Source organism: Tessaracoccus bendigoensis DSM 12906 (assembly GCF_900141915.1).
GTDB lineage: Bacteria > Actinomycetota > Actinomycetes > Propionibacteriales > Propionibacteriaceae > Arachnia > Arachnia bendigoensis.
In genome coordinates, this window is the sequence record NZ_FQZG01000031.1 from 1 (window position 1) to 43,219 (window position 43,219).

Annotated in this window: 35 protein-coding genes and 5 pseudogenes; 27 read left to right on the forward strand and 13 right to left on the reverse strand. The window is 66.2% G+C overall.

From position 1 onward, the window contains the following. Positions 1 to 52 precede the first annotated feature (52 nt). From BUC15_RS21080 to ftsY, 5 genes and pseudogenes are all read left to right on the forward strand, one after another. Positions 53 to 205: pseudogene (locus BUC15_RS21080) on the forward strand (bifunctional DNA-formamidopyrimidine glycosylase/DNA-(apurinic or apyrimidinic site) lyase); the annotation flags it as partial. A gap of 411 nt (positions 206 to 616) precedes the next feature. Continuing rightward, positions 617 to 1,150, forward strand: coding sequence for a GtrA family protein (locus tag BUC15_RS09525; RefSeq protein WP_139280191.1), 534 nt, complete (start codon positions 617 to 619; stop codon positions 1,148 to 1,150). A gap of 2 nt (positions 1,151 to 1,152) precedes the next feature. Further along, positions 1,153 to 4,692: a chromosome segregation protein SMC gene (gene smc / locus BUC15_RS09530; protein WP_073187532.1), complete on the forward strand. Its 3,540-nt coding sequence runs from the start codon at positions 1,153 to 1,155 to the stop codon at positions 4,690 to 4,692. An 83-nt stretch (positions 4,693 to 4,775) separates the two neighbouring features. Continuing rightward, positions 4,776 to 4,982: a hypothetical protein gene (locus BUC15_RS09535; protein ID WP_073187534.1), complete on the forward strand. Its 207-nt coding sequence runs from the start codon at positions 4,776 to 4,778 to the stop codon at positions 4,980 to 4,982. Between the two features lie 583 nt (positions 4,983 to 5,565). Beyond that, positions 5,566 to 6,498: pseudogene (ftsY, locus tag BUC15_RS09540) on the forward strand (signal recognition particle-docking protein FtsY); the annotation flags it as partial. Between the two features lie 22 nt (positions 6,499 to 6,520). On the opposite strand, the gene BUC15_RS09545 reads toward ftsY, so the two are convergent. After that, complete coding sequence (locus BUC15_RS09545; RefSeq protein WP_084189485.1) at positions 6,521 to 8,806, reverse strand: RecQ family ATP-dependent DNA helicase; 2,286 nt, start codon at positions 8,804 to 8,806, stop codon at positions 6,521 to 6,523. 181 nt (positions 8,807 to 8,987) lie between these two features. On the opposite strand from BUC15_RS09545, the gene ffh reads away from it, so the two are divergent. The 5 genes and pseudogenes from ffh (at position 8,988) to BUC15_RS09560 (ending at position 14,566) form a co-directional block, all read left to right on the forward strand. Continuing rightward, positions 8,988 to 10,505 carry a signal recognition particle protein gene (gene ffh / locus BUC15_RS09550; protein WP_073187538.1) on the forward strand — a complete coding sequence of 506 codons (1,518 nt, stop codon included), beginning with the start codon at positions 8,988 to 8,990 and terminating at the stop codon, positions 10,503 to 10,505. Positions 10,506 to 10,524: 19 nt separating this feature from the next. Next, complete coding sequence (locus BUC15_RS09555) at positions 10,525 to 11,604, forward strand: amidohydrolase family protein (RefSeq protein ID WP_073187540.1); 1,080 nt, start codon at positions 10,525 to 10,527, stop codon at positions 11,602 to 11,604. 21 nt (positions 11,605 to 11,625) lie between these two features. Then, a pseudogene (locus BUC15_RS21235) lies at positions 11,626 to 12,195 on the forward strand (AfsR/SARP family transcriptional regulator); the annotation flags it as partial. A gap of 40 nt (positions 12,196 to 12,235) precedes the next feature. Then, positions 12,236 to 12,307: pseudogene (locus tag BUC15_RS21240) on the forward strand (hypothetical protein); the annotation flags it as partial. A gap of 168 nt (positions 12,308 to 12,475) precedes the next feature. Further along, positions 12,476 to 14,566: an ATP-binding protein gene (locus BUC15_RS09560; RefSeq protein ID WP_175558288.1), complete on the forward strand. Its 2,091-nt coding sequence runs from the start codon at positions 12,476 to 12,478 to the stop codon at positions 14,564 to 14,566. On the opposite strand, the gene BUC15_RS09565 is transcribed toward BUC15_RS09560, so the two are convergent. From BUC15_RS09565 to BUC15_RS09575, 3 genes are all read right to left on the reverse strand, one after another. After that, the gene (locus BUC15_RS09565) at positions 14,553 to 15,647 is read right to left on the reverse strand and encodes a class I SAM-dependent methyltransferase (protein WP_073187542.1); all 1,095 of its coding nucleotides are present in this window, start codon (positions 15,645 to 15,647) and stop codon (positions 14,553 to 14,555) included. The two genes, BUC15_RS09560 and BUC15_RS09565, sit on opposite strands and share 14 nt — an antisense overlap. Positions 15,648 to 15,761: 114 nt before the next feature. Next, positions 15,762 to 19,076, reverse strand: coding sequence for an alpha-N-acetylglucosaminidase TIM-barrel domain-containing protein (locus BUC15_RS09570; RefSeq protein WP_073187544.1), 3,315 nt, complete (start codon positions 19,074 to 19,076; stop codon positions 15,762 to 15,764). A gap of 114 nt (positions 19,077 to 19,190) precedes the next feature. Further along, the gene (locus BUC15_RS09575) at positions 19,191 to 19,535 is read right to left on the reverse strand and encodes a metallopeptidase family protein (protein WP_073187546.1); all 345 of its coding nucleotides are present in this window, start codon (positions 19,533 to 19,535) and stop codon (positions 19,191 to 19,193) included. Positions 19,536 to 19,740: 205 nt separating this feature from the next. Between BUC15_RS09575 and rpsP the strand changes: the two genes are divergently transcribed. From rpsP to dprA, 14 genes are all read left to right on the forward strand, one after another. Next, on the forward strand, positions 19,741 to 20,193 hold the full coding sequence (gene rpsP, locus BUC15_RS09580; RefSeq protein ID WP_073187548.1) for a 30S ribosomal protein S16: 453 nt from the start codon (positions 19,741 to 19,743) through the stop codon (positions 20,191 to 20,193). Positions 20,194 to 20,195: 2 nt separating this feature from the next. Then, positions 20,196 to 20,444: an RNA-binding protein gene (locus BUC15_RS09585; protein WP_073187550.1), complete on the forward strand. Its 249-nt coding sequence runs from the start codon at positions 20,196 to 20,198 to the stop codon at positions 20,442 to 20,444. 79 nt (positions 20,445 to 20,523) lie between these two features. Beyond that, entirely contained in the window at positions 20,524 to 21,045 is a 522-nt protein-coding gene (gene rimM, locus BUC15_RS09590) for a ribosome maturation factor RimM (RefSeq protein WP_073187552.1), read from the forward strand. Further along, on the forward strand, positions 21,042 to 21,749 hold the full coding sequence (trmD, locus tag BUC15_RS09595) for a tRNA (guanosine(37)-N1)-methyltransferase TrmD (RefSeq protein WP_073187554.1): 708 nt from the start codon (positions 21,042 to 21,044) through the stop codon (positions 21,747 to 21,749). The genes rimM and trmD overlap by 4 nt, the downstream gene beginning before the upstream one ends. A gap of 125 nt (positions 21,750 to 21,874) precedes the next feature. Beyond that, complete coding sequence (locus BUC15_RS09600) at positions 21,875 to 22,552, forward strand: succinate dehydrogenase/fumarate reductase transmembrane subunit (protein WP_073187601.1); 678 nt, start codon at positions 21,875 to 21,877, stop codon at positions 22,550 to 22,552. Continuing rightward, positions 22,549 to 24,561, forward strand: a complete 2,013-nt coding sequence (locus BUC15_RS09605) for a fumarate reductase/succinate dehydrogenase flavoprotein subunit (RefSeq protein WP_073187556.1) — start codon at positions 22,549 to 22,551, stop codon at positions 24,559 to 24,561. The genes BUC15_RS09600 and BUC15_RS09605 overlap by 4 nt, the downstream gene beginning before the upstream one ends. After that, positions 24,558 to 25,307 (forward strand): succinate dehydrogenase/fumarate reductase iron-sulfur subunit, encoded by a 750-nt coding sequence (locus tag BUC15_RS09610; protein WP_073187558.1) that lies wholly within the window; start codon positions 24,558 to 24,560, stop codon positions 25,305 to 25,307. The genes BUC15_RS09605 and BUC15_RS09610 overlap by 4 nt, the downstream gene beginning before the upstream one ends. A gap of 214 nt (positions 25,308 to 25,521) precedes the next feature. After that, positions 25,522 to 25,872: a 50S ribosomal protein L19 gene (gene rplS / locus BUC15_RS09615; RefSeq protein ID WP_073187560.1), complete on the forward strand. Its 351-nt coding sequence runs from the start codon at positions 25,522 to 25,524 to the stop codon at positions 25,870 to 25,872. Between the two features lie 123 nt (positions 25,873 to 25,995). Next, positions 25,996 to 26,775 carry a signal peptidase I gene (gene lepB / locus BUC15_RS09620; protein ID WP_245787940.1) on the forward strand — a complete coding sequence of 260 codons (780 nt, stop codon included), beginning with the start codon at positions 25,996 to 25,998 and terminating at the stop codon, positions 26,773 to 26,775. Then, positions 26,775 to 27,446: a ribonuclease HII gene (locus BUC15_RS09625; RefSeq protein ID WP_073187562.1), complete on the forward strand. Its 672-nt coding sequence runs from the start codon at positions 26,775 to 26,777 to the stop codon at positions 27,444 to 27,446. The genes lepB and BUC15_RS09625 overlap by 1 nt, the downstream gene beginning before the upstream one ends. Then, positions 27,443 to 27,763, forward strand: a complete 321-nt coding sequence (locus tag BUC15_RS09630) for a DUF2469 domain-containing protein (RefSeq protein WP_073187564.1) — start codon at positions 27,443 to 27,445, stop codon at positions 27,761 to 27,763. The genes BUC15_RS09625 and BUC15_RS09630 overlap by 4 nt, the downstream gene beginning before the upstream one ends. A 78-nt stretch (positions 27,764 to 27,841) precedes the next feature. Continuing rightward, on the forward strand, positions 27,842 to 28,213 hold the full coding sequence (locus BUC15_RS09635; RefSeq protein WP_073187617.1) for a YraN family protein: 372 nt from the start codon (positions 27,842 to 27,844) through the stop codon (positions 28,211 to 28,213). Next, positions 28,174 to 29,742: a YifB family Mg chelatase-like AAA ATPase gene (locus BUC15_RS09640; RefSeq protein WP_073187567.1), complete on the forward strand. Its 1,569-nt coding sequence runs from the start codon at positions 28,174 to 28,176 to the stop codon at positions 29,740 to 29,742. Before BUC15_RS09635 ends, BUC15_RS09640 begins: the two co-directional genes overlap by 40 nt. Next, a complete protein-coding gene (gene dprA / locus BUC15_RS09645) occupies positions 29,742 to 30,854 on the forward strand; it encodes a DNA-processing protein DprA (protein WP_073187570.1) in 1,113 nt (370 codons plus the stop codon). Before BUC15_RS09640 ends, dprA begins: the two co-directional genes overlap by 1 nt. Positions 30,855 to 30,897: 43 nt before the next feature. Here dprA and BUC15_RS09650 read toward each other — a convergent pair whose 3' ends face one another. Then, complete coding sequence (locus BUC15_RS09650) at positions 30,898 to 31,566, reverse strand: hypothetical protein (protein ID WP_073187572.1); 669 nt, start codon at positions 31,564 to 31,566, stop codon at positions 30,898 to 30,900. 400 nt (positions 31,567 to 31,966) lie between these two features. On the opposite strand from BUC15_RS09650, the gene BUC15_RS09655 reads away from it, so the two are divergent. Then, complete coding sequence (locus tag BUC15_RS09655; RefSeq protein ID WP_073187575.1) at positions 31,967 to 32,626, forward strand: HAD family hydrolase; 660 nt, start codon at positions 31,967 to 31,969, stop codon at positions 32,624 to 32,626. Here BUC15_RS09655 and BUC15_RS09660 read toward each other — a convergent pair. From BUC15_RS09660 to BUC15_RS09690, 7 genes are all read right to left on the reverse strand, one after another. Beyond that, a complete protein-coding gene (locus BUC15_RS09660) occupies positions 32,607 to 35,978 on the reverse strand; it encodes a PPi-type phosphoenolpyruvate carboxykinase family protein (protein ID WP_073187577.1) in 3,372 nt (1,123 codons plus the stop codon). The genes BUC15_RS09655 and BUC15_RS09660 overlap by 20 nt on opposite strands. An 86-nt stretch (positions 35,979 to 36,064) precedes the next feature. Next, a complete protein-coding gene (locus BUC15_RS09665; RefSeq protein WP_073187580.1) occupies positions 36,065 to 37,396 on the reverse strand; it encodes an ABC transporter permease in 1,332 nt (443 codons plus the stop codon). A gap of 3 nt (positions 37,397 to 37,399) precedes the next feature. Then, complete coding sequence (locus BUC15_RS09670) at positions 37,400 to 38,518, reverse strand: COG1361 S-layer family protein (RefSeq protein ID WP_073187582.1); 1,119 nt, start codon at positions 38,516 to 38,518, stop codon at positions 37,400 to 37,402. Beyond that, positions 38,515 to 39,264, reverse strand: a complete 750-nt coding sequence (locus BUC15_RS09675) for an ABC transporter ATP-binding protein (protein WP_073187584.1) — start codon at positions 39,262 to 39,264, stop codon at positions 38,515 to 38,517. The genes BUC15_RS09670 and BUC15_RS09675 overlap by 4 nt, the downstream gene beginning before the upstream one ends. 114 nt (positions 39,265 to 39,378) lie before the next feature. Continuing rightward, positions 39,379 to 39,759, reverse strand: coding sequence for a hypothetical protein (locus BUC15_RS09680; protein WP_073187586.1), 381 nt, complete (start codon positions 39,757 to 39,759; stop codon positions 39,379 to 39,381). Positions 39,760 to 39,858: 99 nt separating this feature from the next. Further along, positions 39,859 to 40,869: a calcium/sodium antiporter gene (locus BUC15_RS09685; RefSeq protein WP_073187589.1), complete on the reverse strand. Its 1,011-nt coding sequence runs from the start codon at positions 40,867 to 40,869 to the stop codon at positions 39,859 to 39,861. A gap of 402 nt (positions 40,870 to 41,271) precedes the next feature. Beyond that, a complete protein-coding gene (locus BUC15_RS09690) occupies positions 41,272 to 42,066 on the reverse strand; it encodes a type IV toxin-antitoxin system AbiEi family antitoxin domain-containing protein (RefSeq protein WP_073187591.1) in 795 nt (264 codons plus the stop codon). Between the two features lie 44 nt (positions 42,067 to 42,110). Here BUC15_RS09690 and BUC15_RS09695 point away from each other — a divergent pair, with 44 nt between their 5' ends. Next, the gene (locus BUC15_RS09695) at positions 42,111 to 42,416 is read left to right on the forward strand and encodes a recombinase family protein (RefSeq protein WP_281249273.1); all 306 of its coding nucleotides are present in this window, start codon (positions 42,111 to 42,113) and stop codon (positions 42,414 to 42,416) included. Positions 42,417 to 42,436: 20 nt separating this feature from the next. Then, positions 42,437 to 42,550, forward strand: a pseudogene (locus tag BUC15_RS21245) (helix-turn-helix domain-containing protein); the annotation flags it as partial. A gap of 460 nt (positions 42,551 to 43,010) precedes the next feature. On the opposite strand, the gene BUC15_RS20410 reads toward BUC15_RS21245, so the two are convergent. Continuing rightward, positions 43,011 to 43,219, reverse strand: a 209-nt coding sequence (locus BUC15_RS20410; protein WP_217652188.1) for a hypothetical protein, incomplete at its 5' end; no start/stop codon positions are given.

Sequence of the window (43,219 nt, forward strand, 5' to 3'; positions counted from 1 at the left end):
CGCGCTTGACCCCTTCGACCCCCGCTTCGACCAGTCGGCGGTGGCGCGTCGCATGCGGGCCAGGCACACCACCGTCAAACGCGCGATCCTCGATCAGCGGCTGATCAGCGGCGTGGGCAACATCTATGCCGACGAAGCATTGTGGCGCGCCAGAATCCACTTCGAGCAGCCCACGGCCGACCTCGGCCCCAGGAAGGCCGTCCAACTCATCCGGTCGGCCCATGAGGTCATGGCCGAGGCGCTCGAACAGGGCGGAACCTCGTTCGACTCGCTGTATGTCGACATCGACGGGGAGTCTGGCTACTTCGCCAGGAGCCTCAACGTCTATGGGCGTGCCGGGCAGGCGTGCAGGCGATGTGGCACCCCCCGGCGCGATGACCACCAACGGCCTTCCGCTGCTGGATCGGTTCGACGTCTGACCCGTCCGGTCCTCGGCACACCCGGCCAGCCGCCGCCCCGTAGACACGCCCGGCAACCCGTCTCGATAGAATCGTCCGCGGCACCGCTATCGTGCGAAGCAGTTCATGAACCGCAGCTCATACCTCTGCCCGAGGTCCAGGCGTGCCCCGAAGGGAGTCAGATGATCAGGGAGCTCACCCGCCGCTACGGCAACACCATGCGCCAGTTGGTGAAGTTCGGCGTCGTCGGTGGTTCGGGCGTGTTGGTGAACATGGTGGTAACCGTCGTCATGAACAAGCTCAACGGCGGCTCCATCAACGCTCAGAACATCCTGTTCGCCATCAAGGGCACCCCGTTCAACATCCGGTTCACCGTCCTTGTCTGGATCGTCGCCTTCCTCGTCGCGAACCTGTACAACTTCCAGCTCAACCGTTGGTGGACGTTCAAATCGAGCAAGCATGCCGGGTGGTGGAAGGAGTTCTGGCCGTTCCTCGCGGTCGGTTCGGTTGCCGCCCTGGTCGGGATGTTCCTCAAGATCGCCATGACGAACCCATCCAGCCCGTTCTTCCTCCCCGAACCGCACTTCCATGAGGAGACCGGCCTCAGATCCCGTGAGTACTGGTCACAGTTGATCGCCATCCTGATCACCATGCCGATCAACTTCATCGTCAACAAGCTGTGGACCTTCCGCTCAGTCCGAGGTCATGCACCCGTGCACACGGACGCGGCGGAGGTTCAGGCCGCAGAGTAGCGATGTATCTCAAGAAGCTGACCCTGCGCGGATTCAAATCATTTGCCTCGGCGACGACGCTGGTGTTCGAACCCGGGATCACCTGCGTCGTCGGGCCCAATGGGTCCGGCAAGTCCAACGTCGTCGACGCGCTCACCTGGGTGATGGGGGAGCAGGGCGCAAAGACCCTCCGTGGCGGAAAGATGGAAGACGTCATCTTCGCCGGCACCAGCAGCCGCGCGCCACTGGGGCGGGCGGAGGTGGAGCTGACCATAGACAACTCCGACGGGGCGCTGCCGATCGAGTACACCGAGGTCACCATCACCCGCACCATGTTCCGTGGAGGCGGCTCTGAGTACGCCATCAACGGCGCGACGGCCAGGCTGCTTGACGTCCAGGAACTGCTGAGCGACTCAGGGATCGGCCGCACGATGCACGTCATCGTCGGCCAGGGGCAGCTCGACGCGATCCTCCAGGCGACACCGGAGTCGCGGCGAGGTTTCATCGAGGAGGCTGCGGGAGTCCTCAAACACCGCAAGCGGAAAGAGCGCGCCCTGCGAAAGCTTGAAGCCACCGGGGCAAACCTCGAACGGCTCCAAGACCTGGTCGCCGAGCTCGCCCGCCAACTGAAGCCACTGGGACGGCAGGCGCAGACCGCGCGGAGGGCGGCGGTGATCCAGGCGGAACTCCGCGATGCCAAGGCTCGGTTGCTGGCTGACGACCTCGTCACCGAACAGGCGAAGCTCGCCACAGAACTGGCGGACGAAGCCGCCGCAGCCGAGGCCAGGGCCAGGGCCGAGCTTGCCGTCAGGGAGGCACATCGGGCGGAGGAGGCCGCGGAAGAGCGACTCAAGACCGCCGCGGCGGACTTCGATGCCTCCCAGGAACAGTGGTACAACCTCGCCGCGCTGCGAGAACGCGTCACCACCACCGTCTCGATAGCCGCGGAACGCATACGGGCGCTCGAGAACCAGCCGACGTTCGAGGCCGTGGGGCGTCCACCGGCAACACTCGAGGCCGAGGCTGCCGACGTGGAGGCCAGGGAGCGGGAGCTGCGCAGGATCGCGGATCAGGCCAACTCGGCCCTGACTGATGCGACGCTTGGTCGCAGTTCCGCGGAGGCCCGCCACGGTGCGGCCGAACGGGCGTACGCTGCGGCCTTGCGGGCGGTGGCCGACCGACGTGAAGGGCGAGCCCGGTTGGTTGGCCGCATCGACGCCGTCAGGGCGAGGCTGGAGGCCTCCGGTGAAGAGATCGCCAGGCTCGATAACAGGCGCGGTGAGGCATTGGCGCGGGCGGACTCATCTGCCAAGCTGTACCACTCGACCGAGTCGTCCCTGGCCGGGCTCGGAAGCAGCGAATCAGACCTGGACGAAGCGTACGAGGAGGCCTGTGCCGCGGTCTCCGAAGTGGAGGCGGAGCTCGTCGAGGTCCGTTCGAAAGAAGCAGACAACGGCAAGAAGCGCGCGGGCCTCGAGGCGCGAGTCGAAGCGTTGCGGCTGCTCAGCGCGCGCAGTGATGGGGCTGCGGACTTGATCGACATGGGGCGAGACGACATCCTCGGACGACTCTCCGAGTTGATCACCGTCGAGGCCGGGCACGAAGCAGTGGTCTCGGCTGCTCTGCGCGGAATGGCTGAGGCGGTTGTCGTGCGGGGGCTGGAAGGGGCAGTGGCCGCGGCGCACTTCCTCTCGGAGGGTGACCGGGGACGCGCACCTCTGGTCGTTGCCGGCGCGGAGGGGCCCGCGGCTGGTGCCGTCCCGGGCAGGTCGGTGCGGGCGTTGGTGAGCGCTCCCGAACCCTTGGCCGGGGCTCTGGACCGGCTCCTGCTCAACGTCGTCACGGTGGAAACCGCAGGAGACGCGGTGGATCTGGTGGGGGCGCGCCCCGATCTCGTGGCGGTGACTCCGGCCGGGGAGCTGTACTCATCCTGGCTGGTCGAAGTCGGCTCGGCAGAACAGCCGTCGCTCCTGGAGTTGCGGGCGGAGCTCGCTGAGGCGGAGGACCATCTCCTTTCAATCACACGTGACGCGGAACAACTGCGTTTCGCAACTCAAGGTCTTCAGTCCCGGCTCGCGGATGCGCAGGGACGCGCGGACGATGCACTCGCTCTGCTGCACGAGTCGGATGCCCAGCTGGCGGCCGTGGCGGACCGTCTCAACTCCTATCGTCAGGGGCAGGCGACCGCGCACCGCGAGGCCCAGCGGCTCACCGAAGCCATCGAGGCTGCGCAGGAAGCCAGGGGCCGTGACGAGCGGGCGCTCTCGGAGCTGAGCGCGCGGCTGGAGGCAGCATCGGCGGAGGAGGACGGCGCGGAGCCGGACCCTGCTGAGCGTGATGCGCAGGCCGCCGAGGCACGCCGGTCCAGGCAGACCGAGATGGAGGCACGGCTTCGACTGCGGAGCGTGGAGGAGCAGATCAAGGCGATCGGCGGGCGTGCGGAGGGACTGCGGCGCGCCGCCGCGCAGGAAAGGGCCACGCGTGCGAAGGCTGAACAGCGGGCCGAACGGCTGCGCAGGGAGGCCGCGGTGGCTGGGGTGGTGCATGAGGCTGCCGTGGTCCTCGCAGAAAAGGTTGAAACAGCCAGACGGAGGGCCGGGGAGCAGCGGGACATCGCGGAGCAGGCGCGCCGTGACGCCGAATCGGCTACGAGCCGCGCCAGGCACGACTCGGCGGAGCTGGCGGCGAGGCTCGATGAGATCGTCCGCGGCGAGCACCGGGATGAAATGGTGCGCGTCGAGCACCGGATGCGGATCGAGCAGCTCACCGACCGCGCGCTGAGTGAGCTCGGGCTCGACCCAGGACAACTGGTTGCCGAGTACGGGCCGGACCAACCGGTGACGGTGCTCACCCCACCAGACGGCACGGTTCTCACCGAAGACGATGAAGCACCGGCCCCTGTCTGCTTCGACCGCGACCGGGAGGCGGCCAGGTTGAGCGCCGCAGAACGCGACCTCGTAAGGCTCGGGCGGGTCAACCCACTAGCGCTCGAGGAGTTCGAGGCCATGACGTCCAGGCACCAGTTCCTCTCGGCGCAGGTGGACGACCTGAGGAGGACCCGTGCGGACCTGGTGGGCATCGTCGACGAGGTCGACAAACGGGTCCAGGAGGTGTTCGAGGCCGCATACCGGGACGTAGCGGAAAGCTTCGCCTCCGTGTTCACAAGGCTCTTCCCCGGCGGGGAGGGCAGGCTGATCCTGACCGATCCAGGAGACTGGCTCACCACGGGCGTCGACGTCGAGGCCCGGCCCGCCGGCAAGCAGGTCAAACGGCTGTCTCTGCTCTCTGGCGGCGAACGCTCCCTTGTGGCCGTGGCGTTCCTGGTTTCGCTGTTCATGGCCCGACCGAGCCCCTTCTACATCCTCGACGAGGTGGAAGCCGCGCTGGACGACGCAAACCTCGGACGTCTGCTCGGGATCTACGAGGACCTCCGGGCCAACTCGCAATTGCTGATCATCACGCACCAGAAGCGGACCATGGAGATCGCCGACTCCCTCTACGGGGTGACAATGCGCGGCGACGGGATCTCGACGGTGGTTTCGCAACGATTCATCGAGGATTGACCCGACACGCCGTTGGACACAGGTTGTGGCCCACAACGGTGGCACACTGGTGGTGCTTCCAATCAGTTTGAAGGACCTTCCCCATGTTCGCAGGGATCACCCTCGTCATCATTGTGCTCATCGCCGTAGGCGTCGGTTTCGTCGTCGCCGTCTCATCTGGCCAGTTCAGGGTCAAGGATCAGCGCGTTGAGCGCATCGTCTCCGAGACCAACCAACGCCTCAACGGGAACGGCCAGGTGCCGCAGTTCCTTCGCAAGCTTGACGAGAGGGCCGAGAGCCACTCCCGCTGAGCCTCCCCTCGAGATCCCCGGAGTACCCCGTCGGGAACCCCGGGAGAACACCCGGACGGAACTGCTCGCGAAAATCGGCCAGTGGTCGATTTTCCTCCGTCTGGGGTCGAGTATCGGCCACTGCTTGGCGCGTCGGGGGTGTGGTGGTTGGGGTGGTGTTCCCGAGAATCGGCCAGTGGTCGGTTTTCCTCCGTCTGGGGTCGAGTATCGCCCACTGCCTCGACCCTTTCTGCCGCTCACGGACCGTGACTCGGAGGGCGTGCCTTCTCATCGGTAGGATGACCGCGTGTGGATCTTCTGGACAGTAATTGCGATCGTCGGCCTTGCGCTGGTCATCGGTGGCGCCGTCGTCTACCTCGACGGCCGCAAGCAGCGCGAACTCGAAAGGGCGCAGAAGCCCGAACTTGAGCCCGGCCAAGAGGCCGCCCAGGGCGGGCCTCAGCCCGTAGTCCCGACGGAGGTCGAGGGCCCGACGCCCGACGGTGTTGCCGTCGCCCCGGAGCCGGAGGTCGACGTCGTCGATGGTCTGGCACCCGTCGAGGAGAGCGTGGCAGTCGTACCAGAGACGACCGAGCTTGACCGCCCCGAGGCACCGCTCAGCCGCTGGTCGCGTCTGCGCCGTCGGTTGGCGAGCAGCAACAATGCCCTGGCGCGGGCACTATCCGACCTTCTGGCTGTCGACAAGATCGACGCGGATGTCTGGGACGACTTCGAAACCACCCTCATCACCTCCGACCTGGGCGTCGGCCCTGCGACGGAACTGACCGACGCGCTGCGCAAGCGCCTGGCCGTCGACGGTATCGCCGATCCTGCGAAGGCGAAGGAAGTCCTCCACGAGGAGTTGCTGAAGCTGGTCGACCCGACTCTCGACCGGTCGCTCAACCTCACCCCGGCCAAGGATGGCGACCCGGCGGTCGTCCTCGTCGTCGGAGTGAACGGCACGGGCAAGACGACCACGGTCGGCAAGCTCGCCCGCGTGCTCGTCGCGGAGGAGAAGTCGGTCCTGCTCGGTGCCGCCGACACCTTCCGCGCCGCGGCTGCGGAGCAGTTGGCGACCTGGGGTGAACGGGTCGGCGTCGAGACCGTTCGCAGCGACATCGACGGGGCCGACCCGGCATCCGTCGCGTTCGATGCGGTGGCAAAGGGCGTCGAGGACGGAGTCGACGTCGTGATCGTCGACACCGCGGGCCGCCTGCACACCAAGACCGGGCTGATGGACGAGCTTGGCAAGGTCAAGCGGGTCATCGAAAAGAAGGCCCCGGTCACCGAGGTGCTGCTCGTGCTCGACGCCACCACCGGACAGAACGGCATGACCCAGGCCCGCATCTTCGCAGAGGTCGTCGACGTCACGGGCATCGTGCTGACCAAGCTGGACGGCTCCGCCAAGGGCGGCATCGTCGTCCAGGTGCAGCGTGAGCTCGGTGTCCCCGTCAAACTCGTCGGCCTCGGCGAAGGGGTCGACGATCTCGCGCCGTTCGACGCGGACGGGTTCGTGGCGGGCATCCTGGGCGAGTAGGCCTCGCAAGAGTAGCTTCCGCTCAGGCCATGGTGGCTAGAGCGAACGGGAGGACGGCGTCGGCGCCGGCGCGCCGCAGCAGGCGGCCGGCGATCGTCATCGTCCACCGCGAATCGACCAGGTCGTCGACCAGGAGTACCGGACCGCGCAGGCTCGCCAGCCGATCTGCCATCTCGGGTGGCACCGTGAAGCGGGACCAAAGGTCGCGGACCCGGAAGGCGCTGTTGGCCGCGACCGCAGGAGTGGCAGCAGTCAGGTTTAGGGGGCCGAGCGGCTCAAGCCGACCCGCCCGCGCGAGGCCAGAGCCGAGAGACTCCACGAGTCGGGGGCGGCCGAGGCTTGGGATCCAGGCCACCGCGACGGGGCGTCCGTGCCACTGCCATTCCTTCAACACCCGCAGGCAGGCCGAGGCGAGCGGGGCCGGCAGTTCCCTGTCGACCGGTCTGCCGTCGCGGTCGGCCGCGAACAGTTCCCGCAACGTGTTGCCGTAGCCCAGATCGGTGAGGCGTGCGACGACGCGTCCCTCTTCGAGCACCTCCCCGACGGGTAGCTTCCCCTTGACCGGTACGCCGTCGACCGTGACCCCCAACCGGTCGAGCCCGGTCGGCCACTGCAGCCGGGGCGGAATCTCCACCCCGACCCGGTCCATCGAGGTTCGGGCCTCACGCTCGGAATCTGCGGAGATCTCCGTCGGGTACCAGGGGCCCGCGCAGGTGTCGCACCGGCCGCATGGAGCGCTCGACGGGTCGTCCAACGCCGCGGTCAGGAAAGCCATCCGGCAACCGTCCAGCTCCTGGTACTCGATCATCGAGCGTTGTTCGGCGAGGCGAGCTTCAGCGATCCGTTCGTACCGCTCAGAGTCGTAGACCCAGGCAACACCGGTGGAAACCCAGCCACCGGTGACAGACTCGACGACGCCGTCGACGGCCAGCACCTTCAGCAGCAGTTCGAGTTGGCTCCTCCTCAGGTCGACCCTGGCCTCCAGCGCACCGACCGAGAGCGGCCGGTCTGCGTCGCTCAGCGCGCCCAGCACCGCGTCGGCCCTTGTCCTGGTGGGCATCGCGTTGGTGGCGAAGTAGTGCCAGATCTCCCGATCCTCCCGGCCGGGCAGCAGTAGGACGTCGGCGCTATCGGTCGCCCTTCCCGCGCGGCCGACCTGCTGATAGTAGGCCACGGGTGAGCTGGGGGAGCCGAGGTGCACGACGAAGCCGAGGTCGGGCTTGTCGAAGCCCATGCCGAGCGCGGACGTCGCGATGAGAGCTTTGACGTCGTTGCCCTTGAGAGCGGATTCGGCTGCCAATCTGTCGACTGGGTCCGTGCGGCCCGTATAAGCCAGGACGCGGTGGCCTGCCTTGCTGAGGAGGGTGGCTGTCTCCTCAGCCGATGAGACGGTGAGGCAGTAGACGATCCCGCTGCCTGGCAGGTCGGCTAGATGCTCGGCCAGCCAGGCGAGCCGACGCCAGGATGTTCCGAGCTCGAGCACGCCCAGCCGCAGCGACTCCCGTGCGAGCGGCCCTCGAAGCGTGAACACCTCGTGCCCCCCTTCTGCCATCTGCTCGGCGACGTCATGGACCACACGCTCGTTGGCGGTCGCGGTGGTCGCCAGCACCGGCACGTCCGAGGGCAACTCCGCGATGAGAGTTCGGATGCGACGGTAGTCGGGCCGGAAGTCGTGGCCCCAGTCGCTGATGCAGTGGGCCTCGTCGATGACGACCAGCCCTGCCTGGCGGATCAGCCTGGGCAGCTGCTCGGCCCTGAACCGGGGGTTGACCAGGCGTTCGGGCGAGACAAGCAGGACGTCGATCGAGTCGCTGTCGAGGAGCGACTCGATGTCGGCCCACTGCGTGACGTTGGAGGAGTTGATCGCGGCCGCCCGCACCCCCGCCCGTTCCGCAGCCGCGACCTGGTCGCGCATCAGGGCGAGCAGCGGGGAGACGATCAGCGCGGGCCCGGCGCCGGCTCGACGCTGGAGGAGGGCCGCGATGAAGTAGACGGCGGATTTGCCCCAGCCTGTGCGTTGGACCACGAGCGCCCTGCGATGCTCGGCAACGAGGGCCTCGATCGCCTCGAACTGGCCAGGATGAAAGTCGGCCTGGGCGTTGCCGGTGAGCGCGCGGAGAATCGTCAGCGCCTCGTCGCGGAGCCCTACCGTGCCGCGTGCTACCGCTCCGCGCGTCGGAGCCGCTGCCCTTCCCGTGTCGGTGGCGCGGGGGAGCGCCTCCCCGAGATCGGAGGGCGGGAGGTCCCAGGGATCGGGGGGCAGCTCATCGAAGTCGGGCGGCGGCTCAACGTCCCATGGCTCAGTCATGCGTCCACTCTTGCACGCCCCGGTGACACAATGCGTCCCGTGCCCGCGGCGAAGGCTTGGGGGAATCAGAGGGGGTGACGGATCACCCTGATCCGGTTGCGCCGCAGCGAGGACATGATTGATCGGTGGAACCTTGAGTATCCTTGGGCTGTTCAAGCTCATCTGCGAAGGGCCAACCCAAGTGTTCGACACGCTGCAAGATCGCCTTGCCACAGTTTTCAAGGGGCTCCGCTCCAAGGGACGCCTCACTGAGGCGGACATCGACGCCACCATGCGCGAGATCCGGATCGCGTTGCTCGAGGCCGATGTCAACCTCGCCGTGGTCAAGGAGTTCGTCGCCGCCGTCAAAGCCCGAGCACTCGACGCCGAGCTGTCGAAGGCACTCAACCCGTCGCAGCAGGTCATCAAGTTCGTCAACGATGAACTCATCTCGATCCTGGGTGGCGAGGCCCGCCCCATCCGGTTCGCCAAGCGCCCCCCGACGGTGATCATGCTCGCGGGCCTCCAGGGTGCGGGCAAGACGACGCTGGCAGGCAAGCTCGGCATCTGGCTTCGCGAGAACCGACACACCCCTTTGCTGGTCGCGGCCGACCTCCAGCGCCCAAACGCCGTCAACCAGCTCCAGATCGTGGGCGAGCGGGCAGGGGTCCACGTGTTCGCCCCCGAGCCCGGCAACGGTGTCGGTGACCCGGTCGACGTCGCCCGACGCGCGATCGTCCACGCAGAGGCCAAGCTCTACGACGTGGTGATCGTCGACACCGCGGGCCGACTGGGCGTCGATCAGGAACTGATGCAGCAGGCCGCTGACATCAAGGCGGCGGTCAACCCCTCCGAGACCCTCTTCGTAGTCGACTCGATGATCGGCCAGGACGCCGTCAACACGGCCAAGGCCTTTGACGAAGGGGTCGGCGTCGACGGTGTCGTGCTCACCAAGCTCGACGGCGACGCCCGCGGCGGTGCCGCCCTGTCGATCGCCCGCGTGCTCGGCAAGCCGATCATGTTCGCCTCCAACGGCGAGGGCCTAACCGACTTCGACATGTTCCACCCCGACCGGATGGCCTCGCGCATCCTCGGCATGGGCGACATGCTCACCCTCATCGAGCAGGCGGAGAAGACCTTCGACGCCGAAGAGTCCCGCGCAGCGGCCGAGAAGCTGATGGGGAAGAACAAGTTCGGCCTCCAGGACTTCCTCTCACAGATGCAGCAGCTCCGCAAGATGGGGCCGATGTCCAAGATCCTGGGCATGTTGCCGGGGGCCGGTCAGTTCAAGGACGCGATCAACGAGATCGACGAGAAGGAGATCGATCGGATCGAGGCGATCATCCACTCGATGACCCCGGCCGAGCGTGACGATGTGTCGATCCTCAACGGGTCGCGTCGTGCCCGCATCGCAAAGGGTGCCGGCGTTCAGGTTTCAGAGGTGAACAAGCTCGTCAACCGCTTCGTTGAGGCCCGAAAGATGATGGAGTCCCTCGCCGGTGGCGGCATGCCCGGAATGCCGGGAATGCCGGGGATGGGGGGCCGTCGTTCGGGCAGCAAGCGGCAGCAGGGAAAGAAGGGGCGCAAGGGGGGCGCGCGCCCGGCGAACCGTCCGGTCCAGCAGCAGCCCCAGGCGCCGCAGATTCCGCAGTCGATGGACGACTTCCAACTGCCGCCCGAGCTCGCCAAGATGTTCGACCAGAACAAGCCCAAATTCTAGAGAATCAGAGGGAGTCGACATGGGTGAGGCCTTGCATTTCCAGAAGGCATGGGTGCTTCCCGGCGCCGAGGAGCCGACGGAACTCTGGATCGCCGACGGGGTGATCGTAGAAGGCCCGGTCTCCGGGGCCCAGAGCAGATCCGCGGAGTGTTGGGTGCTCCCCGGCCTGGTCGATGCCCACTGTCACATCGGCCTTGGGCCAGAGGGGGCGGTTGACGCCGCAACCGCCCGTCGGCAGGCCCTCGAAGACCTTTCCGCGGGGACGATGCTGATCCGCGACGCAGGATCGCCGGCCGATACCCGCTGGGTTCAGCAGGACGGCGACCTGCCGCGGCTGCTGCGCGCCGGTCGCCACGTCGCGCGCCCGAAACGGTACCTCCGTGGAGTGGGTGCGGAGGTCGAACCTGCCGATCTCGTCGAACAGGTCCGGCACGAGGCGCGCTCGGGTGACGGGTGGGTCAAGCTGGTCGGCGACTGGATCGACCGCAGCGTCGGCGATCTCGCCCCGCTGTGGCCCGCCGACGTTGCAGCTCAGGCGATCGCAGCGGCGCATGAGGAGGGCGCCAGGGTCACCGCACATTGCTTCGGTGAGCAGTCCGTCGCAGAGTTGGTCTCTGCCGGCATCGACTGCATCGAGCACGGTACCGGCATGACAGACGAGGTCATCGAGGAGATGGTGCGGCGAGGCACGGCCCTCGTGCCGACGATGATCAACCTGGCCCGATTCCCCATGTACGCGGCGCCGGCAAAGGACAAGTACCCGACGTATTTCACGCACATGACCGACCTGTACGAGCGCCGGAAGGCGACCATCGGCAAGGCCGTCGAAGCGGGGGTCCAAGTGTATTCGGGCACCGACGCGGGCACCGTCGTGCCCCACGGACAGATCCGCTCCGAGATCGAGGAGTTGGCCGAGGTCGGCGGAAACGGGTTCGCCCTGGGCGCCGCAAGCTGGCGGGCGCGCGGCTGGCTTGGCGCCGATGTCCTCACCACTGGTGCCAGCGCCGACCTCATCGTGCTCGACGCCGACCCACGCGAAGACTTGACGGCGCTCTACCGTCCCGCCTCCCTGGTGCTTCGGGGGCGGGTCGTCCACTGATCCACGGCCATACAATTGGTCATGGCTCTTCTGCGGATTCTCGGCCCGATAGAGGTGTGGTCCCCGGACGCCATCCTGCCCGATCCGAAATCCGACAAGATCGCGTCGAGCGAACGCCTCAGACGGCTGTTGTGCGCGCTCATCGTCAACTCGGATCGGGTCGTCGGTATCGACCGACTCGCCTTCGCCGTATGGGGGGACGATCAGCCGGGGGACCCGACTTCGGCCCTGCATAACCTGGCCTTCAGGCTGCGTTCGGAGTTGCGCAGAAGAGGCGTGCAGGGGATCGAGATCCACACAGTCGCGCCCGGCTACCGACTCGTCGTTGGGGCGGGCGCGATCGACTCTCAGATGTTCACCGACGGGGTCCGGGCTGCCTGCTCAGGGATGGATGCTGATCCGGAGGCGACCCTGCGACAACTGGACGAGTGTGAGGCGCTGTGGCGAGGCGGGGCCTTCGGCGACCTTTGTGACGAGGTCTGGCTGCAGCCTGCTGTCGCCCGGCTCGACGAATTGCGGCTGCGGGGAATCGAGGCCGCAGCCGACGCGCTGCTGCTACTTGGCAGGCCGTCAGAGGCCGTCGAACGGCTGCTGCCGTGGACGATGCGTCGAGAGCCTCCACATGCGCCATATGCAGGCCCTGGCCGCGGCGAACCGTCCGACCGAGGCGCTTGCGGTATACCGGGCCTTGAGCGCAAGGCTCGCGGAGCAGCTCGGCACCGACCCGACCCCCGAGGTGAGTCGAGTGCATCTGGAGATACTCCAACAGCGCGTTCCAGTGGCCGGCAGGACCCGGGAAAGGATGCCAGGACTGATCGGCAGGAGCGCCGAACTCTCCGCGGTGCGAGCTCTCACAGCAAGGCATCGGGTCGTGACCGTGGTCGGCGTCGGAGGAGTCGGTAAGACGTCGCTGGCCCTGGCACTACAGCGGGGCGGAGGTTGGGTGGCAGAGCTTGCCGCCGTCGACCAGGGAGATGCCGTGGTGCACCGCGTCGCCGAGGCCACAGGCGTCCACCTCCGGCGGGACCGGTCACCGATCGAGGCGCTAGGGGAGGCGCTCGCGGATTCCACTGGGCAATTGGTGCTCGACAACTGTGAGCACCTCGTCGAAGCCGCAGCTCAGGTCGCCTCGGTCGTCCTACGCCAATGCCCACGCATCAACGTATTGGCGACGTCCCGGGTGCCGCTGCGGATCGCGGGTGAGGCGGTCTTCGAATTGAAGCCGCTTGCGCCTCCGAGCCTCGATGACCGGGAAATCGCAACTGTGGGGCATTCACCTGCCGTGCAGTTGTTCGTGGAACGCGTCCGGGCCCGTGAACCTGGATTCATGATTACGGCTGACAACTGCACCGCGGTCGCCGAGGTGTGCCGACGCCTTGACGGTGTGCCGCTGAGTGTCGAGTTGGCGGCCACCCGGATGCATGCGGTGTCTCCGGAGGCCCTGGCCGAGAGGCTGCAGTGGCGGTTCCGGGTGCTGAGTGGCGGGAGGGCAACAGACCCTCGGCACCGCAGCCTGCACGCGGTGGTCGACTGGTCCTATGCTCTGCTCGAACCTGAGGTGCAGGTGCTATTCGAGGCACTTTCCGTCTTCCCCGGGGCGTTCGACCTGACGGCCGCGGAACAGCTGATCGCCGAGCTGGGCGGTTCGCTGCCCGATGTCGTGGCAGGCGTGGCCGAACTGGTGGACTCATCCATGCTCACGTCAGAGCGTAACGGGTACCGGTTGTTGGAGACGCTCCGGGACTTTGGGCGGGAGCGTCTCGGACATGGCGGCGCCCGTGACGCGGTGTCGGGGGCACATGCCCGCCTCGTAGCGTCCCGTCTCGGCGGACTCGCGCGACACCTTTGGGGAAGCGGCCACCAGAGCGCGGCAAGGCTCGTGACCGGGTCGCTGGACGATGTTCGACAGGCCGTCGATTGGGCCCGTCACCATGACCTGGAGTTGGCGGGTGAGCTGTTGGCAGGTTGCCTGCCATGTCTCGAGCTGACCATGAGCACGGAGATCACTGGGTGGGCACGTGACCTCATCAGGGACGCCGAGTTGACCGGAGAATCCGCTCAGGTGCCGAGAGCCGCGCAACTGGTGGCGGCGTGCGGTGCGAGATTCGACGGCGACCTGCCTGCCGCGCACCGCTGGGCCGAGGTGGTCGTGGCGGGTGGGGCGACTGCGGCGGTGGAGGTGCACGCCGAGATGATCCTGGCCGAGGTCGCGATGTTCCAGGGGAACATGGAAAGTGCGCGACGATACTGCCAAGCCATGCGCACGGCCGCGGCCAAGGCAGGCATGCACGGTGCCGCTCTGCTTGCGGAGGGTTGCCTCCTCCTCGTGGAGGAATATGCAAATCCGAGGCGCGACAGCCTCGAGCTGGCCCGTGCTGCATCGGCTCTGGCCGACGAGGCAGGGGCCGCCAACGAAGACGTGGTCGAGTTCTGGGCTCGTTACATGACGGGCGAATGCCTCCTGGATGAGGATCCGGCCCGAGCGGCTGCCCTGCTTGACGAAGCCATCGAAGGAGGACGAAGCACGGGCGATCGCTATCTGGAGGGTGTCTCTATGGTCTCGCGGGCGTCGATCGAGGCGCGGGTCGGCGATCCCCGCCGTGCCGCGGCGATGTTCAAGGCGGCCTCGGTGCACTGGCAGGAGGCCGGGAACTGGACCCACCAGTGGGTCTCGCTGCGGAGCGTGTGCGAGCTCCTGGCACGGGCCGGAGCGGTGGTCGCCGCGGCCCGGCTGTTGGGCGCCGTCGTGGCCGCAGACGGTCACACTGGAACCGGTGTTCAGGGCGAGGATGCGGTGCGCCTAGGACTGGTCAAACAGGAACTCGTCGACCGTCTGGGGGCGGTGGAGGTCGCGCGCCTGATGGCGCTGGGCGCGGTGATGGACCGTGACACTGTCGTCAGGGCTGCGGTGGAGGCCTTAACGGCGGTCTCGGAAGGTTCGGAGGGCTTCAGCGGGGGATGAGCTCGTAGAACCTGAAGAAGCTGAAGTCCTCGATGGGAAGGACTCGGGGCTCACCGAAGCCGGCCCGGTCGGCATATCGGGTGAGGGTGGAAGGCCGCAGCACGGTTCCGGTGCCGGCCGACGGCGTGTCCGACGACATGCCGTCGGGCAGACACACGAAAAGCGAAGCAGCGTACATGAACCGGTCGAGTTCGTTCGCCGGGCCGTCGAATTCGTAGCTGACGGCCTCATCCATCACGACCAGCCGACCGCCCGGGGCAAGCGACTCGCGGATGGCGGAGAGGACGGAGACGGGGTCCGACATGTCGTGTAGGCACTCGAACGCGAAGGCCAGGTCGAACGGTCCGTGGGCAGGCGCCGTGGTGCCGTCGGCGGTCACGAAGGTGGTCTGGTCGGTGACCGCGAGCGCCGCCGCATTGGCTTTGGCCATGACGACAGATTCGGCGTCGGGGTCGATCCCGACAAACGTCGCCCCTGGGTAAGCGCGAGCCAGAGCGATCGTCGACCAGCCGCCGCCGCAGCCGACGTCCAGCACTCGCGCGCCAGGTCGCCCAAGTGGTCGGTGGAGATCTGCGACGCGGGCAAGGGCAGGGGCCAACCGGGTGTCGAACCACGGTCGGTTGAGGGCTGACTGGGATTCGCGTGCGTCGGCGCCGAGCCGTGCCCAACTCACCCCGCCACCGTGGCGGTACGCATCAAGGAGTTCGGGCAGGTGGCGGAAGGAGGCGGCGAACATCCGTGGCAAGGCCCCAAGGTAGGCCAGGCTGGTGTGATTCAGCAGTACCTCGGCCGGGCCGGCGGGCAGGGTGAATGTCACCGGCGCCGATGCTGTGTCGGCTTCGAGGATGCCGTAGGCGGATTGCATCTCGAGCCATTCGCGGGCGTAGCGGGCGTTCGTGCCGGTGCGACGGGCCAACTGGTCTGCGGTGGACGCCGGATGTGCAGCCAGATCGGCGTACCAGCCGAGCCGATCGCCCAAGTAGGCGCTCATCAGTTCTGCTGTGGCCAGGGCCGAGGAGAAGAACCGTTCGAGGAAGGCTTCGGCGGTTGGGGCGGTCAAGGATTGGGTGGATGTGCTCATGCAGCATGTTCAGCCCGGGGCCTCTCACACCGCTCTCACGCCCTTCTCGGGCCGGGTGGCGAGCCCGACCTGCGGTCCGCTGGGACAGCGGCAGCGGACCGCGGGCGTCATGCTTCAGCTGAACATCACCAGGTTGTTGAACACGAAGGTGCGCTGGGTTCGGAACCGGCCGTCGCTCCCGAGGCTCACCACGTCCGCCTCGGCGTAGCTGCGGCAGCCGTTGCGGCCGGTCGCGGCGGTGTCGCACTCGGTGTACCACCGGCGGCCGTCTTCGGCCTTCCAAGCGCCCGGGCGGCCAAGTGGGTTGGTTGCCCACTGCGTACGCTTCATCAAGGGCAGGTACGTCAGGTTGTTGAACGCCCACCCCTGCCTGACGACATAGCTCCCTGAGCGGTCCTTCACGATCGTGGTGGCCCAGATGTCGGTGCGGCAGCGGGTCGTCTGCGAGTAGGGCTGGCAGGTGGTCGTCCACAACCGTCCGCCCACCTGGTGCACCCCAGGCAGCGTGTAGGGCGCCGACGGCTGCCAACCACCGGTCGTCGGTGTGGGCGTGGGTGTCGGCGTGTGCGTCGCGGTCGGAGTGGGCGTGGGTGTCGCGGTCGGGGTCGGTGTGGGTGTCGCGGTTGGCGTCGGTGTCTCGGCGGGCGTGGGCGTGGGCGTCGGGGTGGGTGTCGGCCCGACCTCTGGGCAGACGACCTTCGCGTCTGCCCAGTCGGCACGGTCCCACCAGTTGGCCGAAGCACCAGGATTCCGCGGATCCGACTCGGCCGGATCGACCTCCAGCATCAGGTCTTTCACGCCGCTGACATCAACCGCGACGTCGACCGGGGTCAGCTGGTACAGGATCGGCGACTCGTAGAGCACGACGCCGTCGCCCCACACCCGGAAGATCACCGACGGCAGCTTGCCCGCAGCCGACATGGTGTCGTCGATCCCGACGGTGGCGGTGAACGTCGAGCACCGGTCGTCCAGAGCGAACGAAACGGAACCGGGGGTCTGCATCCCGAGGCCCTTGGCGTAGGTGACGCCGTCGATCCTGATCGGTTCAGGGGTGGCGGAGGAGCCGTCGCCCACCTCGGTGTCGCGTCGCGTGGGGAAAAGGCCGACGAACTCGTCCAGGAATGGAAGGTCGCTCAGGAAATGCTCACCAGCGCCGGGTGACGGTGGTCTGACGACCTCGTATGCCTGTGCGACGCGCGCGGGTACCTTCGCGGCGACCGTGCTCGAAAGGCCGCTTGGCGTGGAGGCGATCCCCACCCGGCCTTCGGAGGCCAGCCAGGGCTGGGCATCGTCGTACCAGTTGAAGCTCTGTGAGGGGGCACCCTCCAGTTGCGCCAACCTCGCTGAAAGGAACTTCTCCCAACGCGGCTTGTAGAACGACCCGACCAGGCCCTGAATCTCTCGGCCCGCGTAGTTCCCCAGACCGTTGTTGTAACCGTCCCGGTGCCCCCATACGGTCAGCAGGGTGCGTTCCGAGCGCTCCAGGGCCGCCTTCTCCTGTGGCGTTGCGCCGAGGGCCGAGGCGTCGTCGAGCAGCGGGCCGAGCAGAGAACCCGACTGGGTCCCTGCAAGCTCGTCAAGCAAGTCAAGGTTTGCGAGGAACTGTGTCATGTAGCCCTCGAACCGCACCGCATCGCCCGAGTCGAATGCGGCGCGCAGCTTCGGAAGGAGAACCCGCCCGGTGTTGGAGAGCGCCTGGCGTGAAACGTCCATCACGTCGTACTGGTAGGCGGCGTTCGATCCCAACTCGTCGGCGGCGCTGAGCAGCGGTTCGACGGCGGTGGCGAACTCGGCCATGTCGTAGGCCGGGGAGGTGGGGGACCACGCCGATGAGGTATTGGCCGTCAGTGACGGGTCGGCCGCGTAGACGCTGTCGTGTGCCTCGGCGAAGCCGGGATTGTCGGGGAGCGTGTAGGCCGTCGCCCCGATCGTCTGCCACGCCTCGATCACTGCGTCGTTCCGGACGCCGTAGCGCCGCACGGTCCAGTCGGCCCACCACTGATCAAGGTCGACCGGCCCGTCCTCCCAGGCCAGGCCGGCGAAGAAGTCCAGGGCCGCCCCGTTGTTGTTGCCGCCTTCCGGCATCGCGGCGATGCCGTCGACCTTCGAGCCATCCTTGTCGCGCCACTGGAAGAAGCGTTCATTCCAGGTCGTCATCTCGGAACCCATGGTGGTGTCGCCGCCGTAGTTCCAGATCGTCCCGAACGCGTAGGGCACGCTGGACCAGTCGACCTCGCGGTTCCGGTCGGCGGAGGTGCGGTCGGAGAGGCCGTCCACGATGAAGGTGGTGGCCGGGTCCGCCGCGGCCGCGACATCGGCTGGCGGATTCTCCTGCCAGCCAAGCAGGACCCAGACCGCTCCAGGGTTCGCATTCTGCAGCGCCGCCTCGATCGCTCTGGTGGCGTTGGGGACGTTGACGTTGCCGCGCACCCCGCCCTCGTGCAGCACATCCATCTTGTACCGGTCGCTGGCCCCCAGCCGTGCGGCGCTCGCCTCATAGAATGCCTCGGCGACGCTCGGGAAAATGGGGGAGTTGGGATCGAGCCAGTCGGAACGGGTGAACCCGACCCAGCCTCCCTGGGCGACGACGTTGTTGCCAGGATGTCGAGTGCCGAATCCGACTGGCACGGTGCCGAAGTATCCCGGAAGGACCGGGTTCATGTTCAGCTCGCGCATCCGGTCGGCGATCTGGCGCCCCAGCGCCGCCCTCGCCTCGATCGTGGCCTCGCTGATGCCTGCGGGGAAACCCGACATGTTCTGCAACAGCCACCACGGTTGATGCGACGGTGTCGGCGTCCATGCGGTCAACTCGGCCTTGGAATAGCCGAACTGTTGGAGCACATCGAAGTAGACGGCCTCGGTGCCCACCGGCATGAACACCTCGTTGAAGCCCAGCGCCGCCAACTCGTCGATGAGTTGCTCCCAGTCCGCGAAGTCGCGGTACGGGTTGGTGTAGCCGTCCTCGGTGTCGTTGCCGTAGAAGCGGTGCGTCACCTCGGCCTCATCCGAGATGAGTTGTTGAGGGAGTGGGAAATCCGCCGTGGGGTCAACATTTCGGACGGTGTAGGAGAGCGACTGCCCGACCGATCCGAGGTACGCGTTGAGGCCCTTGGCCGCAGTGGCCGCAGTCGTCGCGGTGATCAGCACGTGCTCGTTCCGGGAGGCCACCTCGAATCGGTCGATGCCGTCGGTGGCGGGGCGGATCGCCACATCGAAGCGCCCGGCCGCGGTCGTCATGATCCGATCAACGGCCGCCTCAGCGGCGGCTTCGGCAGCGGCGACGTCGAAGGGTGCGGTCACAGGGGTCTGCCAGTCGGCGACCGGTGCGATGCCCGTGTCCGCCTTGGCGGTCGGCATCAGGTTCAGGAACGTGGCGGTGAGCGCGAGGACGGTGAAACCGACCAGCAGGCGTCTCGGGTTGGGGTGCATTCGGGCGAACCTCCGTTGGCGTCTCGTGCTGGCAGTCAACCACCCACGTCGGACAACCGGCACGGGCCTTGGCCGATTCACTCACGAGTTTTGCTTGGCGCCCCTGGCGGTCGGTCAGCCCCACCCGAGGGAATGCAGTTGCTCCTCATCGATGCCGTGGTAGTGCCCGAGTTCATGCACCAGCGTGATCCAGATCTCGTCGTAGAGCTCTTCCTCATCGGCGCACATCCGGGTCAGCGGACCTTGGAACAGCACGATCCGATCGGGTAACTGGCCGAACCCGTACTCGTCGCGGTCGGTCAGTGCGGTGCCGTCGTAGACGCCGAGCATGTCCGTTCCGTCCTCGGGCTCGTCTTCGATCACGAAGATCAGGTTGTCGAGACCGGCCAGGAGTTGCTCAGGCAACTGATCCAGCGCCTCCTCGACGAGGAGTTCGAACGCATCGGCTGTAATGTCCATCGCGGCCAGCCTACCGGTGTGTCGTCGGACTGTTTGGGGTCTGGGGGGCTCTCTGGCACAATGTCAGATGCACCTTCTTCGTCTGTGCCCTCTCACGCGGGCGGAGAGGCCCCTAGGTTTGCGCCGAGTGTGCCCCACACGCAACGCGCGTCCGTCCAACTCGTCTGCCCAGCAGACACCTTGAGTAACAGGAGAAACCACACTCGTGGCAACCAAGATTCGTCTGAAGCGTCTCGGCAAGATTCGCTCGCCCCACTACCGCATCATCGTCATCGACTCGCGCGCCAAGCGCGACGGTCAGGCCATCGAAGAGATCGGCCTGTACCACCCGAAGAACGATCCCAGCGTCATTCGCGTCGACTCTGAGCGCGCCCAGTACTGGCTCTCAGTCGGTGCGCAGCCGACCGAGGCCGTCGTGGCGATCCTCAAGCGCTCCGGCGACTGGCAGAAGTTCACCGGTGACACCACCGCCTCCGGTATCGACCCGCAGCCTGAGCCCCGCGACCGCGAGGCAGCTTTCGCCGCAGCCTTGGCCGAGGATGCGGGCGCGACCGCCCCGGCCATCTCCAAGGCCAAGAAGAAGGCCGACGAGGACGCTGCCAAGAAGGCCGCCGAGGCTGTGGCCCCGGCCGCCGAGGCACCTGCCGAAGAGGCCTGAGCGTGCTGGCAGACGCGCTGGAGCACCTCGTGGCCGGTATCGTCTCAAACCCCGATGACGTGACCGTCAAGGAGAAGGACCTGCGTCGCGGGCGCCTTCTTGAGGTGCGCGTACACCCCGACGACGTCGGGAAGGTGATCGGGCGCCAAGGGCGTACCGCGCAGGCGCTGCGTACCGTGATCGGGGCGCTGGCAGGTAAGGAAAGTGTCCGGGTCGACTTCGTGGACGTCGATCGCCCCGGCCGCCGCTGAGCCGAACGAATCGCCGGTTGAGGAGCCGTGAGCCCTCAACCGGCGATTTTTCATTGCACGAAGCAACAGAAGGTAACCGATGGGTGAAATGGTCGAGGTGACGGTCGGCAGGATCGGGCGCGGGCACGGCATCAAGGGTGAGGTGATGATCGAGCTGCGCACGGACGAGCCGGCCAGGCGGTTCCAGCCTGGTGTGAAGCTCGCGCTGGGAACCGGTCTGCGCTCCGTCGAGATCGCGACCACTCGATGGCACCGGGGCCGACTGGTCGTCACGCTGGTCGGCTACCCCGACCGCACCGCCGTCGATGCCCTGACAGGAGAATGGCTCAGCCTCCGGGTTCCGGCCGACGAGCTTCCGAGTGAGCCCGAGGAGTACTTCGATCGGCAACTGGTCGGGCTCGGGGTACTCGATCATGCCGGGGGTCGGGTCGGCACGGTGGCCGAGGTGCTGCACATGCCGGCCCAGGATCTCCTGCGCGTCGACGTGGGCGGTGACGATCGGCTGATCCCGTTTGTCTCCGCGCTCGTGCCTCGGGTCGATCTTGGCGCTGGAGTCATCCAACTGGCCGATGTTCCCGGCCTGCTGGAGGACGAAGAATGAGGCTTGAATTCGTCACGATCTTTCCGGACTACTTCGCGCCTCTCCAGTTGAGCCTCGTGGGGAAGGCGATCGCGGGGGGCACCGTCGAACTGGCCGTCCACGACCTGCGGGCCTGGACCCACGACAGGCATCACACCACCGATGACACCCCTTACGGTGGGGGAGCAGGCATGGTGATGAAGCCAGAACCCTGGGGGGAGGCGCTGGACGCGCTGGAGGAGTCGTCTGTGCTCCCCATCACGGTGGTGGTGCCGACGCCTGCTGGACGGCCATTCACCCAGTCACTGGCCTATGAACTCGCGGGTAAGGAACGGTTGGTTTTCGCCTGTGGTCGCTACGAGGGGATCGATCAACGGGTCATCGACCACTGCAGGCAACGCTACGAGGTGGTCGAGGTGAGCCTCGGCGACTACGTCCTCAACGGGGGAGAGGTCGCCGCGCTTGCGATCACCGAGGCGGTCGTCCGGCTCCTCCCCGGCGTGCTGGGCAATCCCGATTCGCTGCTTGAGGAATCGCACTCCTCTGGCAATGAGCAGTTGCTCGAGTACCCGAACTACACGAAGCCCCCGGTGTGGCGTGGGCGTGAGGTGCCGGAGGTGCTGCTCAGCGGCAATCACGGCTTGATCGCCAAGTGGCGCAGGGAGCGCGCGTTGGAACGAACGAGGAGTACCCGGCCCGACCTGTTGGACGGCGATTTTTCGTAAGTAACGCCGCGCGTAAATCGCCCAGTCAACACGCTGTTGAGCTAATCTGCCCCCTGCGCAAATTCGGGGCTTTCGTTGGCTAGAGTGAGCGCGTGGCAACAACACTCACCATTCATCAGCGAGCGTTGCGATCAACGGTCGTCAAGAAGGTCATCATGGCGGTGACCGGCTTGATCATGATCGCCTTCCTGCTCTTCCACATGTACGGCAACCTGAAAATGTTCGTTGGTTTCGAGGCCTTCGATCATTACGCGCACTGGCTCAAGGGTGCGACCGAAGACGGCGGCATGCTGTACCCGATCATCATGCAGGGCCAGTTCATCTGGATCTTCAGATTCGTGATGGTGCTCGCGGTACTGCTGCACATCTGGTCGGCGTACACGCTGTCGCGCCAGAGCATCGCCGTGCGCGGGCCGAAGTATGTCAACGACAAGCGCCAGGCACAGACCTACTCGGCGCGCACCATGCGCTGGGGCGGTGTGATCGTCCTCGCCTTCCTGATCTTCCACCTGATCCAGTTCACGATCGTGCCCGGGTCTTTCGGTGGGAACGGCGCAGAACCGCACACCATGGTGCTCGTAGGCTTCCAGCAGTGGTGGATGGTCGCGCTCTACGCCGTCTGCATGGTGCTCGTCTGCATGCACATCCGGCACGGCTTCTGGAGCGCGTTCACCACGCTCGGAGCCAACACCAGCCCCAACGCCCGTAAGTGGCTCAACTTCCTGGCGATCGTCGTGGCCGTTGCTCTGTTCGTGGGCTTCATGATCATGCCGGTTGCCGTCCTGTTTGGAGTTATCTCGTGACCGACACCATCAGCACCCCCGTGGCCAACCAGTTCTGGAGTGTTGGCGCGGACATCGAAGACACCAAGGCGCCAAAGGGCGTCGACATCGACAAGGTTTGGAAGACCCGGCAGTTCCAGGCACGCCTGGTCAACCCGGCCAACCGCCGCAAGCTGAGCGTCATCATCGTCGGCACCGGCCTCGCCGGTGGCGCTGCAGCCGCGACGCTCGGCGAGGCAGGCTACAACGTCCTCAACTTCTGTTACCAGGACAGCCCCCGCCGGGCCCACTCGATCGCGGCCCAGGGCGGCATCAACGCGGCCAAGAACTACCGCAACGACAACGACTCGACGCACCGGCTGTTCTACGACACCGTCAAGGGCGGCGACTACCGGGCCCGGGAAACCAACGTCTACCGCCTTGCCGAGGTATCGGCCAACATCATCGACCAGTGCGTCGCCCAGGGTGTCCCCTTCGCCCGTGAATACGGCGGCCTGCTCGACACCCGCTCGTTCGGTGGCGTGCAGGTGCAGCGCACCTTCTACGCGCGTGGCCAGACCGGTCAGCAGCTGCTGATCGGCGCCTACCAGCAGTTGGAGCGCCAGGTCGCAGCCGGCACCGTCAAGATGTACACCCGCCACGAGATGGTCGAGTTGATCGTCGTCGACGGCCGGGCCCGCGGCATCGTGACCCGGAACATGGTCAACGGAAAGGTCGAGACCTGGACGGCCGACGCCGTCGTGCTAGCCACCGGCGGCTACGGCAACGTGTTCTTCCTATCGACCAACGCGATGGGCTGCAACGTCACCGCCACCTGGCGTGCGCACCGCAAGGGCGCCTACTTTGGCAACCCCTGCTACACGCAGATCCACCCGACCTGCATTCCTGTGCACGGCGAGACCCAGTCGAAGCTGACGCTGATGTCCGAGTCGCTGCGCAACGATGGCCGCATCTGGGTGCCGAAGAAGGCTGAAGACTGCGCCAAGGACCCCCGCCAGATCCCCGAGGAGGCGCGCGACTACTACCTGGAGCGCATCTACCCGGCCTTCGGTAACCTGGTTCCCCGTGACATCGCGTCGCGTCAGGCGAAGAACATGTGCGATGAGGGTCGCGGTGTCGGCCCGGCGGTCGCAGAGGTCGGTTCCGATGGTGTGGAGCGTCAGGTGCGCCGCGGCGTGTACCTCGACTTCTCCGATGCGATCAACCGCCTCGGCCAGAAGGCCGTCGAGAACAAGTACGGCAACCTGTTCGACATGTACGCCCAGATCACCGGCGAGAATCCGTATGAGACGCCGATGCGCATCTACCCCGCGGTGCACTACACGATGGGCGGCCTCTGGGTCGACTATGACCTGCAGTCCAGCATCCCGGGCATGTACGTTACCGGTGAGGCGAACTTCTCGGATCACGGGGCCAACCGGCTCGGCGCCTCGGCCCTGATGCAGGGCCTGGCTGACGGCTACTTCGTGCTCCCGAACACCATCAACGACTACCTCGCTGATGCACCTTTCGAGAAGGTGGCCGACAATCACCCGGCCGTGGTCGAGGCCCGCGCCACAGCGCAGGCACGCATCGACAAGCTGCTCTCGATCCAGGGCACCCGCTCGGTCGACTCGTACCACAAGGAACTCGGCCACATCATGTGGGAGTACTGCGGAATGGAGCGCACCGAGGCTGGGCTGAAGAAGGCCATTGGCCTCATCCAGGAACTCCGCAAGGACTACTGGAGCAACGTTCGCGTCACCGGCAAGAACGAGGACTTCAACCAGGCCCTCGAACGTGCCGGGCGAGTCGCCGACTTCATGGAGCTCGGTGAACTGATGTGTGTCGACGCCCTGCACCGCCGTGAATCCTGCGGTGGCCATTTCCGTGCCGAGTCCCAGACGCCCGAGGGGGAGGCACTGCGTCACGACGATGAGTTCCTCTATGTCGCGGCCTGGGAGTGGGGCGGCGAGGGGAGCAAGCCGGTCCTGCACCGCGAACCCCTCAACTACAAGGCAATCGAACTCAAGCAACGGAGTTACAAGTGAAGCTCAAGCTACGTATCTGGCGTCAGACCGGCCCTGACGCCGCCGGCCGGATGGTCGAGTACGACCTGGACGGTGTGTCGGAGGACATGTCGTTCTTGGAGATGCTTGACCTCCTCAACGAGAACCTCACCGAGCGCAACGAGGAACCGGTCGCGTTCGATCACGACTGTCGAGAGGGCATCTGCGGCATGTGTGGCGTTGTCATCAATGGCATCGCACACGGTGGTTCGGCCACGACCACCTGCCAGCTGCACATGCGCTCGTTCTCGGACGGGGCGACGATCGACATCGAACCCTGGCACGCCGGTGCGTTCCCTGTGATCAAGGATCTCGCGGTTGACCGCGGGGCCCTTGACCGGATCATCGCCGCTGGCGGCTTCATCTCGAGCAACACGGGCTCGGCTCCGGACGCCCATGCCACCCCAGCGCCTAAGCGCGAGGCGGACAAGGCATTCGACAACGCCACGTGCATCGGATGCGGTGCGTGCGTCGCCGCATGCCCGAACAGTTCCGCCATGCTGTTCACGGCCGCCAAGATCACACACCTCGCGATGCTCCCGCAGGGCCAGCCCGAGCGCTACCGTCGCGTCAAGTCGATGGTCGCGCAGCACGACGAGGAAGGCTTCGGCAACTGCACCAACATCGGTGAATGCGCCGCGGTCTGCCCGAAGGGTATCCCGCTTGAGTCCATCGCCCAGTTGAACCGTGACATGATCGCGTCGCTGTTCAAGGGTGACGGCAAGTAGGCCACACGCAAGGAGGAGGGGCGGTGCTTCGGCACCGCCCCTCCTTTGTTGCCGCTGGATTTCCTGCGACGGGTGGACTCTGCCATAATTGGAGGTCGTTGCCCGCACTTGGGTGACCCCGTCGCGAGCGGCTCCTGCCACAGGGGGATTGTCCGTTGATCGATGGGCCAGAACAACCCGCGGTGGCCTGTGGCACTGACGGAAGGGTTAAACCGTGACCAACAAACTGATCCAGGAACTGGACAAGGCGTCGCTGCGCGACGACATCCCGGAGTTCCGCGCCGGTGACAGCGTCCGTGTCCACGTACGCGTCATCGAAGGCAACCGGTCCCGCGTCCAGGTGTTCGCAGGCGTCGTCATCGCCCGCAACGCCGGCGGTATCCAGGAAGCATTCACCGTCCGCAAGGTGAGCTTCGGCGTCGGCGTCGAGCGCACCTACCCCCTGCATTCCCCGATCATCGAGAAGATCGAGGTGGAGCGTCGTGGCGACGTGCGTCGCGCCAAGCTCTACTACCTGCGTGGGCTTCGGGGCAAGGCCGCCAAGATCAAGGAAAAGCGCGTCTGAATCGCGCCAACGCTTCATTGACCGCCGGGTCGACTTCCGAGTCGCCCGGCGGTTCCTCTTCTTGGGGCGTTGTGGCGCGCGGCGGTATGCTCAGCAGAGTCGAATCAACCCGAAGGAATGCCCGTGGAATCCGCCGCACCCGATCAGCCCGTCGAGGCGACATCCGAGGGAAGGCCGGGGCTTGGTAGACGAGCGCTCGGCTGGCTGACCGAGGGTGTGCTGATCGTGGTCGGTGCTGTTGTGATCGCCACGCTGCTCCGCACGTTCGTCGGTCAGATGTTCGTCATCCCTTCTGGGTCGATGCAGAACACGCTCCAGATTCAGGACAGGGTTCTGGTGGCCAAGTTCGGAGGGTTCCAGCGTGGTGATGTCGTGGTGTTCGAAGACCCTGGGAGTTGGCTGATACCTTCCCCGCCGGTGACGAACAAGGTCCAGATCGCGCTTGAGTTCATCGGGGTGCTCCCCAACTCGGGTACCGAGCACCTGATCAAGCGGGTCATCGGGATGCCCGGGGACCACGTCCGGGTAGCCGACGACGGCAGGATCGAGGTCAACGGGGTCGAGCTCGACGAGTCGTCCTATCTCTACTCCGAGGGTGGGGTGACGGTGGCTCCCGCGAACGTGCCGTTCGACATCGTCGTGCCCAAGGACCGGATCTTCGTGATGGGCGATCACCGCAATGAGTCGAACGACTCGCGCTGCCGACTCGCCAACGTCTCAGCCTCACCGGGGGCCAGCGCCTTCGTGCCCGTCGAGAAGGTCGTCGGTGCTGCCGTGGCCATCGTTTCGCCCCTCGACAGGCTCGCCACATTCAACGTTCCCGAGACTTTCGAGGCCGTTCCCGACCCGACTGAGCCGGCCCCGGATGAGCCCGACCTAATCCACGTGGAGCCTGGCTGCTGATGATTCGCCCGGGCCGAGGTGCCTACGGTTATGAAAGGGCTCTGGCGAGGGCAGGGCTTGGCCCGGTCGCCGGGGCCGATGAGGCGGGCCGCGGAGCGTGCGCAGGGCCGCTGGTCGCGGCGGCGACCATCCTCGATCCGGCCAGACCGATTCAGGGGCTCGACGACTCGAAGGCACTGAGCGCGGTCGCGAGAGAACGACTGTACGAACAGATCCAGAGGCGGGCCGTCGCCGTGGCCGTGGCGATCGTCGGGCCGGAGGAGTGCGATGCACTGGGCATGCACCAGGCAGATCTGCACGGTCTCCGGCGCGCGGTCGGCAGGCTTGAGGTCGCCGCCGGATTCGTGATCACCGACGGCTTTCCCGTGGACGGCCTCGGCGCCCCTGGGCTGGCGATGTGGAAGGGCGACAAGGTCGCAGCGTGTGTCTCTGCCGCATCGATCGTCGCCAAGGTCACCAGGGACCAGATCATGACACGCTACGACGAGACCTACCCGGAATACGGTTTCGCCGTCCACAAGGGATACTGCACCGCTGCCCACCAACAGGCACTGGAGGCAGCGGGCCCGAGCCGCATCCATCGTTGGTGCTTCGACAACGTCGCCAGGCTGGCGCCCGGCGGGCGGGACTCGCTGACCGTCTTGCGGGGGGATAGAGTTGGGGAACCATGAGTGCCGATGACCTTGAACAGTATGAGAGCAAGCTCGAGCTCGACCTGTACCGCGAGTACAAGGACGTGGTCGGCATCTTCACCTACGCCGTGGAAACGGAGCGTCGCTTCTACCTCTGCAACGCTGTCGACCTCAAGGTCCGCACCGAGGGCGGTGACGTCTACTACGAGGTGTCCATGGGCGATGCCTGGGTATGGGACATGTATCGCCCTGCCCGGTTCGTGAAGTCGGCCAAGGTGCTGACGTTCCGTGACGTCTCCATCGAGGAGATCGTGCATTCAGACCTTGAGGTGCCAGATTCCGACGCCCGAAACTGACATCCGGGGCGAACTGCCCTGTGGATTGATGCAATAGGCCGTCTCCACCCGCGGATCATTTGGGTGGAGGTGGAGTTGATGGTCAATTCGAATCAGCGCTTCGGACGGCGTGGCGAGGACAAGGCGGCACAGTTCCTGGAGTCCCTCGGCTGGGTGATCCTGGCGCGGAACTGGACCTGCAGTGAGGGCGAGGTCGACATCGTGGCGCACGACCCGGATGCGGATGCGCTCGTGGTCGTGGAGGTTAAGACAAGGTCTGGTATCGGCTACGGGTCGCCGTTGGAGACGATCACGTTCGCCAAGGTGCTGCGGCTCAGGCAGCTGGCGGCGATCTATGCCCGCCTGAAGGGCGGCCGCACGAGGCTGCTACGGGTGGACGCGATCGGTATCGTGTGGCCGCCGGGCGGCCAATGCGAACTGGTCCACGCCCGCGGAATCGAGGAACTGTGAGGGCCTCGGCCTGGTCGGTGGCGCTCACCGGGATCGAAGGCGTTGTCGTCGAGGTCGAAGCGGCCAAGGGTGGTGGGCTGCCCCGGACGCAACTGGTCGGGCTGCCTGACAAGTCGCTGAGCGAGGCAAAGGACCGGGTGAAGGCTGCCGTGAGGGCCTTCGACCTGCCCTGGCCTCCGCAACTGATCACCATCAACCTGTCGCCAGCCAACCTGCCGAAGGCAGGCTCCCACTATGACGTCGCCATTGCGGTGGCCGCCATCGCGGCAGAGGGCGGGATCAGGCCCGGCCTGCTGGGGAAGACGGTGCTGTTCGGTGAATTGAGCCTCGACGGCCGCATCCGCAATGTCCGCGGCGTGTTGCCAGCCATGCTCGCCGCAGCCAGGGCCGGATTCGAGTGTGCCATCGTCCCGAGCGCGCAAACCGATGAGGCCGAACTGGTGCCAGGGCTGACCGTGTGGGGTGCCGGGCGGATCGACGAGGTGGTCTCGATCCTGGCGGGCGTCCCCGTCGCGCAGCCGACCGAATCGGCCGCGAGTTCGTCGCTACCACCGGTCGAGGCCACCGCCTACGTGCCCGACCTGGCCGAGGTGGTCGGGCACGAGACGGGGAGATTCGCACTGGAAGTCGCCGCGGCTGGGCGCCACCACCTCTTCCTGCACGGGCCACCCGGAGTGGGAAAGACGATGTTGGCGTCCCGTCTGCCCACGTTGCTACCTGCGCTCACGAACGAAGAGTCGCTTGAGGTGTCGGCGATCCATTCGCTGGCGGGTCACCAACTCTCGGGGCTGATCAGCCGTCCCCCGTATGCCGATCCTCACCATTCGGTGACCCCGGTGGCCTTGCTCGGTGGTGGATCGGGAGAGTTGAAGCCTGGCGCGATCTCTCTGGCCCACCGCGGGGTGCTCTTCCTCGACGAGTGCCCGGACTTCGGCCCGAAACTGGATGCGTTGCGTACCCCGTTGGAGAACGGGACGATCACTATCAGCCGGGCGCGGGCGAGCGCCCTGTTTCCGGCCCGGTTCCAGTTGGTACTGGCTGCAAATCCGTGTCCATGCGGGATGTTCGGCGTGGCAGGTGCCGACTGCCGTTGCGACAGCGTCAAGGTGCGCCGGTACCGCGAACGCATCAGCGGGCCCATCCTGGACCGGATCGACATCCGTCACCAGATGCTCGGCGCGAACCGCGTCCTGATGGATGTGGCAGGCACGCCACCCGAGTCGAGCGCTGTGGTCGCGGCCAGGGTGGCGGAGGCGCGGCAACGGCAACGTCACCGGCTCGCGGATACTCCGTGGGCGACCAACGGGGAGGTAGCCGGTCCCTATCTCAGGAAAGGTCTGCCGTTGCCCAATGATCTCTCGATCCTGAACGGGGCCTTGGAACGTGGCGCGCTGAGCCTCAGAGGGGTCGACAAGGTTCTTCGTGTTGCCTGGACGCTGGCAGACCTCTCGGGGCACGACCGGGTCGGTCCTCTCGAGTTGAGGGTCGCGTTGCGGCTGCGGCAGGGCGACCAGCCTCAGGCGGCGTGATGTTGGGCGAACGGGAGGCGCGGATGGCGCTGGCGGGGCTTGAGTCGTTGGGGGCGATCGGGTTTGCGAAGGCGTTGGCGGAGTTCGGCCCGGTTGACCTGTGGGATGGATTCGTCGGTCAAGCGGAGACGACTACCTGGGGCCGGAAGGCGGCGGCGCTCGATCTGGACGGGCTGCGGCGTGCGACAGATGCGTGTGGGGCGAGGTTCCTCATTCCCGGTGACGCTGAGTGGCCTGTGGGCCTGAGTGACCTCGACCGGGTGCAGGTCGCGCAGCAGGGCGGCCAGCCGGTCGGCCTTTGGGCGATAGGGGAGCAGCTCAATCAGCTGGATACTGCCGTCGCGGTGGTCGGTGCCAGGGCGGCGAGCGGCTATGGCGAGCAGGTAGCCCTGACGCTGGCGGCTGATCTGGCTGCGGCCGGGCACGTGGTGGTGTCTGGGATGGCGTTCGGGATCGACGGGGCGGCCCATCGGGGCGCCTTGGGCGTCGGAGGCCGGTCGGTGGCGGTGGTGGCGTGCGGTGTGGATGAGCCCTATCCATCTGCGCATCGGCAGCTTGCGGCCGCGCTGGCCGAGACCGGCAGCATCGTCTCCGAGTTGCCGCCCGGGCTACGGCCGACGAGGTATGCGTTCCTGGCCCGCAACAGGATCATCGCGGCTCTCTCATCCGCGGTTGTGGTGGTGGAGGCCGCGTTGCGGTCGGGGGCGAAGAACACCGCCTCTTGGGCGAGTGCGCTGGGTCGACCGTTGTTTGCGGTGCCAGGGCCGGTGACCTCCTCGCTGTCCGCTACACCGCACCGACTGATCCGTGATGGTGAGGCGATCTTGTGTGCCGGTGCCGCCGATGTCGAGTCTGTGCTCGCCCCTCTTGGCAGCTTGCCCGAGGCGGAGTCGAGGGGGGAGCAGCGTCCTGTAGATCGGCTTTCGCCTGGCTTGTTCGAGATACGGGAGGCGGTGCTGCCGGGGGAGGAGGTCGTCTTTTCGCAGTTGTGTGCGCGGACTGGTCAGCCGGTGCTGGAGGCGTTGGCCAATGCGGCGGAGTTGGTGGAGTTGGGCTGGTTGGAGGAGTTGGCGGACGGCCGTTTCCGGTTACCCCGGCGCCCGGCGGGTTGAGTATGAGCTGCCGAGGGGCCCGCTTGGGCCCCTCGGCCGTGGCTCAGTTGCCGGAGCTGGGGAGCCCAGGCCTGTTCGGGCGTGTGGGTTTCGTGGTCGGCGTGCTGGAAGCCGTCGGTGAGACGCTCGCGGTGGCGGTGGGTGTCATCGTCGGGGTGGCCGATGGGGTGGCGGTGGCCGATGGGGTGGCGGTGGCCGTCGGGGTAGGTGACGGAGTTTCGGTGGGCGTCTCGGGGGTGAACGGATCGGTCAGCGGGGGATGGGTGCTCTCCTCGCCCTGGGTCCAGTCATCCTGGAGCACCCACGCAAGCACATCGCCGCCGAACAGGGGCAACGAGGTCGCGCCCAACTGTGCGAAGTCCCAGAGCAGGCCTTCGTCATCATCCGGGCCGGCGTAGGTCCAGATCGACCACCACTCGGGATCGATGGCCTCGCGGTTGTCGACGCTGCTCACCCAGCCGCCTTCTTCGACGAAGTCGATGCCCGCACTCTCCATGGCGTCGATGGCGTATTCGAACTCGGTCGCGCAACCGCCGGTGACCACGTCGTCGTGCTCTACGTGGACCCAGACGTATCCGGCGTCGACGCAGTCGGTGGCGTTGTCCGGGACGTCTGCCTTGGCGCTGAGGGGTGTGAAGGCGAGCAGGAGAGCGGCCGCCACGGGGGCGGCGATGGCCGCGGACCTGGCGGCGGTCTTTCTGGATAGGAGCATGGCTTTCGGCACTGACCTTTCGATTGGTTGCTCCTGGGGAACGGCCAATCCGTGCCCCAGGTGGTTCACATTCCCGAACGCGGGAGACCGGTACGGTTGGGGTTTAGGCGGATGCCGATGGCGATGGTTCCCTCGGTCACGATCGCTGCCACAAGCGGGGTGATCGCGCTGATGCATCGGTGCATTGGGAGCCTTTACGTTTCTGACTGATCCGCGCATCCTTGGGCATCCGCTGGCGCGACGGAAGATGATCTTCTGCTGTGCGAGCGATGGTCCGACTCCCCGAATCCGGGATCACGGTTGCGCGACAGTTCCGGGATCCAACCGGATTCAGCCGCTCGACATCGTCACCTTATCGCAGGGCTAGGCTGTGGAGCCAAACCGACGAAGGGAACGCTGAATGCCTGCCATTGTGTTCGACCTGGACGGGACGCTCGTCGACACCGAGTCGCAATGGGATGTCGTGCGGCGTGCACTCGCCCGCGAGGCCGGGATCCCCTGGCCCGAGGGCGCGACGCAGGCCATGATGGGGATGAGCACTCCCGAATGGGGCGCCTATCTCGCCGAGGTGGTCGGCTTCCCCTACGGGCCCGAGGAATCCGCGAGGCGCACCATCGCGGGCATGGTCGAGCACTACCGTGAAGGGGTCGCGCTGCTGCCCGGAGCGCTGGACGCCGTGCACCGGATGGCCGAGCGCTACCCCTTGGCGATCGCCAGTTCCTCGCCGCGGCTGCTCATCGACACGTTCCTCGATGTGATGGGTCTGACAGACGTCATCCGCGTCAGCGTCTCCACCGAGGAAGTCGAGCGCGGTAAGCCGGCCCCCGACGGCTTCCTACGTGCCTGTGATCTGTTGGGGGTTGCCCCAACTGCCGCGGTCGCCGTCGAGGATTCGACCAACGGCATCGCCTCGGCGCTGGCCGCCGGCATGGCGGTGGTGGTCGTGCCTCCGCACTTCCACCCACCGTCTGCCGAGGTGCTCAGCCTGACCACCGTCATCGACTCGCTCGACGACCTCACTCATGAACTGGTGGACGGAATCACTCCAGCCGCCACGTGACCTGTCGGCCGATGGTCCCGATCAGTGAGTCGGTCGCCTCAGCACCCGTTGACGAGTCAAGGCTGGCCTGCAGCGTCGTGATGCGCGCTTCGATGCCGAGGCGTTCGGCGGTTTCACCATTGCCGTCCTCGGTCAGGAACCGTGTCATCGCCGCGATCCCGCGGCTAGCGTGCGCGGCGTTGGCCGACGCCTGCTCAGCGAGGCGTTGCGAGTACCAGTCGGAGGCCAACACCTGCTCGCGATCGAACATGGCCCGGAACGCCGGATCCTGCAGTCCGAGCCCCTCGGCGGATTGGCCGTTGGCCATGATCTCGAGGAGGGCCTTGATGGGCGGGACGGCCAGCGAGATGGTGCCGTCCTCGATGTAGGACTTTGCGACATGCTGATGAGTGGTCACGATGGTGCGGACCGACTCGGCGTAGGCGTCGGCGTCCTGCAGTTCGGGGCGCAGCATGTTCTCGGAGAACACGACGTGGGGATGCATGAAGATGCGGCCGAAGTACTTCGACTGGAACTTCGCCGTCATCCGGTAACCCAGGCGGCTGGCCTCGATCGTCTCACCGTCGATCTCGAAGTCCTCCACCCGCTCAAGGGCACCCTCCGCGATCAGGTGGGCCGCGTCGCGCTCCTGCGGGGTCATCCTGCTGAACACTTCGGGAACCAGCAGCGAGATGTCGTGGTCGACGCGAACGTTGGGGCCGATCACTCCCGCCGACGACAGCCAGCCGTCGTAGCCGGTAAGCGTGAAGTCGAGGAAGGCCGCGTTCAGGTCGATGATCGAAGGGAGCGCGTTGAACGGGCCCTTCGTCATGGCTCCCTCGGAGCCGGCGCCTGTCGTGGAAGGGGACTTGCCGGTCATTGAGGAGATGAACTCCATGAACAACTCGGGGCGTTCCATGAAGTGCAGCGGCGCGTAGCAGCAGAGCGGGGGAACCCCGTCCTCGGCGGCGTTGTTGCGCCGACCTGCCGCCACCACGTCGACGGGGAGCCTGAGCGGGGCTTCCATCGGGAGCCTGCGGTGCATCCGTGAGACCATCTCGGCGATAGCGGTCTCGCGCGGCCGGGAGATGTCGGGGCGAACCTGCAGGTAGCGCGGGTTCTTGGAACGCTTCCCGTTGATCAGCCGCGGGTCGGCCGATGACACGAAGTACTCGGCGCTGTCGCGGCTGCCGTCCGCAACGCCCCGGATGAGCGACTGCATGGGCTCGGTGAACCGGGAGAAATTGACGGCGTCGTCGACCATCGTCTTGGCGGCGCTCCTGGTCAGCGGCTCGAAGTTGCTGATGAAGGCGCCGGCGGCGATGTCGATCTCGGTTTGCTTGTCGTAGCCGCGGTGGATCGCATCGTCTGGGCGCTGGAACAGGAGTTGTTCGCAGTTGGTGACGTATTTCCGAGAGAGCCCGTCAGTGCGTCCGGCCACCTCGCCCGGCACGATGATGCTGGCCGTGATGTCGTCTTCGGTCTGCACCTTGGTTGCCGGATGGAAGTCGTGGCGGAGCCCGAACAGGCGCCAGGAGCCGTCGACGGCGAAGCCGACGCGCAGCATGTTGACTGTGATCTTGTCACCGTCGAGGCGCAGCGCGTGCCCGGCGCGACCGTTGATCCGTCCCACCGAGAAGTGTGAGGCCCAGTCACTGCCCCATTCGGGGTGGTAGAAGCGCTTGACCACGAACACGAGTTCCTTGATGTGGTGCGGGATTGCCTCGACCCAGGCGTTGTACTCGTCGGTGTAGTCCCTGCTCGGGGTGAGCAGCTTGATGACGGAGCCGACGCTGCGCTCGTCGGAGAGCAGCGCCCGATGGTCGCCGCAGGCCGGGTCCACGAAGCGGGTCGAGAAGTCGTGGTTGATGATCGCGGCGACCTGCTCCATGTCCTGGGTGAAGTCGTTGACGTAGGCGTTGCCGTTGACGAAGGCGTCCGTGATCGATTTTGAGATCTCCGACTTGCCGCCGCCTGAGACGGTCGCGGGCTTGTGGGCCGACGTCGCGACGGGGGATGTGCCCAGCAGGGTCCATTGGTCGCCGTCCGCGGCGAGGTGGGTCAACTCCACGATGTAGCCGTCCGGGCCGACATATTGCGTGTTGGCGCGTAGTTGGATGCTTCCTGGGACGCCGTCGAGAGTCCAGGAGACGGTGCTGTCTCGAAGTGAGTAGGAGGAGTGCTCCGGAACCAGCACGATGTGCGGCTGTTCCAGGTCGACGGCGTGCCCTTCGGGGCGGCGGACAAAGCGCTCGGGGTTGCGGGCGATCACGTCGGCGATGCGGTAGCTGTCGTCGGCGTAGGTGTCGGTGAAGGTCTGGCCCAGGTTGTAGCGGGGGAAGGCTATCGCGCCGCCGGCGTGTTCCTCTTCGACCATGCCGAGCAGGTTGGCCGCGTAACTGATCTGCGCCTTGACCTCCTTCTTGCAGTAGCCGAAGTAGTTGTCGGCGATGACGGTGACGATCACCCCGCGCTCATCGCGGGCACAGGCCTTGAATGCCGAGCCGCCGTTGTAGCGTTCGTCCTCTGACGTCCAGCACATGCCGTCGCGGCGCTGCCGCTCAGTGGCATCGTCCCAATGGGGGAGGCCCAGCTCCTTCTTCGTCAGCTTCGTCAGGTGTGGCGCCAGCACCACAAGCCCGGTGTGGCCGGTCCAGCTCTCGGGGTTGAGGGAAGAGTCGTTGTCCGGGAGGTACGGGTCGCCGCCGTTGCCGAAGATGCCCTCGACGAAATCGAGATTTGCCATCAGGGTAGCGGGGGCAAGGAACCTGGTCTCCATCCGGCGCTCGGATGTGTATCCGGGTACCTCGGGGACGACGATCGGGCGCAGCAGCAGAGAGACCCAGCACTTCGGCTGGTCGGGCTGCTCGGAGGTGTAGGGCAGCACCAGGGCGTCGTCCGGCGCGTCGAAGGCGTGTTCCAGCAGCCGACCGAACACGTCGCGCGGGACGGCGAGCTTGTCGTCCTGCACAGGCAGGCCGCCCTCGGCGATGTGGAAGACGCCCTTGGTGGTGCGGCGATCGTTGGCGGGATTGTGCAGGATGCCGTTGACGAGGCGGTAACTGGTCAACTGCTCCGAGGCGAAGGTGTCCGATCCCACCGGCAGCGACATCGCCCGTGCCAGCCCCGGCTGGTCGAGAACGAGGGTCTGGCGGGGCAGCCTCGGTGCGGTGTCGGTCCCCGTGAGGTAGTCGTCGAGGAACGACTGGATCCGGGAATCGACGGCCGGGAGCCGGTTCTGGAGACGACGGTTGAACTCGCGCTGACGGGCCAGGACCGGTCGAACAAGGTCGACGGCCGGGCTGTCAGGGAGCGGTATCCCGAGAAGTCCGAGTCGAAGGTTGATAGCTGCAGTTTCCGCGAAAGAAGCCATGCAACCCAATCTACGCAATCCGAAAAGGCGAAATCCGGGGGTGCCGCTTAGCGGACGGACAGGGCGCCGCTACCATGCCGGGCCAGTCACTGCGTCCTGATGGCCGCCAGCGGCGACAACCGGGACGCGCGGATCGCCGGGGCGAGACCGGCGACCATGCCGATCAGTGTGGCGAAGACGACGGCAGCGATCATCAGCCACACCGGGATGACGGAAATGGTCGTGACCATGCCATCCAGGCCCTGGCCCTGGGCCGCGACGACCCAGTTCGCCACACTCGAGGCTCCCATGCTGAGCAGCAGGCCCAGTAGCCCTCCGATGAAACCGATGGTGGCCGATTCGAAGAGGAACATCTTGCGGATGTCCCCGAGGCCTGCGCCGATCACCTTCATGATGCCGATCTCGCGGGTGCGTTCGTAGACGCTCATCATCATGGTGTTGGCGATACCGATGGCGGCCACCAGCAACGAGACGAAACCGATGCCGCCGAAGACGGCTTGGACGAGGAAGGCAGTCCGTTGGGCCTCACGGATCCATTCGATCGAGGCCTGCGCATCGTAGCCGTCGGCTCTGAGCGCGGTCATCAGGGCTTCGGCATCCTCAGGGGTCTCTGCCTGCAGCGTGACCATCGAATAGACGAAGCCGGGCTTGGGTCTTCCATCAGAGGTGGCGGGCTGGTTCGGCAGCGCCTTGCCGGGCATCGCCTTTTTCAGCATCTCGACCATCGCGTCGAAGTCTGAGTAGGCGACCGACGAGTAGGGTCCATACATCTGATTCGGATCGCCTGCAACGACGGCCGACACCGGCACGATGACCCGTTTAGGTGGTGTGGCGTCCCCCTCCTGTGGCTCGCCGGGGACCGGGCCCATCATGGAGGAGGTGTCGAAGTTCAGAAACAGGGTCTGGGTCTGGAAATCGACCTCGAGCATCTCGCCGGTCATCTCGTTGTAGAACCCCTGACTGATCATGTCGCCGAGCACGAGCCCCGGTTGACCCGCCGTCGGGAGTTGCCCCCAGGCCAGAGGTGGGGCAAGGGAGCCAAGCACGCGGGCCGGTACCGCCGTGATCTGCATATACTGCGCCATCGAGTCGACTTCGGCCAAGACGTCGACGTAGTAGACGGGCCACGAATCCTGCACGCCGGGGTATTGGGAGAGTTGAGCCACGAGCGTGTCGTTGAGCTCGGTCGGCAGCCCCCGTTCGGCGGCATCGGGCGGAGGGCCGTAGACGGTGACCTCGCGCAGGTTTGCGTTGTTCTCGAAGGAGCCGAGGAGGCTCTGCGTCATGCCGAGGCCGAGGGAGACCATCACGACCACCGATGTGGTGCCGATCAGGACACCGAGGACGGTGAGCAGCGTCCGGAACGGTCGCTGTCTCAGGCTCGCCAAGGAGGTGGCGATCAGATCAGTTGGACGCATTGTCTACTGCCAGTCGTCACCGATGAGGTTGTCGCCCGACAGCGCCGCGAGCGACTCCGCATCCTCCCTGGCGGCGCGTCGTTTGCGGGCGGCACGGGCGATCAACAGTGCCGTCACAAGTAGAGCGACCACGACCACCACTGCGACAAGGGGCAGGAACGGGAAGCCTGCCGGTTCGGGTTCCGGTTCCGGGATCTCGCCCGGGTACTCCTCCTGGGGTTGGGCTTCGCTGATGGACAGGTCGACCTGCCTGGTGAAAGTGAACGGCTCGCCGGTGACGTCCTCGTAGCTGACCACGACATCGATCGGCCCGGTGGCTGGCTCGTTGGCGGTCACCGTCAGGTCGACCGCGCCGCTGGTCCCTGGGTCGATCGAGCCGATGAAGGCCTCGGCGGGCGCGAGGGCCTGGCCCTCGGCGATCGTCGCCTTTGCGTTGAAGAGCTTGGACTTGCCCTGGTTCTGGATGGTGAAGGTCATGGACGCCTGCTGGCCAACCGTCAGCATCTCCGGCGTGACCTGTGGGATGGAGGCGTCGGCGCGGAGTTCCTGGTTGACCTCGATGGCCAGGGTCTCGGTTGACTCGTAGGCGTTGGCGAGGGCGTCTTCGTACTCGACGGCGATCGTCAGTTGGTAGGGCTTGGCCTCGAGCGAGGGTAGCGCACGAAACGTCATGGACTGACCCGAGACCCGCTCGGCGCGGATCCGGGAGACGAACAGCGACGACGACCCCCCGACGGGTAGGAATGCCGTGTCAGGGGACGCTACGGTCACTTTGAGATTCTGTACGCGGGTGGTGGTGGAGGTGTTGCGGAGTGAGAAGTTGACGGTGAACTCCTGGCCCGCGAACACGACCTGGGGTTCGACGCTGAAACCCTCGACCATGACGCGGGGCACCGAAACCCCCGCGGGGCCTTGCGTTCCTCCTCCCGAACCATCCCCGGAGTTGCCGCCGGAACCAGTGCTGGATCCGCTACTGGTGCCCGATCCGTTGTCGGAGCCGGTGGAGCCCGAAGTGCCCGGCTGGCCGTCACCGGACTCATCTCCTGCGGCACTTGTCATCGGGATCAGGCAGAGACTGAGGAGTATGACGAGAAGCGTCGTCAGACGGGTGATCGGTTTCATGGCTTGGCCAACTCCTCGTGGACGTTGTGTTGAATACCGGTGATGCGTCCGTCCTCGATCGAGACGACGGTATCGGCGAAGGATGCGATGTGAGGGTCGTGGGTGACCATGACCCACGTCTGGTGGAATCGTTGAATGAGGACGCGAAACAGCCGCAGGGTGCGCTCCGACGTCTTCGAATCGAGGTTGCCGGTCGGTTCGTCGGCGAACACCAGGCTGGGCTGCACCGCGAGCGCGCGTGCAATCCCGACTCGCTGCTGCTGCCCGCCTGAGAGTTGCGAAGGCTTATGGTTCACATGTTGCGCGAGACCGAGTTGGCTCAGCACTGCTTTGGCGCGGGCCCGCCGTCTCGCCTTCGGCATCCCCTGGAACGACAAGGGCAGGGCGACGTTGTCGAGGGCCGTCATGGCTGGGAGCAGGTTGAAGGACTGGAAGATGAACCCCACCTGGCGTCTGCGGTAGGCAACGAGTTGTGCCTCGCTGAAAGCATGGAGAGGCTGGCCGGCCACGAAGATCTGACCGGCGGTCGGCCGTTCGAGCCCCGCGAGCATGTTGAGCAGGGTCGACTTGCCTGACCCCGACGTGCCGATGACGGCAGTGAAGGAGCCTCGTGGGATGGTGAGGTTCACATGGTTGAGCGCCGCGATCCGGGAGGACCCGACGCGAAACAGCTTGCTCAGATCGCGCGTGACCACCAACGGTCGGCCAAGCGCCGGAAGCGCCCGGTTCGCGCTCTCGATCGTCATGGGCAGCCTTTCGGGTTCCGCATGGCGCGTCATCGTCGCCAGGTGGCAGTCACCCTACGGCCGCGGACGCTCAGATCACGCCAGACATGGCCGAAAAGGCCTGAAGTCCCGGGCTCATGTGGCCGAAAGGTATACAGCTTCGATGCGGTGTACCACCAGGGTATTGAGGTTGGCGAGGTGAGCGAAGCCCTTCGGGGGTGTACCCCGGTAGAGGGGCCGGATCGTCGTCAGCACTTCGAAGAGTTCATCGCGCGTGAAGCTATCTCCGCGGGTGAGGAGCCTGAGGCCGCCAGCCGCGTCACGCAGGTCGCGTAGTCGTCCGCGCCATCCGGGGTTCGACATGGGGGAGTCCTCCCCGTCCATGGCGTCGGCGAGTTGGCCGAGGGCATTAATCAACGCCTCGATGTCTGGCCTGACCCGCGCACAGTCGAATGCGGTGACGGTGACGGTGTCGGCCTCTTCATCGCGACCGAACAGCCTTCCGAGAATCCCCATCTGCCCTGCCTCCTAACGTGTTACTACACCGTACCCGTATGCCGGTGGCACCTGGGGCCTTGCGGCTGCTCCGCCGATTCGGGAAGCAGACCCGTGCGCTCACGTCCGGGCCAGGAGCAGGTAGGTGAGGTAGATCGCATAGCCCGCCACCAGCAGCCCACCTTCCAGGCGGGAGAGCCTCTTGCCGGTCAGGAACAGGGGGATGCAGAGGAGCGACAGCCCGACCATGATGGGCACGTCGATGCTGAGCAGGTGCGCCTCGATCGGGCCAGACCCGTTTGCGATCAGCACCGGGAGCCCGAGGATGAGCGTGAGATTGAGCATGCTGGAACCGATCAGGTTACCTACCGCGATGTCCCGGTCCCCGCGCATCGTTGACACGATGGTGGTGGCCAGTTCGGGGGCAGAGGTGCCGATGGCGACGATGGTGAGCCCGATGAAGGCGTCGGAGACGCCGACGGCCAGCGCGAGGCTGGTGGCTCCGGTGACCAGCCAATCGGCTCCGACGACTATCACCACGAGCCCCGCCACCAGGATGAGAAGGTGCCACCACGCCGAACGGTCCTCAGGTGCTCTGCGGGGTGTCGTCTTGCCTGCCAGTTCAGCGGCGACGGTCTCGACGTCAGGGGCGGGTTGCAGGGCGGTGGAGCGCTTCTCGCGTCTGGTCCAAAGCGCGAGCAAGATGAGGTAGATCAACGCGGTCGCGGTGAGCGGAATGCCCTCCCAGCGAGCCAGCTGTCCGTCCGCTGAAAGCAGCAGGAGCAGCACGGCGGCAAGGCACATGGCTGGTAGGTCAAGGATCAGCGTGCGGCGTTCGAAGGGGATGGCCCGGATCGCCGCGCTGAGGCCGAGGATCAGCATGATGTTGACGATGTTGGTGCCAGCGATGTTGCCGACCGCGAGCGAACCGGAGTCGCGGCTCATGGCGTCGATCCCGACGGCCAGTTCGGGGGCGCTTGTGCCGATGGAGACGACTGTGAGACCGATCATCATCGGTGAGATGCCCAGCCGCCTGGCTAGTAGCGAGCCGTAGCGGACGACGAGCTCGGCACCGAGGATGAGGGCACCCAGTCCGACGACCAACAGCAGCAGCGCGCCTCCGGAACCCATGATCCACCATAGCGTGACGGCCGATGCCGTCGGGGAGGAGAGGTGGTAATCGAGTCCAGCACCGCTCCCGGTAGATCAGGCTACCTTCCGTAGACGGACGAGCGGCTCTTCAAGGCGCTCGCGATGGCTCACGAAGGCTGGATTACCGCTCAGGTCATTGGTCGAGGATCTCACCCTGTCAGGAGGTCTTGAGTCCAGCGCCGCCGCGACACCAGCCTTCAGACGTCGACACCAGCGGAAAGGCTCGTCACCAGTGGTATACAGCTGGTGTTCAGCGATACTGCTGGTAGGGGTGGTTGGCGATCGCGCAGATCGCCCGTGACAGGAGGAGGTCTTGTTCCACCTGTTCCAGAGTTGGCCACGGATGCTGCGTGCCCCAGGCCGTGACTACGTTTGCCGGAATCACGTATCTGGCTCCACGTCGCGGTTGATCATCAGCATCCAGTCATCATCCATCGAGCCTCTGACAGTCGAATGTGGGTCGAGGTGGGAGGGGGAGACCGCAAGCCCGGGGGCGACGTCACGCAGGGGTGCCAGGTCGTCGCGGTCTGTGAACCGGGATAGGATCCAGCCGACTCGGCGGGTGGCTGCGGCGGGGAACGTCGTCGACAGGCCGATGAGGTCAGCCGGGTCGAATGTGGGATCTTCGGAGAGTTCCACGATCACGGTGGCGGCGTTGTCGAGCCCGGCGGCGCGGTGCAGGTCGTCGGCGATGTCCAGCATGGTGGCAGCGATCGTGGATACCTGCGCGGTGCCCTCGCGCGTCGGGTGGGAGATCGTGGGGACTGCCTCGACGTTGCGCTGGGCGAAGCTGAACCTTGTTCGGCCGACGGAGCGGTCCCGGACCTGTCTGTCCACGCCCACCTGGAACACTTGCGGGGCTTGGTGGGAGGCGCCGTGCAGGGCCGCGGCGCTGAGCCAGCCCACGTAGTAGCAGACGCGGAGGTGGTGCATCATCATGTCGATGATCTCCATCCCCGGTGGGGCACCCCACGTGCGGAACTCCGGCGGGACGGGTACCCACAAGCCTCGGACCGGCTGGACCCATTCGCCTCGGCGAGCAGGCGCATGGAGCCGGCGACGAACCTGGTCCGGGTCAACGCCGAGGAGCTCAGCAACTTCAGCCGTCGTGAGTGCACCCCGACCCTGCGACATCGCCCAATCAGCAAGCTCGGGAGCCCGCACCGCGTGAGTCATACAGACAATCGTCACAGTTAGCGTGACGTTGCGCAAGATCAGATATCTCCGGCCGCACAATGAGTCGCCCCGGTCTGGAGGCGTACCTGACCTACCTGTGCGACGGTGATGTACTCGTGATCTACTCCCTGTCGCGTCTGGGTCGTTCTACTGCCGCCACTCTCGAACTGCTCGAAGACCTCCGGGGACGTGGTGTGCGCGTTGTGTCTATCGCAGAGCAGATTGATACCGGCTCCGCGATGGGTCGGTTCGTGACGACGCTACTGGCCGCGCTGGCAGAGATGGAGGCCGAACTCACCCAAGAACGCGTACTGGCCGGGCTCGCCGCCGCGCGCGAACGAGGGGGGTGAGCTAGCGTCGTGCGGTTGATGAGGCGATGCTGGCTGAGGCGCGTGACCGTATCGAGGCCGGTGAGAGTGTGGGCATGGTTGCCGCCGCGATGGGTGTCGGACGAAGCACGCTGTATCGGGCTCTGGAGACGTAGGAAACCCACGTCCGAGTAGGTGCGCAGTCGGAGGGTTCAACGCGCGCTTCCGTCAGCTTCTCCAGAGAGGCGACCACAGCTTTCGGATTGCAGTGCCGATGTCACGCTGGACGTTCTCGTACTCGTCGGCCAGAGCAGCGAATTCGGTATCGGCTTCTTGCTGCGTGCGCGGCCCCGGCCTGCTCTGCCGTCCCATTCGCGCCCGGGGTGTCGAGACCTTCTCCCGCAAATCATCGTCCAGAACCAGACTCGTCAGGTGTGCCAGTTGTTGGGCACGTTCGAGGTGTCCACGCTCTAGGTCTTCGGGGAGGAGATGTCCGGCGTGGATACTGCGCTCGTGGAGAGCCGGCGTTCCGCTGTGGGGTGAGCCAGTGTTCCGGGAACGATTGGGCCGCCGTGACGGTGTCTGGTGAGCCGCGGCGACGCTGAGGGGCCTTCGCGGTTTGTCAGGGGAGGGTGCTCAGGGTCTCGCGAAGGATTCGTGGCCGTCGGCGACGGTGGCGTGCGCGATGGCGGTGATCCTCTCGGCATCTGGCTTCGGGCCCAGGACTCCTGACAGGGTGAGAGCTTCGACGAATGGCCTGAGCGGGAATCCAGCCTTCGCGAGGCAACCCGAGCGCCTTGGGGAGCCGCTCGGCCGTCTACGCGATCCGGATCGACGATTCATGA

Bases quoted from the DNA above. Each gene is read 5' to 3' on its own strand.
- BUC15_RS09525 (WP_139280191.1), top strand. From the start codon at position 617: ATGCGCCAGTTGGTGAAGTTCGGCGTCGTCGGTGGTTCGGGCGTGTTG.
- smc (WP_073187532.1), top strand. From the start codon at position 1,153: ATGTATCTCAAGAAGCTGACCCTGCGCGGATTCAAATCATTTGCCTCG.
- BUC15_RS09535 (WP_073187534.1), top strand. From the start codon at position 4,776: ATGTTCGCAGGGATCACCCTCGTCATCATTGTGCTCATCGCCGTAGGC.
- BUC15_RS09545 (WP_084189485.1), bottom strand. From the start codon at position 8,806: ATGACTGAGCCATGGGACGTTGAGCCGCCGCCCGACTTCGATGAGCTG.
- BUC15_RS09555 (WP_073187540.1), top strand. From the start codon at position 10,525: ATGGGTGAGGCCTTGCATTTCCAGAAGGCATGGGTGCTTCCCGGCGCC.
- BUC15_RS09565 (WP_073187542.1), bottom strand. From the start codon at position 15,647: ATGAGCACATCCACCCAATCCTTGACCGCCCCAACCGCCGAAGCCTTC.
- BUC15_RS09570 (WP_073187544.1), bottom strand. From the start codon at position 19,076: ATGCACCCCAACCCGAGACGCCTGCTGGTCGGTTTCACCGTCCTCGCG.
- BUC15_RS09575 (WP_073187546.1), bottom strand. From the start codon at position 19,535: ATGGACATTACAGCCGATGCGTTCGAACTCCTCGTCGAGGAGGCGCTG.
- rimM (WP_073187552.1), top strand. From the start codon at position 20,524: ATGGGTGAAATGGTCGAGGTGACGGTCGGCAGGATCGGGCGCGGGCAC.
- trmD (WP_073187554.1), top strand. From the start codon at position 21,042: ATGAGGCTTGAATTCGTCACGATCTTTCCGGACTACTTCGCGCCTCTC.
- BUC15_RS09625 (WP_073187562.1), top strand. From the start codon at position 26,775: ATGATTCGCCCGGGCCGAGGTGCCTACGGTTATGAAAGGGCTCTGGCG.
- BUC15_RS09630 (WP_073187564.1), top strand. From the start codon at position 27,443: ATGAGTGCCGATGACCTTGAACAGTATGAGAGCAAGCTCGAGCTCGAC.
- BUC15_RS09635 (WP_073187617.1), top strand. From the start codon at position 27,842: ATGGTCAATTCGAATCAGCGCTTCGGACGGCGTGGCGAGGACAAGGCG.
- BUC15_RS09640 (WP_073187567.1), top strand. From the start codon at position 28,174: ATGCGAACTGGTCCACGCCCGCGGAATCGAGGAACTGTGAGGGCCTCG.
- dprA (WP_073187570.1), top strand. From the start codon at position 29,742: ATGTTGGGCGAACGGGAGGCGCGGATGGCGCTGGCGGGGCTTGAGTCG.
- BUC15_RS09650 (WP_073187572.1), bottom strand. From the start codon at position 31,566: ATGCTCCTATCCAGAAAGACCGCCGCCAGGTCCGCGGCCATCGCCGCC.
- BUC15_RS09655 (WP_073187575.1), top strand. From the start codon at position 31,967: ATGCCTGCCATTGTGTTCGACCTGGACGGGACGCTCGTCGACACCGAG.
- BUC15_RS09660 (WP_073187577.1), bottom strand. From the start codon at position 35,978: ATGGCTTCTTTCGCGGAAACTGCAGCTATCAACCTTCGACTCGGACTT.
- BUC15_RS09665 (WP_073187580.1), bottom strand. From the start codon at position 37,396: ATGCGTCCAACTGATCTGATCGCCACCTCCTTGGCGAGCCTGAGACAG.
- BUC15_RS09670 (WP_073187582.1), bottom strand. From the start codon at position 38,518: ATGAAACCGATCACCCGTCTGACGACGCTTCTCGTCATACTCCTCAGT.
- BUC15_RS09675 (WP_073187584.1), bottom strand. From the start codon at position 39,264: ATGACGATCGAGAGCGCGAACCGGGCGCTTCCGGCGCTTGGCCGACCG.
- BUC15_RS09680 (WP_073187586.1), bottom strand. From the start codon at position 39,759: ATGGGGATTCTCGGAAGGCTGTTCGGTCGCGATGAAGAGGCCGACACC.
- BUC15_RS09685 (WP_073187589.1), bottom strand. From the start codon at position 40,869: ATGGGTTCCGGAGGCGCGCTGCTGCTGTTGGTCGTCGGACTGGGTGCC.
- BUC15_RS09690 (WP_073187591.1), bottom strand. From the start codon at position 42,066: ATGACTCACGCGGTGCGGGCTCCCGAGCTTGCTGATTGGGCGATGTCG.